The organism is Streptomyces sp. NPDC005811, from assembly GCF_040630405.1.
GTDB lineage: Bacteria > Actinomycetota > Actinomycetes > Streptomycetales > Streptomycetaceae > Streptomyces.
The window spans coordinates 221,458-277,368 of record NZ_JBEXXK010000005.1 but is presented as its reverse complement, the minus strand read 5'-3'; the positions used below and the strand labels follow the sequence as shown (position 1 = coordinate 277,368).

Genomic DNA, 55,911 nt, shown 5'->3' with positions numbered 1-55,911 from the left:
GGATCGCGGAGTCCAGCCGGGCCTTGATCTCCCGGCTGATCTCGGTGTCCGTCGCCTGGTAGCGAGTGGTCGGCAGCACCCCGCACATCTGACCCGCCACGGCATGCACCATGCCGCACCGCTCCAGATGCGAGAGGTAGGTCTGGCGCAGCCCGAGACGCGGCCCGCCGATCCAGTGGACGGCACGGACCGGGGCGCCACGCCTTCGCAGCAACTCCAGTGCGCAGTCCAGTGTCGGATCTCCTGTCGGCCGTGGGGACACCACGGCGATACGATCCCCGTCAGGGGCTATCCGCCCGGCCAGCGCCAGCTCCACTAGCTGTGCTCCGGCCAGACCAAGGTCGAGCGACTGCGGCTGTGCGGTGGTACCCGTGGTCGGGTCCAACGCCAGCAGAAGAAGCTCTTCCGGAATCGTTCTGCGGCTCCTGCCCATCCATGCCTCCCCGCGTGGATGAATGACAGGGTGACCCCTCTCACATTGGTCTGTCGAGGGTGCGTGACCTGTTTGTAGTGGAACCAGTAGGTATGTCGTTCTCGTCTACCGCAGGAGCCAAGCCCTCTACACAGGACACTGGTACATGGTTCGGACAACGCCCCGAGGCGGGTCCGGGGCGGGCGTTCACGGTTCGACAGGCACAAGGAGGCATCGGTGGCGGGCGAGTCCCCCGACAGGTCGAAGCAGCGCGAGTCGTCGGCGGAACCGACGTCGGGGAGCGCGGGTACGGTTCCCGAGGCACGCGATCCGCGAATGGCGGTGGCCCGGGAGAACGGGGCCCCGGCGGCCTCCACGGCCTCGCGGGGCGGCGTCGACACGGCGACACGGGTTCTCTCCGTACGCGAACTGGAGATCGAGGAACCCGAACGGCCCGAGGAGCCGAAGGAACCGGAGGACGCGCGCCCGGAGCCGAAGGAGCCCGAGGAGCCGAAGGATGCGCGCCCGGAGCCCGAGGACGCCCGTCCGGCGGCCGAGGACGCTCACCCCGAGCCCGAGGACGCCCGTCCTGAGGCCCAGGAGGCGCCCGAGGAGCCGGAGGACGCTCGTCCCGCTCGCCCGGAGCCCGAGGACGCCGTCGCGGAGCCCGAGGACGCTCACCCCGAGCCCGAGGACGCCCGTCCGGAGGCCCAGAAGGCGTCCGAGGAGCCGGAGGACGCTCGTCCCGAGCCGGAAGACGCTCGCCCGGAGCCCGAGGACGCTCGTCCCGCTCGCCCTGAGCCCGAGGACGCCGTCGCGGAGGCCGGCGGGGCCGAAGGCGCGGGCGACGCCGAGGGGAGCGCTGAGAGCCCTTCTGAGGGTCCCGAGGACACCGAGGCCGACCCGGACGCGGTCGAGGGGCGCGAGGACGCGGAGGACGCCACCGAGGGGCGCGAGGACGCGGACGACGCCTCGGAGAGCTCCGAGGGCGCCGAGGAGGGCAACGAGAAGGGTCCGGAGGACTCGACTTCGGTGACCTCCGGGGCAGACTTGCGGACGGATCCCCGTACGGAATCCGACCACGCCGAGGACGACGACGAACCCGCCGCCTCCGGCAAGCCCGTGCCCAAGTGGGCGTCCGGGGGCGAGAAGGAAGACGAAGGCAAGGAAGGCAAGGGGGACAAGGGGGACGGGGAGGACGGCGGCGACAAGGCCGGCGCACCCTTCGTCGACCAGCCCACCGCCATCTTCAAGGCCCCCCGGCCCAAGCCCACCGTCGACCAGCCGACCACCATGCTCAAGCTGGGCGGCGCCCTCAAGCCCAAGGCGGACGAGCCGAAGGCGGACGAGCCCGAGGGAGACGGCGACCGGACCCCGCCGCCCGCCGAGCGGACCAGCAGGTTCGTCGCGCTGAAGCCGCTCGACGAGCCCCGCCCCCCGAAGGCGACCGGTGACATCACCGCCGTCACCGCGCTGGTGCCCCAGATCGGCCCCGAGCGGACGACCCAGCAGCCACTGCCGCCGAAGCCGCCGATCGACCTGCTGGCGGAGCTGACCAACACCCCGCCGCCCCCGCCGACCCCCCTGCGCACCCTCGGCCGACGGGTCAAGATCTGGACGCCGCTGGTCATCCTGCTGGTGATCGTGTTTGCGGTCGTACAGGCCTTCCGCCCGCTGCCGGCCACCGCGCTGGCGCTCACCGCGAAGGACTCGTACACCTTCGAGGGCGGCAAGCTCTCCCTGCCCTGGCCGGACGAGGGCCAGGGCTGGATGGACGGCGTCGGCGTCGGCACGATGGACAGCTTCGGCAAGCAGACGCCCGTCGCCATCGGTTCGGTGGCCAAGACGATGACCGCGTACGTCGTCCTCAAGGACCACCCCCTGAAGACGGGCGAGAACGGCCCGAGCATCACCGTCGACGCCACCGCCGAGAAGGAGGGCGGCTACGACCAGAGCGGCGAGTCCACCCTCAACAGCGTCAAGGCCGGCGACAAGCTCACCCTCCAGCAGGCCCTCTCGGCGGTCATGATCCCGTCCGCGAACAACATCGCCCGGCTGCTGGCCCGTTGGGACGGGGGCACGGAGGCCGCGTTCGTCAAGAAGATGAACGCCGCCGCCAAGGAGCTCGGGATGACGAACACGACGTACACCGACCCCTCCGGGCTGAAGGAGACCACCGTCTCCACCGCCGAGGACCAGGTGAAGCTCGGCAACGCGGTCGTGGAGATCCCGGCGCTCGTGACGATCACCAGCGCCGCCAGCTGGACGGACCCCTACGGGACCAACTGGCCGAACTACAACGAACTCCCCTACCGGATGGGCGCGATCGGCATCAAGACCGGCTCCACCACCGCGGCCGGCGGCAACCTCCTGTTCGCCGCCCGCAAGGAGGTCGGCGGTGAGACGGTCACCGTCGTCGGCGCGATCCTCGGCCAGCACAAGCCGACCATCCTCAAGACGGTCAACGAGGTCAGCAAGACGGCCCTGTCCGCCGCGGAGGACGCACTGGCCTCGGCGAAGATCCTCAAGAAGGGTGAGGTCGTCGGGTACGTGGACGACCAGCTCGGCGGCCACACCCCGGTCGTCGTCACCAAGGACGTCACGGCGGTCGGCTGGGCCGGTCTGACGGTGAAGCTGGAGTTCGCCGCCGACGAGGTGCCGCACACCGCGAAGGCCGGCACCCAGGTGGGCACGCTCACCGTCGGGGACGGCACCGGCGGCGCGGTGAAGGTCCCCGTGGCCCTGGAGAGCGATCTCGTCGAGCCGGGCTTCCAGGACAAGCTGACGCGACTCGGCTGACCCGCCCCGGCCGACCCGTCGGCCGCGTCCGTCCCTCTCGCCACCCCGCCGGGCAGCCGCCCGGCGGGGTGCGTGCTAGCGTCGCGAAACGGGACAGGTCGCCGGTCGCGACGACGCTGCCGTGAAGCACACGCGAACAGGGCGCGGCCGAGAACGGAAGACGGGACACGGGGAGTGCCTTCAGGTGGCCACTGCGGAGCCGACACGCGCCGACGACACGGGTCCGGGCCCGGACACCGGCCCGCGCATCACGCTGCCGGCACCCCAGTCCGGTGACCACGACCATGACCCGCACGACGCCATGACGGCCCCGGCGAAGGCCTCGGCCGAGGCCACCGCGGCCCAGGACCCAACCCCGGCCCCGGCCCCGGCCAGGACGGGACCGCGCGCCGTGCTCGACCGGCTCGGCGGCTTCCTCCGCCGGCACCTGGTGCTCTCCGTCACCGCGCTGTCCGGGATCCTGCACCTCATCTGGTTCTTCACGTTCGCGAACAGCGGCGGCGATCTCGCGGCGCAGGACGCCTGGGCCGAGTTCGTCGGCCGGCACCCCGACTCCGCGTACAACCTCGCCTGGTACGGCGGGATGCATCCGGTGTCGTACAGCGTCATCTCGCCGTATCTGATGTCGGTCTTCGGTGTCCGGACGACGATGATGATCGCCGGCACCCTGTCGGCGGGGCTGCTCACGCTCGTCCTGCTGCGCTGCCGCCCGGTGAAGAACCCGGTGTGGCCGGCGCTGGCCGGGGTCTTCGCGCTGCTCTGCAACGCCGCGTCCGGCCGGGTCACCTTCGGCCTGGGCAACATGTTCGCGCTGGGCGCCGTGGCCGTCGTGTTCTGCTGGCCGTACCGCTGGCGCTACAAACGCTGGGCGAAGGCCCTGTGCGCCGCCCCGCTCGCCGCGCTCGCCACGATGGGATCGCCGGTGGCGGGGCTGTTCGTGGGCATCGTCGCCGTGGCGCTGTTCCTCCAGAAGCGGCGGCCCGGCGCCTGGGCCCTCGGGCTCGCCCCGACCGCCGTCGTCGCCGTCTCCGCCTGGCTGTTCCCCTTCTCCGGCACCCAGCCGATGTCGATCGGCTCGGCGTCGCTGCCGTTCATCTATGCGGCGATCGTCTTCTTCGTCGTCCCGCGCGACTGGAAGACCGTGCGGATCACGGCGGCGGTGTACGGCCTCGGGGTGCTGGGGGTGTGGCTGATCAGCTCCCAGATCGGGTCGAACATCACCCGGCTCGCGATGCTCTTCTCGGGTGTGGTGCTGGCGGCCGCGCTGCCGTTCGCGGTGCCGCGCAGCCGCAAGTGGTACGTCATCGTCGTCGCGTCGCTCGGGTTCGCCGGCTGGATCGGCTTCAAGTCGGTCGACGACGTCATCCGGACGACCCCGGCGGCCTCCTGGGCGCGCGAGCTGGCGCCGCTCGTCAACGAGCTCCAGGGCGTCGGCGCCGAGAAGGGCCGCGTCGAGGTCGTCCCGGCCCGCTCCCACCGCGAGGCCTCCGCGCTCGCCCCGTACGTCAACCTGGCGCGGGGCTGGAACCGGCAGGCCGACATGGAGCGCAATCCCCTCTTCTACGACGACACGCTCAACTCCGCGAACTACCACGAGTGGCTCCAGCGGTGGGCCGTGCACTACGTCGTCGTGCCCAAGGAGGCGCTGGACGGGGACGGCGGGGAGCGGGAGCGGGAGCTGGTGCAGCGGGGGCTGCCGTATCTGGAGCAGATCTGGGGCGACGCCAACTGGCAGCTGTTCAAGGTCACCGATCCGGCGCCGATGGCCGAGCCCGACGCGGTGGTGGAGCGGGCCGAGCAGGGCGAGATGACGATCGACGTGGAGAAGGCGGGCCGGGTGCTGATCCGGATCCCGTACTCGCCGTGGCTGAGCGTCGTCGACGCGGAGGGCAAGAGCCTGAAGGCGCCGCAGGAGACGGAGGCGTCCAAGCACCGGGGCGAGGGCGAGCCGAAGTCCTACACGAACGTGAACGGCTGCCTGTACGAGACGGAGGAGGACGCGCAGGGCGACAAGTGGACGGTGCTGCTGGCGCCGAAGGCCGGGGTCTACCGGCTCGCGGCGCCGTATCAGCTGCCGCGCGGCACTCCGTGTCCCGACGAGTTGAAGTCACCCTGAGCCGGTGCGGGCGTACCGGGGGGCTCCGCCCCCTGGACCCCCGGCCTATGCCCACCCGCCACCCGTTCACCGTCGGACGAGACGCACCGACCTCACCTCAGGTCCGCCACATGGCGGTCCGTCCCCGGAAGCGTCGGGATGAACGGGGCCAGTAGCTCCAGTCTCCCCAGGCCCGATCCCGTGATCTGCGCCTCCAGGCCCGTGAAGTGGTCCTCCCAGCACTCCCTGGGGTCCCGCTCCAGGAACCACAGCAGGGTCAGGCGGGTGTCGACGCCCTCGACCTGTTTGACGTACGTCATGCGGTCGCCGGGGAGGGGGGTCGGGCGGAAGACGGTGACCATGGCCGCCGGGGAGCCGGACAGGCTCTTCGGCAGGTGGCGGGCGCGCAGCCATTCCAGGAGTTCGGCGCGCTGCTCGGGGGAGTCGCTGTCGATGACTTCGAGCACCAGGCCGGCGTAGGGGTGGTCGAGGGCGTGGTGGTCGCGGGGGCCCGCCGCGCCGTCGCGGTAGACCGTCGCCTCGTGGTCCTGGAACGCCGTGAAGACATGGGTGCGGTCCTGGTAGACGCGGGCGTCCCGGTTGAGGCGTTTGTTGATCGCGACCGTCCACTTCATGTGGTCGTCGTAGCGGCCGGCGGTGATCCAGTAGGTGGAGAGGTAGCAGCCCGCGGTGACGGGCTGGGCGATCGCGGACTTCTCCGGGGAGCGCAGGAGTTGCAGGTCCCTGGTCGCCACCCACCTCCGTCCCGCGTACATCCAGGGCATGGCCATCGCGCCGGCGTAGTAGTGGTCGTCCTCGTACCAGCGGTTGTAGGCGTACTCGTGGCCCGGGTGCGGTTCGACCATGGTGATCAGGGCATGGCCGGGGCGGACCCCGTACGGTCCCACGGCGGCCAGTTCGGCGTACGTCTCGCTGCGGGTCTCCTCGCTCATGCGTCTTCCCCTTCCTCGGCGGCCGGACCATACTCTGACGCTCCGTCAGACAATGCGCCAGGGTCAGGGAGGTCCCGATGTCACTGCTCGCCGACAGGACGGTCGTCGTCTCGGGGGTGGGAGCGGGCCTGGGCCACCAGGTCGCCGCGGCGGTCGTACGGGACGGGGGGAACGCCGTGCTGGCCGCCCGGACCGAGGCCCATCTCGCCAAGAGCGCGGCCGAGATCGATCCGGACGGGACGCACACCGCGTGGCGGGCGACCGACATCACCGACGAGGGGCAGTGCGACGCGCTCGCGGGGCTGGCGCTGAAGCGGTTCGGGGGGATCGACGCGGTGGTGCAGGTCGCCGCCTGGGACTCCTACTTCGGCGGACTCGAGGACGCGGACTTCACGACCTGGCAGTCGGTCATCGACGTGAACCTGCTGGGATCGCTGCGGATCACCCGGGCCTGTCTGCCCGGCCTCAAGGTGCGGGGCGGGTCGGTCGTGTTCATCGGGACGCAGTCGGCGGTGGCGGCCCCGTCCCAGGTGCGGCAGGCGGCGTACGCGGCCTCCAAGGGTGCGCTGACCAGTGCCATGTACTCGCTGGCGCGGGAGCTCGGGCCGCACCGGATCCGGGTCAACACCGTGCTGCCGGGCTGGATGTGGGGGCCGCCGGTGCAGGCGTTCGTGCAGTTCACGGCGCACACGGAGGGGGTGCCGGAGGTGGAGGTGCTGGGCCGGCTGACGGAGCGGATGGCGTTGCCGGAGCTGGCCACGGACGGGGACGTGGCGGACGCGGCGGTGTTTCTGGCCTCGGACCGGGCGCGGGCGATCACCGGGCAGTCGCTGCTGGTCAACGCCGGGGAGCTGATGCGGTGACACCCTGACGGCCGGTTCACGTAGATGAACGCAAGCCACCATGCCGAATACCTTTACCTCCCTTTGACCTTACGGTTACTTGTCGTGTTCATGCGACAGCGCCCACGATGAGCGCCGGGCCGAACCCTGGGAGGACGCACATGAACGGTCTCGACTGGGCCGTGCTCATCGGCTATTTCGGCGTGATGGTCGCCATCGGCGTCTGGTCGCACAAGCGCGTCGACGACGTCAGCGACTTCTTCACCGCGGGCGGCAGGATGCCCTGGTGGCTGTCCGGGATCTCGCACCACATGTCGGGCTACAGCGCGGTGATGTTCACCGGGTACGCGGGCATCGCCTACACCTACGGCGTCACCTCCTTCGTCACCTGGTCCTTCCCCATCGCCCTCGGCATCGCGATCGGCTCCAAACTGTTCGCGCCGCGCATCAACCGGCTGCGCTCGCGCCTGCACGTCGCTTCCCCGCTCGAGTACCTGAAGAACCGCTACGACCTCAAGACCCAGCAGGCGCTCGCCTGGTCCGGGATGCTGCTGAAGATCGTGGACGTGGGCGCCAAGTGGGCCGCCATCGCGACCCTGCTGTCCGTGTTCACCGGTGTCTCCCTCAACCAGGGCATCCTCATCACCGGCGCCATCACGGCCGTCTACTGCACGATCGGCGGTCTGTGGGCCGACGCGCTCACCGAACTCGGCCAGTTCGTCATCCAGTTGCTGGCCGGCATCGCGATGTTCGTGGCCGTCGTGCTGAAGCTGAACGACAAGGGCATCGGGTTCCTCGACGTCTGGGACGAGCCGGCGCTCCAGGGCCACGACAAGCCGCTGGTCGGCCCGTACGGCACGGTCTTCCTGCTCGCGTTCCTCTTCATCAAGCTCTTCGAGTACAACGGCGGCATGCTCAACCAGGCCCAGCGGTACATGGCCACGGCCACCCCGCGCGAGGCCGAGCGCTCCGCCCGGCTGTCGGCGGCGCTCTGGCTGGTCTGGCCGGTGGTGCTGTTCTTCCCGATGTGGATGTCCCCGCTGCTGGTGACCGCGCAGAAGCCGGACGGCTCCGACTCCTACGGCCTGATGACCGAACAGCTCCTGCCGCACGGTCTGCTGGGCCTGGTCGTCGTCGGCTTCTTCTCCCACACGATGGCGATGTGCTCCTCCGACGCCAACGCCATCGCCTCCGTCTTCACCCGCGACTGCGCACCGGTGCTCTCACGCCGGGCACGGGAGTGGAACGCGCGGTCGGGCCTGATCGCGGCCCGCGTGACGACGGTCGTCTTCCTCGGCCTGTCCATGGCGGCCGCCACCCAGGTCAACTCGCCCACCTTCAAGGACATCATCACCGTCGTCATCAAGTGGGTCGCCGGGCTCATGGGCCCGATGGCCATCCCGATGATGCTGGGCCTGCTGCGCCCCTTCCGCCGCTCCGGCCCGACCGCCGCGCTGACCAGCTGGTCGATGGGTCTGCTCGCCTTCTGGCTGGTCAACTACCCCATCAACTGGAACGTCGACGGCGGTGTCCCGCTCCAGTACCAGGTCTCGATCCCGCTGGCGGTCTCGCTCGTCCTCTACATCCTGGTCGGCTTCGTCCGGCCGGAGGACACCCCGGAGCGGCTCGCCATCATCGAGAAGATCAACACGGACGACGACTCCTCGGGCGCGGCGGCGGCCGTCCCCGGCCCGCGGGACACCGTCCCGGCACCCGCGAAGGACTGAGCACGCCCCGGTCCCGGGACCGCCTCAGCCGCCCCTCGGATACCTGGCCAGCCACCCCGGTGACGCGCCCGCCGGGTTGTGCAGGGCCGGGCCCTGGGTCATCTCCATGGCGAAGTCGTCGGCGAGTTCCAGGATCGTGGGACGGCCCTCCAGCTCGGCCAGCCAGGCCGGCGGGAGGGCCGTCTCGCCGTGCAGGGCGCCGAGCAGTCCGCCGGTGAGGGCGGCGGTCGAAGCGGCCGGGCCGCCCTGGTTGACCGCGAGGCGCAGCCCGTGTCTGACGTCCTCCGCGACGAGCGCGCAGTACACGGCGGCGGACAGCACGCCCGGCGCCCGCCCCTCCCCCGCCAGTTCCGCCACCCGCGCCGGCCCCGGCAGCCCCTGCCGTACGGCGCCCAGCGCGCGCTGCAACGCCTCCGAGACGGGCTCGTGCCCCGGCCGCGGCGCCAGCAGCGCGAGCGCCCGCTGCACCGCGCCGTCCAGTTCCTCGCCCCGGGCCAGGGCGTGCACGGTGACGGCGTACGCGCCCGCCGACAGGCAGGCCGCCGGGTGCCCGTGGGTCTGGGCCGCGCACTCCACGGCGAGCTGGGCGACGAGCTGCGGCTCCCAGCCGACGAGCAGCCCGAACGGGGCGGAACGCGCGACGGGTTCGGGCCCGTCGGCCGCCGGGTTCTTGGGGTCGTCGAGCGTGCCCATCCGCTCGTCGCCGAGCCCCATGAGCAGCGGGCGGGTCGGCTCCCGGCGGGCGTACAGCCACTCCTCGCGGGCCAGCCAGCCGTCGTCCTTGCGGCGCAGGTCCGGGCCCCAGTCGCGCTGGGTGGCCGCCCATCTCAAGTACGCCCGGTGCAGATCGGTCGGCGGATGCCAGGCGCCGGTGTCGCGCCGCACCTGGGCCCGGACGAGCCCGTCCACGGTGAACAGGGTGAGCTGGGTGTGGTGGGTGACGGCACCGCGCCGCCCGAAGGCGGGGACCAGGTCGACGACCCCGTCCGGCCCGAGGACCTGCCGTATCTCCTCGCTCCCGTGCCCGTCGACGGGCGTCCCGAGCGCGTCCCCGACGGCCGCCCCCAGCAGGGTGCCCCGCACCCGGCTGCGGAAGTCCTGCTGCTCGGCACGGCCCCAGACGGCCCCTGATGCCGTACTCACCAAGTCCTCCCAAGGCCTCCGGGCACCGTCCGTACGTACGACGTCCGTCACTGTAATCGAACGGGGTCACGGCCAGGTGAGGGGTGGAGGGGAGGTGCAGGCCCGGTGGAGGTCTACGCGTAGCGCGCCTGTACGGCGTCCCGGGCCGCGGTGACCTGCGCCAGGCGGGGGGCGAGGCGGGAGCGGTCGGCGCCCGGGGTGCGGAGGAGTTCGGTGAGGAAGTCGGCCAGGGCCGCCAGCAGGTCCCAGCCCGGCGTCCCGGCGAGCACCGCCGCCAGTCCCCGGTCCGCGTCGGCCCAGTCCCCGAGGGTCCAGCCGAGCAGGCACTGCTTGAGCGCGGCCCCCTCCTCGTCGATCCAGTCCCCCAGAAGCCCCGGAAGTTCCCGCCACAGCGGTTCCGCGGCCCGCAGCCCCTCCGATCCGCCGACGCTCAGGGCCAGCTGAATGGTGCCGTCGACCGGATCCACCGCGCGCATCCCCTCGGCGATCCTGCGTGCCCGCGCCCACTGCCCCGTGCGCCGGCAGGCCTCCGCGCGCAGCTCGTCCAGTCCCGGGTCGGAGGGCTCCGCCCGGTCCGCGTCGGCCAGCCGGGCCAGGGCCTCGTCCCACCGGCCGGACCGCATCAGCACCTCGATGCCCTGGTGCCGCGCCCACGCCGTCTCCTGCTCGAGAGCCACGCACCGCTCCAGGTCCGCGAGTGCCTGGTCGACCCGCCCGGTCGCCAGACAGACCCGGGCGCGCTGCCCGAACGCCCATGCGTAGTCGGAGGCCTCTCCCAGCACACGGTCCAGACAGCGGAACGCCTGTGTGTGATCGTTGAGGGCCCGGTGGGCCGCTCCCAGGGAGGCCAGCGCGTAGTCGTACTCCGGGTCCTGCTCCAGTGCACGCCGCAGCGCCGCGACCGCTTCCTCGTACCGACCCGCGAGCCGGTACGCCTCGCCCAGTTCGGCGGCCGCCCAGCCGTCCCGCGCACCCACGGCCTCCGCTCGCCGGAGATCCTCGAACACGCCCTCGGTGTCGCCCAGCCGTCGGCGCACCTCGGCCCGTCTGATCCACGCCCAGGTGTAGTCCGGGGACAGTTCGACGGCCCGGTCCAGATCGGCGATGGCCTCCTCGGGCCGACCCAGTTCGAAGTGGGACGCGCCCCGGCTCGCCAGCGCGGAGGGGTACTCGGGCTGGAGGGCGAGGGCGCGCGTGAGTTCGGTGACCGCCTCCTCGAAACGGCCCGCCAGCCGTTGGGCGTCACCGCGCTCCGAGGCCACCCACGCGGAGTCGGGCGCCAGCGCGACCGCCCGGTCCAGATCGGCGAACGTCTCGTCCCACTCCTCCCTCGCGCGCCGCAGCCGGGCCCGGCGCACCAGCGCCCACAGGTAGTCCGGGTCGAGGCTCACCGCGCGGTCGAAGTCCGCGAGCGCCTCGTCGTACCGCTTCAGGACATGCAGGCACACCGCCCGGCCGGCCAGGGCGATGTCGTGGTCGGGGTCGAGGGCGACGGCCCGGTCGTAGTCGGCGACCGCCTCCTCGAAACGGCCCGCCAGCCGATGGGTCTCGGCGCGCTCGGCGAGGATCCACCCGGAGTCGGGGGCCAGTTCGTCCGCCCGGTCGAAGGCGGCCAGCGCCGCGGGGAAGTCGCCCGTCAACTGCAGGGTGAGGCCCCTGCCGTAGTGGGCCCTGACCAGTGCCGGATCGAGTTCGAGCGCGCGGTCGTACGCGGCCAGGGCGGGGCCGTACCGGTTCTCGTCGCGCAGTTCCCGCCCCCGCAGCGCGTGCGCCAGCGCCCGGCCGGAACCGTCGAGGCCCGGCCGGGCGAGCAGCAGGTCCGCCGCCCGGCTCACCCCGCCCGGGTCGTCCCCCAGCGCCTCCCGCAGCCCCCGCCCCCACTCCCCCACCACCGCCGCCTCCGCCGAGTCGCCCGCCTCCTCCAGCATGCGGGCCCAGCGGCGGCCGATCACCGGGCTCTCCCGGCAGGCCGCCACGGCGTCGCGCAGGGCTCCGGGCAGCGCGGTGCGCGGCCGGGCGCAGAGCCGGTGGTACACCTCCTCCAGGCGGAGTTCGCGCCAGGGTTCGTCCTCCCACTCCTCGTCCGCGCGCAGGTCGGCGGCCGTCTCCTCGCGCCACCGCCCGAACATCTCCGCCAACCGGCCGTGCCGTTCGGTCCAGCCGCGCGGGGAGCGGCGCCGCTGGAGGCGCAGCATCTGCTCCCGGACCAGGTCGTGGTAACGCACGTGGACGCCCCGGTCGTCCACGAACGGCAGCGCGCGCAGCCAGCCGAAGAGCGCGTCGGCCCCCTCCTCGGGGCAGTCGGCGGCCGTCCGGAACACCTCGGGGTCCAGGCGCCGGGGCAGTGCGCAGGTCAGCGCGGCCGCCCTGCGCACCGGGTCCTGCTCCCACTTCAGGAACCGTTCTACGGCGGTGGCGCTGGGATCCCCGATGTCGTCGGGGTCGGCCGGCCGCTGTTCGGCCAGGGTCGACACGAGCAGGGGCAGCCCGCCGGTGAGCCGCAGCACGTCCTCGACGACGGGTTCCGCCACCACTCCCTTGCCGGCGAGCAGTCCGCGCGCCTCGGTCTCGGTGAACGGCCCGAGCGGGATCTCCGTGACGAAGTCCGCGAGGCCGCCCCAGCGCGCCGGGGCGAGGGGGAGCTGTCCGGCGGTGACCACGACCGTGTTCTCGGGCAGGGCGGCGCCGTACCGGTCGGTGGTCAGCGTCTCGTGCAGCCAGCCGTCGAGGACCGGGCCGGTGCGTTCATAGGTGTCGAAGACCAGGACGGTCCAGGGGACTTCGGACGCGATGTCCGCGAGTTCCCGGAGCAGTACGGGGGTCAGTACCCGTTCGGGGGCGAGGACCAGCTGCACATCCTCCTGGCTGCGCAGGCGGGAGCCGAGTCCGGCGCGCAACCGGTCGGCGCCCTGGGCGAGCTGGGCCGGGTCGAGGGCTCCGGCGAAGGCGCCGATGCCGGGGACCATACCGAGCCCCACCAGCGTCGCGCGGGCCGCCGCCATGCTCGCGGCGGACGGCTCGCCGGGCTCGGCCCCGGCCGCCACGACCGCCGCCGCCTCGTGCCGCCGCTCCCGGTGGGCGGCGAGCAGTCGTTCCAGTTCCTTGAGCCGGTGACCCTGCCGGGCGAACTGCTCCGCCAGCTCCGCCATCGCCTCCGGGACGCTGCCGACCGACTCGTCGACGTACACGGTGGGCGCGCCCCGCTCCCGCGCGATCTGCTCCCACTCCCGTACCAGGAAGGTCTTTCCGACGCCGGCATTGCCGTGCACATGGAACAGGAAGCGGTGCCGCTCGTCGTCCGGCGGCAGTTCCAGGTTCTCCCGGAAGGCGGCCCGCTCGGCGCCCCGGCCGACGAAGCCCTGACGTCTGCGCCGCGCGATCAGCTCCTGTGTCGACCGCTGGGTCCGCGCCATCGGTAGGCCCCTTTCCCCGGGTCCCCCGACGCCGGGCGTTCCCATTGTGACGCACCGCAACTCGGAGGGGACAGCGGCGACTTGGCGGGGTAGGGGAAGGGTCATGACCACGTCCACCTCGGGTATCACACAGACCTCACGCGTCCTTCCGCTGACGGCCACCCTGCTCACCGGCACGGTGGCCCTCTACATCGCCCTCGTGGCGTTCGGGAACATCACCGACTTCGGGACGAACCAGCAGTTCGTCCGGCATGTGCTCGCGATGGACGACACGTTCAAGGACGACGACCTGATGTGGCGGGCGGTGACGAGCAAGGGGCTCCAGGACGCCGCGTACGTGGCGATCATCGCCTGGGAGACCGTGGCCGCCGTGGTGCTGACCGCCGGGACCTGGTTCTGGGCGCGCCGGGACCTCGCACGGGCGCACACCTTCTCGACGTACGGCCTGCTGATGCTGATGCTGCTGTTCGGCGCCGGGTTCATCGCGATCGGCGGCGAGTGGTTCTCGATGTGGCAGTCGAAGACCTGGAACGGGCTGGAGGCGGCGACGCGGGTGTTCGTGCTCAGCGGGATCGTGCTGCTGGTCGATCTGCTGGCCTACCGGGAGGCGCGCCGGGACACCGCCGCCTGAGCGCTACTCGACGACCCTGACCTTCGTCCCGAGGTCGCCGAACGCCCACAGGGCCGCCCCGTCCGCCTTCGGCATCCGGATGCCGCCGGTCTTCGCGTCGGCGGCGGCCGGGGGCGGGGAGGCCCCGTCGACGGGGTTGGAGAAGGCGATGTTGACCCCGGAGACGACCGAGAAGTAGATGATGTGCTCGATCGCGACGCCGTCCGAACCGGTCGTCGCGTCCTTGCGGACGGAGATCGTGTAGGTGCCGGGCACGGGCGCGACCGTGCCCGGCCAGACCGTGAAGGTCCGGCGGGCCGTGTCGTCCGCGTCGACCAGCCAGACCCGGTGGTCGGAGAGGTCGTAGACGATCCGGCGGCCGGAGCCGGAGGCCTCGGGGACCTTGGTCGCGGCCGGGGAGGCGGAGGCCTTCGGCGTGGCGGACGCCTTGGCTCCCGGGGCCGCGGACGCCGACGCGCTCGGGCGGACCGCGGCGGCCGTGGGATGCGGGCCCCGCTCGGCCTGCACCGTCAGGGCGCCGACCGCGGCGATGGCGCCGACCGTCAGACCGGTGACCCAGATCCACGAGGGAAGTCGGGCAGGCACGGGCACGCATCTCCTCGGCTACAGAGCCCCGTCGATGGGGGTCGGATCATCGTACTCACTCCAGCACGGGCAGGAGTTCCGGCAGATGCCCGTCCGAGGCCCGGGCGGCGCGCTGCCGTTCCTCCGGCACCTCGCCGTACAGGGTGGTGCGCGGGCGGGCCGGGCGGCCGGCGGCCTCGGCGACCGCGATCAGGTCCTTGACGGACTTGTAGGAGCCGTAGGAGGAGCCCGCCATACGGGAGATGGTCTCCTCCATGAGGGTCCCGCCGAGGTCGTTCGCACCGGAGCGCAGCATCTCCGCCGCGCCCTCGGTGCCGAGCTTGACCCAGCTGGTCTGGATGTTCCGGATGTGCGGGTGCAGCAGGAGGCGGGCCATCGCCGTGACCGCCCGGTTGTCGCGCATCGTCGGGCCGGGGCGGGCGATGCCGGCCAGGTAGACGGGCGCGTTGGTGTGGATGAAGGGCAGCGTCACGAACTCGGTGATGCCGCCGGTCCGCTGCTGGATGCCGGCCAGGGTGCGCAGATGCCCGAGCCAGTGCCGGGGCTGGTCGACATGGCCGTACATCATCGTGGAGGTCGACGGGATGCCGACCTCGTGGGCGGTGGTGATCACCTCGATCCAGGTGGCGGCGGGCAGCTTGCCCTTGGTGAGGACCCAGCGGACCTCGTCGTCGAGGATCTCGGCGGCGGTGCCGGGGACGGAGTCCAGGCCCGCCTCCTTGGCGGCGATCAGCCACTCGCGGATCGACAGGCCGGTGCGGGTCGCGCCGTTGACGACCTCCATCGGCGAGAAGGCGTGCACATGCATCCCGGGGACCTTCTCCTTCACCGCCTTCGCGATGTCGAAGTACGCCGTGCCGGGCAGGTCGGGGTGGATGCCGCCCTGCATGCAGACCTCGACCGCGCCCACGTCCCACGCCTGCTGCGCGCGGTCCGCCACCTGGTCGAGGGACAGCGTGTAGGCGTCGGCGTCGGTGCGGCGCTGCGCGAAGGCGCAGAAACGGCAGCCGGTGTAGCAGACGTTGGTGAAGTTGATGTTCCGGGTGACGATGTAGGTGACGTCGTCGCCGACCGCGGCCCGGCGGACGTCGTCGGCGATCCGGGTCAGCGCGTCCAGCGCCGGACCGTCCGCGTGCAGCAGGGCGAGGGCCTCGGCGTCCGTGAGGCGGGTCGGGTCGTCGGCGGCCGTGGCCAGCGCCTGCCGTACGTCGGTGTCGATGCGCTCGGGCACCATGCCGGGGGCGGCCGCCTCCCGCAGGGCGGACCAGTCGCCGTACACCTCGTCGAAGTCCGCGCGCCGGTCGGAGGTGCGGCCCTCGGTGTCGATCGAGGCATGCAGGTCGGTGCGGCCGGAGGCGGTGAAGACCTCCTCCGGTTCCTGCCACGGCCGGCCCTCGACGACCGCGTCCGGCACCGCGAGACCGGTCGCCGGGTCGGCGAGCGCGCGCACGTGCGGCAGCAGCCGGGGGTCCAGCCAGGGTTCGCCGCGGGTGACGAACTCCGGGTACACGCAGAGACGTTCGCGCAGTGCGAAGCCGGCCGCCGCGGACCGGGCGGCCAGTTCCTCGATCTGCGGCCAGGGGCGCTCGGGGTTGACGTGGTCGATGGTCAGCGGGGAGACCCCGCCCCAGTCGTCGATGCCCGCGCCGATCAGCCGCTCGTACTCGCCGGCGACCAGGTTGGGCGGGGCCTGGAGGTTGGCGGAGGGGCCCAGGAGGAGGCGGGCGACCGCCACCGTCGCGACCAGCTCGTCGAGTTCGGCGTCCGGCATGCCGCGCATGGCCGTGTCCGGCTTGGCGCGGAAGTTCTGGATGATCAGTTCCTGGATGCCGTGGTGGGCGCGGGAGATCCGGCGCAGCGCGAACAGCGACTCCGCCCGCTCCTCGTACGTCTCGCCGATCCCGATGAGGATCCCGGAGGTGAAGGGGACGGAGGAGCGGCCCGCGTCCTCCAGGACCCGCAGCCGTACGGCGGGTTCCTTGTCGGGGGAGCCGTGGTGGGGGCCGCCGGGCTCGGACCACAGCCGGGTGGCGGTCGTCTCCAGCATCATGCCCATGCTGGGCGCGACCGGCTTCAGCCGCTGGAAGTCGGTCCAGGACATCACCCCGGGGTTGAGGTGCGGGAGCAGTCCCGTCTCCTCCAGGATGCGCACCGAGATGGCGCGGACATAGGCGATGGTGTCGTCGTAGCCGTGCGCGTCGAGCCACTCGCGCGCCTCGGGCCAGCGGTCCTCGGGCTTGTCGCCGAGGGTGATGAGGGCTTCCTTGCAGCCGAGGGCCGCGCCCTTGCGGGCGATGTCGAGGACCTCGTCCGGGGACATGAACATCCCGTGCCCGGCGCGCCGCAGCTTGCCGGGGACGGTGACGAAGGTGCAGTAGTGGCACTTGTCCCGGCACAGCCGGGTGAGGGGGATGAAGACGCTCTTCGAGTACGTGATGACGCCGGGCCGGCCGGCCGCCTCCAGGCCCGCGTCGCGCACCCGCGCGGCGGACGCGGCGAGGTCGTCGAGGGCCTCGCCGCGCGCCTGGAGCAGGACGGCCGTCTCGCTCGCATCGAGCGCGACGCCGTCCCGGGCACGTTTGAGAGCGCGACGCATGGAGTTCTCGGTGGGGCCGGGAAGAGGGCCGGGGCCGGTTCCGGAGGTCGCGGAAGTCGTCATCTCTTGAGCATACGTTCGGGCTGATCAGGGTCGGTGGGGGAACCTGTCGGTCCCGGGCGGGAGGTGGTTACACGATGTCACTGGAGCCCGTGGCGTAAAGGCCGTACGTGTCGAGGAGCCCGAGGATCTCGCTCTCGCCGGCCGGCGGCAGCTGGAGCACGACCTCCTCGATGCCGAGGTCGGCGTAGTACGCGAGCTTGCCCGGGGAGGGGTGGACGGCGTACGGCACGATCTGCAGCGCCTCCGGCTCGCGCCCGGCGTCCGCCCACGCGGCGCGCAGCACCGGCAGGGTCTCGGACAGCCCGCGCCCGCCGATCGGCAGCCAGCCGTCGGCGTACTCACAGATGTGGGCGAACAGCTTGGGCCCGGCGGCCCCGCCGATCAGCGTGCGGGGCCCGACGACCGGTCCGCGCGGCCGCTGCGCGGGCTTCGGATACGCGCTGCTGGCGCGGACGGACCCGTACGGCCCCGCGTACGCGGTCGGTTCCTCGCTCCACAGGGCGCGCATCAGCGCCATCCGGTCGCGCACCAGCTCCCGTCGCGTCCGCCACTCGACGCCGTGGTCGGCGGCCTCCTCCACGTTCCAGCCGAAGCCGAGGCCGAGGGTGAGGCGGCCGCCGGAGAGGTGGTCGACGGTGGCGATCTGCTTGGCCAGGTCGATCGGGTCGTGCTGGGCGACGAGCGTGATGCCGGTGCCGAGGCCGAGGCGCTCGGTGACGGCCGCGGCCTGGCCGAGGGCGACGAACGGGTCGAGGGTGCGGCCGTACTCGCGGGGCAGTTCGCCGCCGGCCGGGTACGGGGTGGTCCGCTCGACGGGGATGTGCGTGTGCTCGGGCACGTAGAGCCCGGCGAACCCGCGCTGTTCCAGCTCACGGGCGAGGCGGGTCGGGGTGATCGTCTCGTCGGTGAGGAAGATCGTTACGGCGATGCGCATGGCGGGCCTTTCGGTGCCGGTTCCTCTGTGTTCATCTCGGTCTGTTCAGGTGGGCCGGTTCATCTGTACCGGGAGAAGAGGTCGGTGTCCATACCGACCGGTCGGCATTGATCGGCAATGTGAGGAGGGTGACTTCGTGACGGACGCACAGGACAACCCGATGGCACGCCGAGCACTGTTCGCGACGGGAGCCGTCGCCGCGCTTACCTTCAGGAACGTGAGCTTCGCCGCCGCAGAAGGACAGCAAGGACCACAGGGACCGCAGCCGGAGACGAGGACGGTACGGGGCACCCTGCCGCCCGGCTCCCCCGACTATGTGTACGTCCCCGTCGACGTGCCGCCGGGCGTACGCGAGCTGAGGGTGTCGTACAGCTACGACCGCCCCGCCGTCCCGGCCGGCACCCCCGGCAACGCGCTCGACATCGGCCTCTTCGACGAGCGCGGCACCGAGCCGGGCGGGGAGGGCTTCCGGGGCTGGTCGGGCGGCTCACGCACCGAGTTCTTCGTCCGGGCGGACGAGGCGACGCCGGGCTATGTGCCGGGACCGGTCCGCGCGGGCCGCTGGCACATCGCGCTCGGCCCCTACACGGTGGCGCCGCAGGGACTGACGTACGACATCACGGTCACCCTGACCCACGGCGACCCGGCGCCGGCCGCGCCGCCCGCCTCCTACCCGCCCGCCTCCGCGAAGGGCCGGGGCCGGGCCTGGTACCGGGGCGACTGCCACCTCCACTCCTGGTACTCCGACGGCCGCCGCACCCCGGCCGAGATCGGTGCCCTGGCGCGGGCGGCCGGCCTGGACTTCATCAACACCTCCGAGCACAACACGCACGCGGGCCACGGGGCGTGGGCGGACGTGGCGGGCGACGACCTGCTGGTGCTGCTCGGCGAGGAGGTCACGACCCGCAACGGCCACGTCCTGGCGGTCGGCACGGACCCCGGCACCTTCGTGGACTGGCGCTACCGGGCGAGGGAGGGCCGCTTCCCCCGCTTCGCCCGCCGCATCCGCCACGCGGGCGGCCTGGTGATCCCCGCCCATCCGCACGCCACCTGCATCGGCTGCTCCTGGAAGTTCGGCTTCGGGGAGGCGGACGCGGTGGAGGTGTGGAACGGCCCCTACACCGCCGACGACGAGGTGTCGCTCGCGGAGTGGGACGCGACCCTGCGGGGCGGTCCGGCGCGGTGGCTCCCGGCGGTGGGCAACAGCGACGCCCACCGGGACCCGGACGTCGTGGGCCTGCCCCAGACCGTGGTCCTCGCGGACGCCCTGAGCCGGGAGGCGGTCCAGGAGGGCATCCGGGCGGGCCGGGTGTACGTGGCGGAGTCGGGCGCGGTGTCGCTGTCCTTCACGGTGACGGGCGGCCGGGGCGAGCGGGCGGGCATCGGCGAGCGGCTGCGGGTGGACGCGGACACCCCGGTGACGGTCCGTCTGGAGGCGGCGGGCGCCCCCCGCTGCACGGTCCGCTTCGTGACGGACGAGGGCGTGGTGTTCACGAGCGCCCCGCTGCCGGTGTCGGGCGCGGGGGTCGTGGAGTGGCGTACGACCCCGGCGTACGCGGCGTACGTACGGGCGGAGGTCCGCCACGAGGTGGCGGCGGGACCGCTGCCGGGGGCGCTGGCCGCGTTCACGAATCCGGTGTTCCTGGGGAGCTGAGGGGCCGACCGACTCCGACGCCGACTCCGACTCCGGCGCCGGAATTGCCGGAACCCGGAAAGAATGTGCTGCTCCTGGCTGCCAGACGCTCTCCTTGTCTGCCTGGTCATGGCGGGAGAAGCTACGGCGACGGGGCCGGGCACGGGGGAGGCCGGGCACGGGCGGACGGGGGCGTCGGACGTGGCGGGCAGGGACACGGGCGGGAGCAGGGGCGGCATCACGCACCGACGGGGCGAGCGCCCCAGGAAGCACTCCGCGGCACGGACGCGGGCGTGGGGCGCGCTGCTCCTGACGCTGTCCCTGGTCCCGGCCCTGGCCTGCTACTTCGTCTTCACCCTCTGGCTCCCCGACGACCTCGACCGCTACCGGGACTACACGCGGGCCGAGCGCTGCGCCGCGGACACGTCGCCGCGAGAGTACGAGGACTGTCTCCGCGAGGTCGCCTTCACGGTGGACGGGACGAGGATCACGAGCGGCAGGAGCGCCCGCTATCAGGCCACGCTCTCCGGGGCGCCCTTCTGGAACGGCGTCGTGGACTTCGGCGACTCGGGCCCGCTGCTGTACGAGCTGGAACGGGGCGACCGGGTCACCGGCGTCGTCTGGCGCGGCGCCGTCATGTCGGTCAGCCGCGACGGCGTCCGCCAGGAGTCCTCCGACGAGCCCCGCGACGAGCCCCAGATGCCCGCCGCGCTCGGCACCTACGCGGGTCTCCTGGCGGCCATGGCCCTCACCGTCGGCGCGGCCCGCCTGACCAGGCCGCGCCGACCGCACCCGTTCCCGTGGCGCGGCTGGGGCAAGCCGATGCTGATCATCCTCTCGGTCGGCTGCCCCCTGCTGGGCCTCGTCGGCGTGTGGTGGGGCATCCCCTGGTGGCTGTTCCCTCCGGCCCTCGTCCCGCTCATGGGATACACGGCGTGGGAGCTGTACCGCTATCCGCGGCGCCGCCCGAAGCCGACGGCGGCGCCGGATTCCGGGAGCGTGACATGACGTGGACGCGTCGGCCGTGGCCGGGGACGTGTGTGGTGCGGTCGAGGGTCATGCCGAGTTTGGTCATCACGCGGGCCGAGGCGTGGTTGTCGACGTGGCAGATGCTGACGACGCGGTCGAGCCCCGCCTCGTCGAAGGCGAACGCCAGGACCACCCGGGCCGCCTCGGTGGCATAGCCCCGCCCCCACGAGCGGCGTCTCAGCCGCCAGCCGATCTCCACGGCCGGCAGGACCTCGGGGAGGAAGGCCGGAACGGCGAGCCCCACCCAGCCGATCAGCTCGCCGGTCGCCGTCTCCTCGGCGGCGAACAGGCCGAAGCCGCGCTCCTCCCAGCCCGCGCGCATCCGGTCCAGCGCCGCGGCGCTCCGCTCACGGGTGCCGGGTGAACCGTCGCCGATGTAGCGCATGACCTCCGGATCGGCCTCCATCTCCGCGAGGGCGTCGAGGTCGGTGTCCCGCCACTGGCGCAGCAACAGCCGTTCGGTGGGGAGCTCGGGGTGCGGTCGTCGTACGGGGTCTGGGCGTAACACGGGTTTCTTCCTTTCCGGGTGCGAGGATAGTCGGCCGATCTGGGCCTGGGCCGGGCCGGAGAGCCGACCGGGCCTCGGGTAACGGCGGTGAGGGCGCGGTGGCGACCCGCGACGCCCCAGGTGCCGCGTTTCGCTCGCCGGAGGCTCGCGTCCCGGCGTCTAGTCTCGGCCCGTGGAACAGCCCGAGCAGCGCGCCGAGGGTGCGGGACCGTTCACGACCCGGCTCACCTGGCGGCCACCCGGTGGCGGCACCGCCGTCTGGGAGTCACGGCCCGCCCGGCGCCAGGGCATCATCGCCGTCCGCGCGCCCGGCGCGACCGCAGGCCGGCGCACCAGCGCCGACGTCGTCGCCGTCCGCCGGCTGCGCCTGCTCAACGCCATCGCGGCGACCGCCTTCGTCATCGGCGGGGCGCTCTTCGCGCTCGGCGCGGGCGTGGCCCAGTTCGGCTCGGGGGACGCCACCGCCTGCGCGTCGATCTACTTCGCCGGGGGCCTCTTCTTCAACACGGGTGGTTTCGTCTCCCTCCTCCAGGTCGTCAACGCGCCCCGGCACGTCCCCGGCGGCGAGGGCCGACTGCTCACGCCCCCGTGGCGCTGGTGGAGTTACGAGCCCACGCGCATCGACTGGCTGAGCGTGTTCGTCCTCTTCGTCGGCACCCTCGTCTTCGGCGTCAACCTGCTGGACTCGTTCCTCCAGGGCCTGAGCGTGCAGCAGGTCAACCGGCTGATCTGGGTGCCGGACGTGATCGGCTGCGCCCTCTTCCTGATCTCCGGCCACCTCGCCTTCTCCGAGATCTGCCACACCCACCGCCCCTGCCTGCGCTGCCGCAGCCTCGGCTGGTGGATCGTCGCCGTGAACCAGTTCGGCTCCGTCCTCTTCATGGTCTCGGCGATCGCCGCGTACACCCGCCCCGCGACGGACAGCCTCGTCAACGCCACGATCGCCAACTGGGGCACTCTCCTCGGCGCGGCCTGCTTCTCCGCCGGCGGCGCCCTCCAGCTCTTCGAGCGTCCCTGACGCCGACGCGGGGTTCTTCGAGGACTCAGTCGACCACTTGCGGATCACGAAAGTAGTAGACAACCGTCACTCCCATGCCCTGGGTGTGTGTATAGACGACCGTGATCGCCTCGGCCGAGTCACGGGCGAGAGGGGTCGTATACGTGTACTCGACGGACGGCGGGCGCCAGCCGGGGATCTCTCGGCCCACCGCCGGGTCGCGTCCGATCGCCAGGAGCGCATCCCGGACGACCTCTCGTTCCCCTTCGGTCAGCTCACCGAGCGCCTTCTTCGCGGGCTCGGCCTCCTCCAGAGGGACATCATTCACGCCCTGCCGCCTCCGCCGCGCGCGTCCTCCAGAGCGGTCATGATCTCCGGCGAGTTCCTGATCAGGATCCGGTGCCGGTAGGCCCGTACCACCGCCGCCGCGCCCGCGAAATCGTTGGTCGGAGCGGCTCCTATGGCGGCGGCCAGCTCCTGCTCGAAGCGCTCCCGGTCGCCTGGGAAGCCGTAGCGGCTGAGCGCACTGCGCAGATCGTCCACGGTCCGGATCTCCGGGAGAGGCATCGCTCCCCAGTCTCGCTCGGGCTGTGCGCTCATGACTTGCTCCAGGTGAACGGGGCATGGCTCCATTTCCAGTATGGCGCCGGACGGCCGGGCCCGGCAGCGCGTACTCACCACGCCACCCCGCGCCCGCAGTCCGCCCACAGCAGCTTGCCGCCCCGCGACGCACCCAGTTCGCGCAGCACGGACACGCCCACCTCGTCGGCACAGGCCCGCACCAGGTGCAGGCCGCGGCCGCCTTCCGTGTCGGGCGGCGGTACGGCGTCCTTGTCGACGTCGGCGGAGAAGGCGGGCGGGACTGTGGGGTCCGTGTCCCATACGGCGACCCGTAGGCGGCCGGGGTTCGGTGACAGCACGCGGAGCGCGTACGGGCCCTTCGTGTGGCAGTGCGAGTTGGCGAGCAGCTCGCCCGCGACCAGCTCCGCCGTGGGGGTCAGCTCGCCCAGGTCATGGGCGGCGAGGATCAGTCTGAGGGTGCCTCGGGCGATACCCGGTGCGCGTGGATCTCGGGGAAGGTGCAGGGTGTAGTTCCAGCACGGGGTTACGGTGGCCATGGAAGTCTCCGATCACTGAGGGGAGTTGAACGGATGCCTGGTGTCATCGCCGCGGCGTCCCGCGGTGCGCTTCCGGGCGGGGCGCCTGGTGAAGAAGGTACGGCTCAGCAAATGTCATTTGCGAGCTTTCGAGATACCTATGCCCATATCCCCCTCGTGTGAGTGACCCAACTGAACGTGTGCCCAAGAGGAGTTCAGGTGCCCGGAAGACCATCTCTGACGGCCCGTCGCCTCCGAGTAGCCGTCGAGCTGCGCAAAATGCGTGAACGCGCGGGCATGACAGCCACCGAGGCTGCTCACACGCTCGGGACGAGCCAAGGGCAGCTCAGCAACGTCGAGTCGGGGCGATTCGGGGTGAGCCCGGAACGGGTCAGGGCCCTGGCTCGCATCTACTCCTGCCCCGACCCGGAGTTCATCGAAGCCCTGGTCGACATGGCCACCGACAGGACGCACGGCTGGTGGGAGTCGTACCGAGAGGTACTGCCGTCAGGCCTGCTCGACCTGGCGGAACTGGAACATCACGCCACTGCGGTGCGCACCGCCTACACCTCTCACATGCCCGGCCTGTTGCAGACACCCGACCATGCGAGGGAGATCTTCCGGCACATCATCCCGGCGCCCACCCCACCCGAGATCGAGCACCGCGTTTCCCATCGGATCAAACGGCAGGGTCAGCTGTACGGGACGAGCCCGACTCCGTACCGAACCGTCGTACACGAAGCCGCCCTGCACATGGGCGTCGGCGGCCGGGCTGTGGCGCGGGCGCAGTTGCAGCACCTGCTCGACATGGGCGCCCAGGACCACATCACCATCCGTGTGCTGCCCTTCGGCATCGGCGCGTTCCCCGGGTCGGGGCAGTCCATCAACTACCTGTGCGGTCCGGTCCCCCAACTCGACACCGCACAACTCGACCAGTTCCACGGTCCCGTTCTCCTCGACGCCGAGGCCCACTTGCAGAAATACCGCCGTCTGCTCGACATCGTGGAAACCACCGCACTGACCCCCGAGAAGTCCCTGGACCTGGTCCACTCCATCGCCCAGAACATCTGAAGGAGCCGACATGCCCCTCAGCCCCTGGCAGAAGTCCTCGTACTGCCAAGAAGGCGACGCCTGCCTCCACATATCCACCGGCCCCCGCACCCTCACCACCATCCACCTCACCGAATCCGCCGACCCCGCCCAAACCGTCCTCACCGCCACCCCCTCCGCCTTCGCCGCCCTCCTCCACACCCTCGGGCGGCCGTCAGCCCACCGGTGAGCCCTCCCCCAGCTCCGCCACCACCGCCGCATGGTCCGTCGGCCACACCCCGTCCAGCGGGGCCAGGCCCGCACGGCGTATGTCGAGCACGCGGCCCTCGCCCGACGGGCCCGGTGGGCCCACGTGGATGTAGTCGATGCGGGACGGGGGTTCCAGGAGGCGGGCCGCGTAGGGGTTCTCCGGGGTCCAGGTCGCCGAGGGGGCGGACGGGTCGGCGTGGGACCAGGCGTCCTGGAGGCCGGTGAGGAGGCGGACCTCGTCGGAGTCGGGGCGGGCGTTGAAGTCGCCGGTGACGACGGGGGGATGAGGGGTGTCGCCCGCCCTCGATGACACGAAGTCCGCCAGCGCGCCGACCTGTTCGCAGCGGACCGCGGACGCGCCCGGTGCCGACGTCAGGTGGACCGTGAAGAAGGGGATGTCGTACGACGGCGTCGCCAGGCGGGCGTGGAGCGCCGCCCGGCCGTCCGCCAGCTCGGCCGGGGCCGGAAGGAGCAGCGTCCGCTGCTCGGTCACCGGCCAGCGGCTCAGGACCGCGTTGCCGATGTCCACGCCGTCGGAGTCCTCGATGCGCCGGCGCCAGCGCTCGGGGAGCGGGGAGGGCGCCCAGGCGCAGTGCAGGCCCAGGTCGGCCGCGAGCCACTGCGCGAGGTTCTCGCCGTCCGCCGCCGCCCAGACCTCCTGGAGGCCGACCACGTCGGGGCGCAGGTCCCGCAGCACCGCCAGGATCGCCTTCTGCCGCTCGCGCCACGGGCCGAAGCGCCACCAGAGGTTCCAGGTCACCACGCGCACGACAGGCACCCGCTCTCGTCACGACAACGGCATGGGCGACCATGGAAACACGTGCAGCAAGTGACGCAGCAGAGCCTCACGTGAAGGAGTCCACCGGCCGATGCCTCGCTCCCCCGACCTCCGCTTCCGCGCGACCACCGCCTTCCAGCGGCATGTCGCCAATCCGCTGATGCGCCGACTGCCGTTCCACACGCTGCTGGAGACCACCGGCCGGGTCTCGGGCCGGCCCCGGCGCACGCCGCTGGGCGGGCGGCGGGTCGGTGACGTGTTCTGGCTGGTGTCGGAGTTCGGGGAGCGGTCGCAGTACGTCCGCAACATCATGGCCGATCCCCGGGTGCGGGTGCGGATCGGCGGCCGCTGGCACACCGGTACGGCCCACCTGCTGCCCGACGACGACCCGGTGGCGAGGCTGCGCACCCTGCCCAGGGCCAACAGCGCGGCCGTACGGGCCATGGGGACGCAGTTGCTGACCGTCCGGGTGGATCTGGACGGCTGAGGTACGGCGGCAGTGGCCCCCTCGCACCGGGGGCCACTGCCGGCCTGCTAGCTCACTTGGCGGGCTTGTAGAACGCGTACGTCGCCGTGTACGGGACGCTGACCTGGTCCGTGCCCGTGCAGGTGGTCGTCGGGGCGACGCCGCCCGTGGTGTTCAGGCGCTGGATGTAGGTGACGCCCGCGAAGGTGCCCGTGCCGCGCGTGGCGGTGGACTGGAGCAGCAGCTCCGGGATGGTGCCGGTCTTGGGCGAGTTGGCGATCGCGGAGGCGTTCACCGCGCTGCCGTCGACCGTGGAGACCCAGACGGGGCCGCGGGAGTGCAGGGCGACGGTGCGGCCTCGCTTGTCGGAGAGGGTGGCGGCGGGCTCCAGGAGCTTCCAGGCGCCGTCGGTGCAGGTGTAGGTCTGCACACCGTGGGCGGGGAAGACACCGGTCAGCTTGTTGCCGTCGGGCACGGCGAGGGCGGCGGGGGCCTTGACGGCGGCCGCGGCGGGGGCGGGCTCCGTGGCGGCGGCGTTGCCCGCCGTGGTGCCCAGGAAGAGACCGGCGGCCGCGGTGGCGGCGGCCGTGGTGGTGAGGACGAGACGCTTGGCGTGCTTCAAGTGAGCTCTCCGCAAAGGTTTCTGACGAAGGAGTGCCTGGCAGATGGGGACCGACAGACGTTGCCCGGCCGATGGTGCCGGACCGATGTTGTCCATCTGATGTTTCCCGGGTGCAGGGCGAGGGTAGGACGGTCTGATGGGCCGTCCGTGTCCGTGGTCCCCCGGGCCGGGACGCTACGGGCTCACCGGAGGATTTCCAGCCCCATCGGCCGAATATGGACCTCCCGCACTCCCCTGTCTGCCCGCCCGGGACACTCCCCGTGGCGCCAAAGGGCACCTCGATCCGGCCGGACGACCGGGCGGCGGTCTACGCCCCCCGGTCCCCCAGTCCCGTCCCCTGGTTCCGTCTCTCAGTCGCGCCGGATCAGCTCGGGATCGATACGGCGTCCCACCAGGGGGAGCGACCCCACCGCGGCCGCCACCACGACGCCCGTCGCGGCGAGCGTCAACAGCGGTATGCCCTCCACGTCCCAGCGGACCGCGCCGCCTCCGGTGATCAGATAGCTGGACTCGGCGAGCTTGCCCGTCACGAGCGCCAGGACGAGTCCGAGGCTCAGCGGCAGCACGACCTGGGCACACTGCACCGCCCGCATGGTTCTCGCCCGGGCGCCGATCAGCGTGACGGCGGTGACCTGTGCCCGGCGTTCGACGGCCCGGTCGGTGACGGACACCAGGAACGCGGCCACCCCGATGACCAGGCCCATGATCATGCCCAGGGCCAGCAGGGTCTCGACCACGGAGATCTGCTCCAGCCCCTGGACGTTCAGTCCGACCAGCTCGATCTCGGCGATCGGGGCGACGGCCGCGATGCCGTCGAGGACCGCCCGTACCTTTCCGGGGTCGGAGCTGCCGACGAGTACGAGGCTCGCGTCGCGCGGGCGGGCGTCGGCGGGGAGGGCGGACGGGGGGACGAGGAGCACCGCGCCGCCGACCGCGGACGCCTCGTACCCCCTGTAGACGACACGCTCGGCCGGCATGACGATGTTCCGGTTCTCGTCATGCTTGGTCTCGGTACGGAAGCGGAACGGGAACGACGTACCGGGTTTGAGTTCCGATCCCACACTTGAGTTGAGGTCGACGAGCCGCAGCACCTTGCCGTCCACACAGCCCTCGGTACGCACGGTCAGCTCTTCCAGCTGGGCGCAGGTGGCCACCAGGGCCGTCGCCGAGGACGCGAAGGTCCCCGGAGCCGGGTCGTCGAGGTCGAGCCACGAGTTCATCAGCATGGTGTGCGCGCTGACCCCTGGCGCCTTGGCGAGGTCCAGCTGCTGCTGCGCGCTGAGCTTCGACAGGGGCAGGGAGTATTCCTGTACCGGGCCGTACGGGCGGGTGACCTGTTCCAGCTGGATGAGGACGCCCTGGGCGAGTGAGGCGGCGTAGACGAGCAGCACGAGGCCGGTGACCACCCGCATCGTGCTACCGGGCTCGGCCTCGTTGCGCCGCATCGCCAGGTTGAGGGTCAGGGACTGCGTGTTACGCGCGACCCGGCTCGCCAGCGCGTAGGACAGCAGCGGCAGGGTGAGCACGAGTCCTACACCGGTCAGGACGACGCCGACGACCACCAGCACCGCGTTCAGGCCGAGGCTGGAGGCGGGACGCCCCACCAGACCGGTGGCGCAGAAGCCGCACACGATGCCCAGGCCGCTGAGCAGCAGCAGACCGACCCACTTGGTCGGGGGCCGTGGCACCGCCGTACGCCGAACCGCGAGCGGGTTGGCGGTCGCGTCCCGCGCGCTCTTGCGGCCGACGAACCAGGCGAGGGCCGGGCAGCCGATCAGGCAGATCGCGACGGTGGTCGTGGACAGGGCGCCGTCGTCCGGGTACCACCTCAGTCCGGGCAGCCCGGCCCGGGACATCACCTGGTTGAGCACCCAGTACTCGCCCAGTCCCAGCACCGCGCCGAGCAGGGCGGCGACGACGGTCTCGGCGGCGTTCACGCGCTGGGTGCCCCTGACACTCAGCCCGAGCAGCCGCAGGGCAGCGAGACGACGCATCCGGCTGGCGGCGGAGAGCCGGGCACAGACGGACAGGAAGATGGCCAGGGGCAGCAGGACCAGCGTGGCCAGGGCGAACCGGACGTCGGTGAGGGTGGAGGAGTCGACGGCGGGGAACGGTGCGTAGCGGTAGCCGAAGTCCTTCAGGGTGCGGCCGTCGTCCGCGATCTTCGCCCGTTCGGTACCTACGTACGCGTACAGCTCGTCGGGGTGGGCGAGCCCGGCTGGGCCGATCACGCCCGCCTCGCGGCCGGGCAGCAGGCCCTTGACGGCGGGTGCCTCGCGCAGCAGTTCGTGAACCCGTGGGGAGACGAACACCTCACCCGGGGAGGGCAGGTCGCTCAGTCCTGGGGGGACCGAGCGTGCGCCCCCGGTGCCCTTGGCGACGAACACACGGGTGAAGGACTGGGACCCGTAGGAGTCGTCGCGCTGCAGGACGAGTGTGCCGTCCGCCGGGCCCTTCGCCGAAGTGACGGGCTGCCGTGCGGCGGCGCGCGCGTCGTGGGCGTCGAGGATCGCCGGGACGGTGAGGACGAGGGCGAGGCAGCACACCCCGATGGACCCGCCGACCGCCATCAGGAAGAACCGGATGCGGTTGCCGCGGCCCGAGCCGAACAACAGGCGCAGGCCGAGCAGGAATTCGGTCACCGCGCACCTCGTGGGCCGAGAACGCCGTCGGACATCGTGTAGTGGGTGTCGGCCTGCGCCGCGATGGCGAGGTCGTGGGTCACCAGGATGACGGCGGTGCCCTGCGACCGAGCCAGGTCGAGGAACTCCTTGAGGACGGCGCCGGCGTTGGCGCTGTCGAGCGACCCGGTCGGTTCGTCCGCGAAGACGACGGCGGGCCGGTGGACGAGGGAACGCGCGACGGCGACGCGCTGGCTCTGCCCGCCGGACACCTGGGCGGGCCGGCGTTCCCGCAGATCGCCGAGGCCGAGGCGCTCGAGTACCTCGCCGGCCGCCGCGAGGGCGGGGCGCTTGCGCTGCCCGGCGAGCCTCAACGGCAGGGCGGTGTTCTCCTCGACGGTGAGCTCGGGCAGCAACTCGCCGTACTGGAAGACGAATCCGAAGCGTTCCCGGCGCAGCGTGCTGATCTCGTCGTCGGTGAGATCACCGAGCGTGCGCCCCTCGAACCGGACCTGTCCACGGGTGACGGGCAGAACCCCGGCCAGGCAGTAGAGCAGCGAGGACTTGCCGGAGCCGCTCTGCCCGGTGATCGCCACGACTTCCCCGGCCGAGACGGACAGATGCGCGTCACGAACGGCGAGCTGACTGCCGTAGGAGAGGTCGACTCCCGTGGCAGTGAGTATTTCAGACATTCCTTTGCTTCCCCCAAGAAGCGATGCGGGCCCAGGTGTGCACCCCTGGGCCCGCAGAGTCTGCCGAAGCGGTGGCTTACCTCTGGTAGTGCTTGGTCGGCGAGCAGTTGTCCGGGTTCAGCGAGCCCTTGTCACGGCAGACGCGTATGTACGCGTCGTCGGTGTGGAGCGCGGCACCGTCCCAGTTCAGCTGGTCGAAGTGCACGGTGCTCCGCTGCTTGCCGTTGTACCGGCTCCAGTCGTAGCCCTCGACGCGCACCTGCATGTAGACGTTGTGACCGTCCCCGTTGTCGGTGTCGTCCAGGTCGCCCTTCCACTCGAAGGCACCGTGGTTCTGTCCCGACGGCCAGAACGCGTACTGGCCGTTCAGGAACTTCGCGCCCCCCGTGGACAGCGTCGGAATGGTGTGCCACGAAACCGCCATCGCGGTCCCGGCGCTGAGAGCGAAAATGCCGCCGGCGAGCACGCCAACTGCCAATTTACGCAAGGTTCCTCCCGTTTTTTCTCCCCGGCTGGTCATGGCCGGGGATCGACGGGAGATTAACAGCTGTTAACCGCGAAGACACAGCAAAATTTGATCAAGCCACGACAAGAGTGTTTTCCGGCCAGTCCGAGCCCGCCTCACCCCGGCCAGACGATCGCCTGCACCTCGCTGTACGCGTGCAGCGCGTACGAGCCGACGTCGCGGCCCACCCCGCTCTGCTTGAAGCCGCCGAAGGGGGCCTCCATGTTGCGGCCGACGGTGTTGACGCCGACGCCGCCGGCCCGTAGCCGGCGGGCCACGCGGAAGGCGCGGGCCACGTCGCCGGACCACACGTAGTCGATGAGGCCGTAGTCGCTGTCGTTGGCGAGGGCCACGCCCTCGTCCTCCTCGTCGAAGGGGATGACGACGACCACCGGTCCGAAGATCTCCTCCCGGGCCACCCGCATGTCGTTGGTGCAGTCCGCGAGGAGGGTCGGGCCGATGTAGAAACCGCGGGAGGGGAGGTCGTACCCCGGCCCGTCCCCGGCGAGGACCGTCGCGCCCTCCTTGCGGCCGAGTGCGACGTACGACTCGACGCGGTCGCGGTGGGCGGCGGAGATCACCGGGCCGACCACCGTGTCCGGCAGCCGGGGATCCCCCACCTTCAAGCGGGCCGCGTACGCCGCCAGTTGCTCCACCAGGCGCCCGTACACCCCGCGCTGGGCCAGCACCCGGGTCGGGGCCGTGCAGATCTGTCCGCTGTAGAAGGAGAAGGTGGTGCCGATCCCGGCGACGGCCGAGCCGAGGTCCGCGTCGTCGAAGACGAGCGCCGCGCCCTTCCCGCCCAACTCCATGAGCTGGCGTTTCATCGTCCGCCCGCACACCTCGCCGATCCGCTGCCCGACCGCCGTCGAACCGGTGAAGCTCACCATGTCCACGTCCGGCGACTCCACGACCGCCTCGCCGACGGCGACCGCCTGCCCGGAGACGACGTTCACCACCCCGCGCGGCGCCCCGGCCGCCTCCAGCGCCTCCGCCATCCGGTACACCGACAGGGGGTCCTGCGGGGCGGGCTTCACGACCACCGTGTTGCCCATGGCCAGTGCGGGGGCGACCTTCCCGGCCGGGTTCGCCCAGGGGTTGTTGTACGAGGTGATGCAGGCGACGACCCCGGCCGGCTGCCGTACGGCGAGCGCGCCCATCACGCCCGCCCTCCCCATCGGCCCGGCCTCGTTGATCTGCGGCGCGATCGCCCACTCGGCGGGCTCCACGCGCGCGTAGCGCCGGAAACGGGCCGCGGCCACCCCCACCTGCATCCCGCGCGCGGTCCCGGTCGTGGCGCCGGTCTCGGCCTGGGCGAGGGAGGCGTACGGCGCCAGCTGCCCGCGGATGATGTCGGCGGCCCGGCCGAGGACCGCCGCCCGTTCCTCCGGTGCCGTGCGGGACCACGGACCGAAGGCCTCCCGGGCCGCCGCGCAGGCCGCGAGGGCCTGCTCCCGGGAGGCCTCCGGCGCCCCGCCGACGGTCTCCTCGGTCGCCGGGTCGGTCACCTCGTAGTGCCCGCCGTCCGGCTCCACCCAGGCCCCGCCGACGAACAGTCGCTGCCCGTCGCCCGGACTCACCGGGTGCTCACCGTCTCGGTGTCGCGGCCCGACCGCAGCACCCGCCCCGGCACCGCCCCGGTCACCACGTCGTCGCGGATGGCCTCGACGCCGTTGACCCAGACGGCCCGTACTCCGACGGCCCGGGAGTCCAGCCTGGGGCTGTCACCCGGCAGGTCGTGCACGAGGGTGGCCTTGCCCGCGTCGATCCGGTCCGGGTCGAACAGGACGAGGTCCGCGTGCCAGCCCTCCCGCACCTGCCCGCGTTCCCGCAGCCCGAACAGCCGCGCCGGGTCGTCGGTGAGCATCTTCACGGCCTGTTCGAGAGTCGTCAGCCGACGTCCGCGCAGACAGTCCCCGAGGAAGCGGGTGGTGTACGGCGCCCCGCACATCCGGTCCAGATGCGCGCCCGCGTCGGAGCCGCCGAGCAGCACGTCCTCGTGCTGCCAGGCCTCGGCGCGCAGGGCCCAGGAGGCGGGGTCGTTGTCGGTGGGCATCGGCCACAGGACCGTACGCAGCTCGTCGGCCACGCAGATCTCCACCAGGCAGGAGAAGGGATCCAGCCCCCGCTCCCGCGCGATGTCCGCCACCACGCGCCCGGTGAGCCCCTCGTTGGCCGCGCTGTACGTGTCGCCGATGACGTACCGCCCGAAGTCGGTCAGCCGCCGGAAGACGCCCGCCTCCTCGGACCCGGCCCGCCGCACCAGCTCGGCCCGTACGTCCGGGTCCCCCAGCCGCTCGATCCGCTCCGGCACCGGCAGCCCCAGGACCTCGCCCCAGCCGGGGATCAGGTTCAGCGCGCAGAACGTGCCCAGCGACATGTTCATCGGCGTGAGGATCGGCATGGTGAGCGCCACCACCCGGCCGCCGGCCTTGCGCGCCCGCTCGCTGGCCACCAGCTGCCGGGGCACCCGCTCCGGCACGGCCGAGTCGATCGTCAGCACGTTCCAGTTCAGGGGCCGCCCGGCCACCGCGCTCATCTCCACGAGCAGATCGATCTCGGCGTCGCTGAACTGGTCCAGACACCCCGCGACGATCGCCTCGATCTGCGTGCCCTCGTGCTCACCGACGGCCCGCGACAGCGCCAGCAGCTCCTCGGGCCCCGCGTGCCGCGAGGCGACCGGCTGCCGGTCCCCGTCCGAGTGGGTGGACGACTGCGTGGTCGAGAACCCCCAGGCACCGGCCTCCATGGCCTCGTGCAGCAGCCGTACGATCGCCGCCAGCTGCTCCTCGCCGGGCTGCCCGCCGATGGCGTCCGCCCCCATCACATACCGCCGCAGCGCACAGTGCCCCACCATGAACCCGGCGTTGACGGCGATCCGCCCCTCCAGGGCGTCCAGGTACTCCCCGAACGAACTCCAGCTCCAGGGCGCCCCCTCCTCCAGCGCCACCAGCGACATCCCCTCCACCTTGGACATCATCCGGCGGGTGTAGTCGGCGTCCGAGGGCCGCGCGGGGTTGAGCGGCGCGAGGGTGAACCCGCAGTTCCCGGCGGCCACGGTCGTCACCCCGTGGTTGAGGGACGGGGTCGCGTACGGGTCCCAGAAGAGCTGGGCGTCGTAGTGCGTGTGGGGGTCGACGAACCCGGGGGCGAGGACGAGTCCGTGCGCGTCCTCACTGCTGCGGGCTTCCTCGGTGACGGTCCCGACGACGGCGATCCGCCCGTCCCGTATCCCGACGTCGGCGACGAAGGCGGCCGTCCCGGTCCCGTCGACGACGGTCGCACCTTTGATGACGTGATCAAGCATGGGGTTCCCTTTTCAACTCCGTGACTGAAAAGGGGCGCGGGGAACTGCGCGACCAGCCACAACGCACCCGCACCCGCCGACGAACGCTCAAGCCCCTTGACGGAACCGCGTGGTCCGGTGGACAGGATCCGTGTCGATCTTCGGAATCACGTGCTCCCCGATCAGCCGGATCGTCTGGAGCGTCTCCTCCTTGGGCACCCCCACCGGCAGCCCGAACGACAACTGATCGGCCCCTGCCTGCTCCCACCGCTTGCACTGCCGCAGCACCTCGTCCGGGTCCCCGCAGATCAGCAGCTCCTCCTCCACGAGCAGTTCCACGAACTCCGGCGTGTACTCGGGCAGCGTCTCCGGCCACTCCGGGAACCCCTCGGGCCGGGGGAAGGTGTCGTGGTACCGGAACACCAGCGAGGGCAGATAGTGCAGCCCGCCGTTGGTGGCGATACGGATGGCCTCGTCGTGGGTGGGCGCGCAGATCGCCGTGGTCGTGACCATCACGTTGTCGTTGACGAAGTCCCCAACGGGTTCGGCGTCGACGATCGCGGTCTTGTACTTCTCCAGCACCCACTCCATGTCGGAGACCTTCTGGATGCTGAACCCCAGGACGCCGAGCCCCTTCCGCGCGGCCATCTCGTACGACGGCGGCGACCCGGCCGCGTACCACATCGCCGGATGCGACTTGCCGTACGGCTTGGGCAGGACCTTCCTCGGCGGGAGCTGCCAGTGCTTGCCCTGGAAGCCGGCGTACTCGTCCTGGAGCCACATCTTGGGGAACTCCGCGATGGTCTCCTCCCAGATCTCCTTGGTGTAGTTCATGTCGGTGATGCCGGGCAGGAAGCCGAGGATCTCGTGCGACCCGGCGCCCCGGCCGCTGCCGAACTCGAAGCGGTTCTCGCTGAGATGGTCGAGCATGGCGACCTTCTCGGCGACCTTCACGGGGTGGTTGACCTGGGCGAGGGGGTTGAAGATGCCCGATCCGAGGTGGATCCGTTCCGTCGCGTGGGCGAGGTAGGCGAGGAACACCTCGTTGGCGGAGAGGTGGGAGTACTCCTCCAGGAAGTGGTGCTCCGACGCCCAGGCGTACTTGAAGCCGGACCGGTCCGCCTGGATGACGTACTCGGTCTCCTCCATCAGCGCCTTGTGCTCGGCGAGGGGGTCGGTCTCGGCGCGCTTACCCACGTATCCCTGTACAAAGAGCCCGAATTCCACGGAGGTTCACCGTCCCTGGATCAGTTTTCTGACACATCGTCAGTTTTGGAGACTCTGACACCGCCCGCATGCAGGGTCAATAGCTGACGGGCAGTCAGATGACGCTGACGCCCGCCAGCCATCCCCCGTCGATCACGAACGGCTGCCCGGTGATGTACGAGGAGTCCTCCGCGGTGAGGAACAGCGCCAGCCGGGCCACCTCCTCGGCCCGCCCGATCCGGCCCAGCGGCACGAGCTTGCGGTAGAGCTGGTCCAGCGCCCGGGTGGTCTCCTCGGGGTCCGCGTCGGGGTCCAGCCGCGCCGGGTTGGACATCGCGGTGTCGATGGCGCCGGGGCACACCGCGTTGACCCGGATCCGGCGGGGCGCCAGCTCCAGCGCGGCGACCCGGGTGAGGCCGAGCACGGCGTGCTTGCTGGCCGCGTAGGCGCCGACGGCCGCCATGCCGGTGAGCCCGGTGTAGGAGGCGGTGTTGACGATGGTGCCGCCGTCGGCGAGCTGGGGCGCGACCGTGCGCACGCCCAGGAAGCAGCCGACCTGGTTGACCTGCACGACCTGCATGAACTCGTCGAGGGGTGTGTCGACGAGGGCGTTGAAGCGCAGGATCCCGGCGTTGTTGACCAGCCCGTCGAGATGCCCGTACGCCTCCTTCGCGGCCCGTACGGCGGCGGTCCACTCCTCCTCGCGGCCGACGTCGAGGTGGACGTAGAGCGCGTCGATCTCCTCGGCGAGGGCGCGGCCCCGGTCGTCGAGGACGTCGGCGACGACGACCCGGGCGCCCTCCTCCCGGAACAGCCGCGCCTCCTGTTCGCCCTGTCCGCGCGCGGCGCCGGTCACCAGGACGACTCTTCCGTCGAGCTTGCCCATCTCAGTCTCCTCGCAGCCGGGGGGCCACCTCGGCCCCGAACGCCGTGATCTGGTCGGTGAGTTCGGCGCGGTCGCGGCAGCGGAAGCGGACCTGGATCTGGTCCACGCCCATCGCGGCGTAGGCGCCGAGGGACTCGGCGAGGGCCTCGGGGGGCCCGGTGAGGGTGCGCCGGCCGGTGTCCCAGGCGGGCGTGCCGACGTAGAGGGGCTCGGTGATGGCGCCGACGGTGAACGCGCCCCCGGTGGCGCGGTGCTCGCCGCGCAGCCGCCGTATCCGCTCGATCTGCGCGGGCAGCCGGTCCCGGGGGTCGCCCTGGGGCAGCCAGCCGTCGCCCTTGAGGGCGGCCCGGCGGACCGCCGCCGGGGAGGAGCCGCCGACCCACAGCGGCACCCGCGCCTGGGCCGGCCGGGGCCGCTGCCCGAGCCCCTCGAAGTCGTACCGCTTGCCGTGGTGGACCGGGAACTCCTCCGGCCCCAGCGCGGCCCGCAGCGCGTCGATCGTCTCGTCCAGTACGGCGCCCCGCCGCTCGAAGTCGGCTCCGAGCGCCTCGAACTCCTCCCGTACGTGTCCGGCGCCGACCCCGAGGATCAGCCGGCCGCCCGAGAGCGCGTCCAGGGTGGCGTACTGCTTGGCGGTGACGAGGGGGTGGCGCAGGCCGACCACCGCGACATGGCTGAGCAGCCGGATCCGCTCGGTGACGGCGGCCAGGTGGGCGAGGGTGGCCACGGGGTCGTACCAGACGGTGCTCATCGCGTCCGCGAGGCGGCGCGGGATCGCCACGTGGTCGCAGACGGCGAGATAGGCGAAGCCGGCCCGGTCGGCGGCGCGGGCGACGGCGACGAGGTCGGCCGGGCCCGCGTCGGCCTCCCAGGGCTCGGCGAACATCGCGGACTGGGACTGGACCGGGAGCTGGATGCCGTACGCGACGCGTGCGGGGGGCCCTTGGAGGCTCACCGGGGGCTCCACAGGCCGTCCGGGGTCAGCCCCAGCAGGTCGATGGCGTTGCCGCGGACGATCCGCTCGACGACCGCCGGGTCCAGATGGCCCATCTGGGCCTCGCCGACCTCGCGGGACTTGGGCCAGGTGGAGTCGGAGTGGGGGTAGTCGGTCTCGTAGAGGACGTTGCCGAGGCCGATGGAGTCCAGGTTGCGCAGGCCGAAGGCGTCGTCGAAGAAGCAGCCGTAGACGTGGTCGGCGAAGAGCTCGGACGGCGGCCGGTGGACCTTGTCGGCGACCCCGCCCCAGCCGCGGTTCTCCTCCCAGACCACGTCCGCGCGCTCCAGGATGTACGGGATCCACCCGATCTGGCCCTCGGCGTACATCACCTTCAGGTCGGGGAAGCGTTCGAACTTGCCGCTCATCAGCCAGTCGACCATCGAGAAGCAGCAGTTGGCGAAGGTGATGGTGGAGCCGACGGCGGGCGGGGCGTCCGCCGAGGTGGAGGGCATCCGGCTGGACGAGCCGATGTGCATGGCGACGACCGTGCCGGTCTCGTCGCAGGCGGCGAGGAACGGGTCCCAGTAGTCGGTGTGGACCGAGGGCAGGCCCAGGTGCGGGGGTATCTCGGAGAACGCGACGGCGCGGACCCCGCGGGCGGCGTTGCGGCGGACCTCGGCGGCGGCCAGTTCGGCGTCCCACAGGGGGACGAGGGTGAGCGGGATCAGCCGGCCCCGGGCCTGCGGGCCGCACCACTCCTCCACCATCCAGTCGTTGTAGGCGCGCACGCAGAGCAGGCCCAGCTCGTGGTCGGCGGCCTCGGTGAAGGTCTGGCCGCAGAATCGCGGGAAGGTCGGGAAACAAACCGCGGACTGCACGTGGTTGACGTCCATGTCGGCGAGCCGGGAGGGGACGTCGTAGGAGCCGGGGCGCATCTGCTCGTAGGTGATGACCTCCAGCCTGATCTCGTCCCGGCTGAAGCCGACGGCGGTGTCGAGGCGGGTGAGGGGGCGTTTGAGGTCCTCGTAGACCCACCAGTCGCCGAGGGGGCCGTCGTCGCCGGGGTCACCCATGACGGGCTTGAAGCGGCCGCCGAGGAAGGTCATCTCCTTCAGCGGGGCGCGCACGATGCGCGGGCCGGTGTCGAGGTGCTTCTTCGGGAGCCGGTCCTGCCAGACGGTGGGGGGTTCGACGGTGTGGTCGTCGACGGAGATGATCATCGGGAGAGGGGTCGTGGTGCCGGATGTGGTCTCCATGGGGGCACGGTAGCGCCGATCTGACGGTCCGTCAGCTGTATCAGACGGGGTCGGAGTTGATCGACTCTGTGGAGAGGTGTGCGTCCCGGATGTGAGGGCTGTGTGGACTCACGTGCGCCGCCCGGAATCGGCGTCCTGCGCGGCTGACGACTCCGGTGCCGACAAGGCAAGATGAACCGGTCATTCGGATGTCTAAGGGGAGCCCTGATGGACCACCGCGTAGGACCCGGCGGCCCGCGCGTGCCGGAGCAGAGGCGTCCCGGCTCCCCCGGGGAACCGGCGGCGCTCCGCTTCGACGTGCTCGGCCCGGTGCGCGCACGGCGCGGCGAGGAGCAGCTGAACACCGGGTCCCCGCAGCAGCGGGCGCTGCTGGCCGCCCTGCTGCTGCGCGAGGGCCGTACCGCGACCGCGGGTGAGCTGATCGACGCCCTGTGGGGCGAGGAACCCCCGTCGCAGGCGCTGGCGGCGGTACGGACGTACGCCTCGCGGCTGCGCAAGGTGCTGGACCCCGGGGTCCTGGTGAGCGAGTCCGGCGGCTACGCCGTGCGCGGCCTCGGCGAGGGCGCCCTCGATCTCGCGGTCGCGCAGGACTGGGCGGCCCAGGCGGAGAAGGCGCGCACCTCCGGCGACCTGGGCCGGGCCCGCGAGCACCTCAACCGGGTGCTGGGCCTGTGGGACGGCGAGGCCCTCGCCGGGGTCCCCGGCCCCTACGCGGAGACCCAGCGGGTCCGGCTGGAGGAGTGGCGGCTCGGGCTGCTGGAGACCCGGCTGGACCTGGACCTGGAGCTGGGCTGCCACGCGGAGGCGGTCTCCGAGCTGACCGCGCTCACGGCCGCGCATCCGCTGCGCGAGCGGCTGCGGGAGCTGCTGATGCTGGCGCTGTACCGCAGCGGGCGGCAGGCGGAGGCGCTGGCGGTGTACGCGGACACCCGGCGGCTGCTGGCGGAGGAGCTGGGGGTGGACCCGCGCGCGGGGCTGCGGGAGCTCCAGCGCCGCATCCTCCAGGCCGACCCGGAGCTGGCGGAGCCCTCGGCCTCGCCGGCCGAGCCGGGGGTCGTCCGGGTGCGCCCCGCGCAACTCCCGGCGACCGTGCCCGACTTCACCGGCCGCGCGTCCTTCGTGACCGAGCTGAGCGAGGTGCTGGCCGAGTCCGGAGCGGGTGAGGGCACGGGACGGGTCATGGCGGTGTCGGCGCTGGCGGGGATCGGGGGCGTCGGCAAGACGACCCTCGCCGTGCACGTGGCCCACCGGGCCCGCACGGCCTTCCCCGACGGGCAGCTCTACGTCGACCTCCAGGGCGCCGGCGCACGGTCGGCGGAGCCGGAGACCGTCCTCGGCTCCTTCCTGCGCGCCCTCGGCACGGCCGACTCGGCGATCCCGGACTCCCTGGAGGACCGCGCGGCGCTGTACCGGTCGGTGCTGGACGGCCGCCGGGTCCTGGTGCTGCTCGACAACGCGAAGGACGCGGCCCAGGTACGGCCGCTGCTGCCGGGCACGGCGGGCTGCGCGGCGCTGATCACCTCCCGGGTGCGGATGGTCGGCCTGGCGGGCGCGCACCTCGTCGATCTCGACGTGATGTCCCCCGACGAGGCGCTCGCGCTGTTCACGAGGATCGTGGGCGAGGAGCGGGTGGCCTCCGAACGGGACGCCGCGCTGGACGTGGTGGCGGCCTGCGGCTTCCTGCCGCTGGCGATCCGCATAGCCGCCTCCCGCCTCGCGGCCCGCCGCACCTGGACGGTCGCGGTCCTCGCGGCCAAGCTCGGCGACGAGCGCCGCCGGCTCGACGAACTCCAGGCGGGCGACCTGGCGGTGAAGGCGACGTTCGAGCTGGGGTACGGGCAGCTCGAGCCGGGGCAGGCCCGGGCGTTCCGGCTGCTGGGCCTGGCGGACGGTCCCGACATCTCCCTGGCCGCGGCCGCCGCGGTCCTCGACCTGCCCGCGGAGGACACGGAGGATCTGCTGGAGGGCCTCGTCGACACGTCGTTGCTGGAGTCGGCGGCGCCCGGACGCTACCGGTTCCACGATCTCGTACGGCTCTACGCGCGTGCCTGCGCGGAGCGGGACGAGCGGCCCGCCGACGGGCGGGAGGCCGCGCTGTCGCGGCTGCTCGACTTCTATCTGGCGTCCGCGGCGGCGGTCTACGCGCTGGAGAGACCCGGCGAGCGCGTCCTCGACCACTTCGAGACCACCCGGTACCGGGGGCTGTCCTTCGCCACCCAGCAGGCGGCGCTCGACTGGCTGTTCACGGAGGCCGACAACCTGCTGTCCTGCGCCCGTCAGTCGGCGGCACCGGGGATGCTGCGCCGTGCCGCCGATCTGCTGATGGCGGCCGTGGACCTCGGTGAATCCGGCGCGAACTCCTATCAGTTCACCCAGGCGGCGACGGCGGTCAGCGCGTCCGCCCGGTCGGCCGGGGACAACCTCGCGGAGTCCCGGGCCCGGACCATGCTGACGCACGTCCACAGCCTGTCCGGGCGGTTCGCGGAGTCCGAGGCCGAGGCACGGCGTGCGCTGGAACTGGGGCTGGCGGCGAAGGATCCCGTGGCGTCGGGCCAGGCGCCGAACCAGCGGGGCATCATCGCCCTGTACGAGAACCGGCACGCCGACGCCGAACGGCATCTGACGCAGGCGCTCGAAGCGTTCCGGGCGGACCACAACAAGCCGGGGGAGGCCGCCGCGCTCTGCAACCTGTCGCGGGTCCACCTCGCGACGGGGCGGACCGCGAGCGCCGTCGAACTCGCCCGGCAGGGCATCGCCCTCTACGAGGCGGCCGACACCGGTCTCGCGCTGCGGCTCGCCAACGGCAAGTACGCGCTAGGGCTGGCCCTCACGGGGGCCGGCCAGGTCGACCAGGCGCACGCCGTCCTCACGGAGGCGCTGGAGACGTTCCGGGAGAACCGGCAGCAGTTCTGGCACGGCATGACCCTCTTCCGGCTGGCCGAGGTCCATCTGGCCGACCGTCAGCCCGCCCAGGCCGCCGCCCAGGCCGAGCAGGCGCTCGCCGTGCTGCACGGCATCGGCGGCGAGTGGCGGCGGGCCAACATCCTCACCGTCCTCGGCCGCGGGCTCGCCGCCATCGGCCAGACGGGCCGCGCCCGGGTCTGCTGGTCCGACGCCCTCACGGTCTTCAAGGAACTGGGCTCGCCCGAGGAGGCGGAGGTCCGGGCCCTCCTCAAGCCCACGGCGGTGGCCTAGGGGGCGGACGGGCGGGCAGGGTCGTGAGGCCGCGCGGACAGAGACCCGGGATCGGCGGGCCGGTCCCTGCGATCGGCGGGCCGGTCCCCGCGTTCATCAATCGTTTATCGCACCAGGGCACTGTCGTCCCTACCGATCCGCCGCGTCGGGGGGCAGACGGATCGGGCTGTGGCCGCACCACTAAGGTGAACGGCCTTGCGACGCTCGTCCGGCGAGCCCTGGGGGGGCCGCCGGACGGGCCGATCCATCCGCTGCACCGACTGATTCAGGAGTCCGCCATGGCCGACACCAGCCAGGACCTCAAGCCGACGGACGCTCACGCCTCCAGCGAGGAGCTCACCACGCTGGACGCCCACGCCTCCAGCGAACCGCTCAACACCACCGAGGCCGCGACCGAGGAGGTCACCACGCTGGACGCCCACGCGTCGAGCGAGCCCCTCAAGACCGCCGCGGACGAGGAGATCACGACGCTCGACGCCCACGCGTCGGTCCAGCGTCCGTGAGGTGACGGACCGCTCCCGGACGGGGACGCGCGGCCGCGGTGGCACGGAGGGGGAGCCACCGCGGCCGACGCGCGTCCCGGGGCGGGGGCCTCAGGGGTCGTGCCGGGGGCTCACGCCCGCCCCCGCAACTCTCCCTTCACGACCTTCCCACTGGCGTTGCGCGGCAGTTCCCCCACGAACTCCACCGTTCTCGGCACCTTGTAGTTGGCCATCTCGCGGCGGGCCCAGGCGATGAGGTCGTCGGCGGTGAGGTGGGCGCCGGGGCGGCGGACGACGTAGGCCCTGCCGACCTCGCCGAGGCGGGGGTCCGGGACGCCGATGACGGCCACGTCCGTCACGTCCGGGTGCAGGCCGAGGAGTTGCTCTATCTCCGCCGGGTAGGCGTTGAAGCCGCCGACGATGAACATGTCCTTCAGCCGGTCGGTGATGCGCAGGTTGCCCGCCGCGTCCAGGACGCCGATGTCGCCCGTGCGCAGCCAGCCGTCGGGGGTCAGCACCTCCCGTGTGGCGGCCTCGTCCTCGTAGTAGCCGCGCATGACGTTGAAGCCCCGGACCAGGACCTCCCCGGGCTGTCCGGGGGGCGCCTCCACCCGGATCTCGGTGCCGGGGATCGCGCGGCCCGAGGTCGAGGCGATCACCGTGGGGTCGTCGCCGCGGCGGCACATCGTCACGATGCCGCTCGCCTCCGAGAGGCCGTACGCCGTGAGGACCGTCCCGACGCCCAGCTCGCCCCGCAGCCGTTCGACGAGCTGGAGGGGCACCACCGCCGCACCCGTCACCACCAGCCGCAACGCGGACAGGTCGTAGGTGTCCCTGGACGCGTGGTCCAGCAGGGACTGGTGGAGCGTGGGCGGGCCGGGCAGCACCGAGACCCGCTCCGCGGCCAGGTTCGCGAGGACCGTGTCCACGTTGAAGACCGGTTGCGGGATCATCGTCGCGCCCCGCATCAGACAGGCGATCACGCCCGCCTTGTAGCCGAAGGTGTGGAAGAAGGGGTTGACGATGAGGTAGCGGTCGCCGTGGCGCAGACCGGCCAGATCGCTCCACACCTCGTACGCCCTCAGGGTCTGCGCGTGTGTGATCACCGCGCCCTTGGGGCGGCCCGTCGTACCGGAGGTGAAGACGAGGTCCGAGGGCCGGTCCCCGCGCACCGAGTCCGCCCGGGTCCGCACCTCCCCCGCGCCCACGCCCTCCCCGCTCGCCAGGAAGTCCTTCCAGGTGCGGAAGTCGGCGGGCGCGTCGTCGGAGAGGACGACCACCTGTTCGAGGGCGGGGAGTCCGGGCAGGGGCCCGCGACCGCCCGAGGGACCTTCCCCCGCCGCCCGGCGCAGCGAGGCCACGTACGAGGTCCCCAGGAAGGTCCCCGTCACGAACAGCAGCCGGGCGCCGCTGCGGCGCAGCACGTCCGCCGCCTCCATGCCCTTGAACCGGGTGTTGAGCGGCACCAGCACCGCGCCCGCCGTGACCGCGCCCAGCGCCGCGACCATCCAGTCCAGGGAGTTGGGGGCCCAGATACCGACCCGGTCGCCCGCCCGCACCCCGTTCGCCAGACAGGCCGCCGCCGCGCGCTCCACCCGGGCGCCGAGTTCGCCGTACGGGATCCGGGTCCGGCCCTCGACGACCGCCTCGGTGTCCGCGTACCGCTCGGCCGCCCGGCGCACCAGTTCGGGGATCGTGCCCCACTCCACGTCACCGCGCATGACCGGCCTCCCCATTAGCTGACTACCCGTCAGATTAGCGGTAGCCTGACGACCTGTCAGCCGTGCCGTCCGGGCCGACTGCCTGGTGCCTGCCCTGTCGTTCTCCTGGTGGAGGTGCGTGCAGCGTGACCCTCAAGGACGCCACCGCGATCGTCGGCATCGGCCAGACGCGGTTCGCCAAGCACCTCCCCGAGAGCGAGAAGACCCTCGCCTGCCGTGCCGTCCTCGCCGCGCTCGACGACGCCGGGATCGCCCCGGACGAGGTCGACGCGCTCGCCTCCTACACGATGGAGGAAACCGACGAGGTCGAGCTGGCCAAGGCGGTCGGGTTCGGCGACCTGACCTTCTTCAGCAAGGTCGGCTTCGGGGGCGGGGGTTCGTGCGCGACCGTCGCGCATCTGGCCGCCGCCATCGCCTCCGGCCAGGCCACGGTCGGCGTCGCCTGGCGCTCCCGCAAGCGCGGCAGCGGGCCCCGCCCCTGGACCAGCACCGCCGTCCAGCTGCCCACCCCGGCCCAGTGGACCCGCCCCTACGGCCTGCTCCGCCCGGCCGACGAGATAGCCATGCTGGCCCGCCGCTACATGCACGAGTACGGCGCGACCCGGGACCACCTCTTCAACGTGGCCCTCGCCTGCCGCAACCGGGCCAACCAGAACCCCGCCGCGATCATGTACGACCGCCCCCTCACCCGCGAGATGTACATGACCGCCCGCTGGATCAGCGAGCCCCTGTGCCTGTACGACAACTGCCTGGAGACGGACGGGGCGCTGGCCTGCGTACTCGTCGGCCGGGAACGGGCGCGGGACTGCCGGCAGCGGCCGGTGTACGTGCACTCCGCCGCGCAGGGCCTGCCCGCCCAGCACCACGGCATGGTCAACTACTGGAACGACGACCCGCTCACCGGTCCCGCGTGGACGGCGGCCCGCCACCTCTGGAAGCACTCCGACGTCACCCCCGCAGACGTCGACGTGGCCCAGATCTACGACGCGTTCACCGCCCTGGTGCCCCTCTCCCTGGAGGGCTACGGCTTCTGCGGCCGGGGCGAGGGCGGCGCGTTCACCGAGGGCGGCGCCCTGGAGATCGGCGGCCGGCTGCCGCTGAACACCGGCGGGGGCGGGCTCAGCGAGGCGTACGTGCACGGCTTCAACCTCATCAACGAGGGCGTACGGCAGCTGCGCGGCACCAGCACGGCCCAGGTCCCCGACGCCGCGACCTGCCTGGTCACGGCGGGCGAGGGCGTCCCCACCTCCGCTCTCCTGCTGAGGAGCTGACCACCATGCTGACCCCGGTCACCGACCCCGACGGCGCCCCCTTCTGGCAGTACGCCGCGCAGGGCGAACTCCGCGTCCAGACCTGCGCCGACTGCGCCGAGCCCCGCTTCCCGCCCCGCCCCTGCTGCCCGCACTGCCACTCCTTCGCGAGCGAGTGGCGGCCGACGTCCGGACGGGGCCGTATCTGGTCGTACGTCGTCCCGCACCCGCCCCTGCTGCCCGAGTACGCGGCGCAGGCCCCGTACAACGTGATCCTCGTCGAACTCGCCGACGCGCCCCGGATCCGCCTGGTCGGCAACCTGGTCCGCGCGGCCGGAGCCCCTCTCGACTCCCTCTCCCCCGACCGGGTCCGGATCGGCGCCCGGGTGCAGGCGGTCTTCACGGCCGAGGGGCTGGTGCAGTGGACGCTGGAGCGGCCGTGACCGTGACCGTGGAGGTGTCGAAGGAGACCGGGGTCGCGGTCGTCACCCTCGACCGCCCGCACAAGCTGAACGCCATCGACCTGGACACGGCCCGGCGGCTCGCGCAGGTGTGGCGGGACCTGCGCTTCGACGACTCCGTCCGCGCCGTGGTCCTCACGGGCACCGGCAGCCGCGCCTTCAGCACCGGCCTGGACCGGGACGCGGTCGTCCCGCAACCCCCCTCCCCCTACATGCAGGACGACCCCCTCCTCACCATCGGCCCCAAGGCGAACGACCTCTGGAAGCCGGTGATCGCCGCCGTGGAGGGCATGGCCTGCGGGGGCGCCTTCTACCTCCTGGGAGAGTGCGAGTTCATCGTGGCCGGGGCGGACGCCGTCTTCTTCGACCCGCACACCACGTACGGCATGGTCAGCGCGTACGAGTCGGTGCTGATGGCGGGACGGATGCCGTACGGCGAGGCCGCCCGCATGATGCTGATGGGCACCGCCGAACGGCTCTCCGCCCGGCGGGCCCACGCCATCGGCCTGGTCTCCGAACTCACCGACCCCGGCGAGGCACTGGGGGCCGCCACCGCCTGCGCCACGGTCATCGCCGGATACCCGACCACCGGCGTCCAGGGCACGGTACGGGCCCTGTGGTCGGCGACGGAGGCGGCACGCGGGGCGGGCTGGTCCCAGGCGCCGCATCTCATCGCCCTGGGCAACCTGCCGGACGAGGAGCAGGCGGAGCTGTTCGGGGGGCGGTCGGGGGGGCGGCCTCGGGTGCGGTGACCCCTCGTGGATGGGGGCCTGACCGTCCCGGGCTCTGCGGAGATCCCCGAGTCCGTGCTCGACGAACATGTCCACGCCGTCCGTCGCGATCCGGCACCGACGGCTGCCCCGAGCGCAGTGGCTCAACCTGATGAACCAAGGGGGCGCCAGCGGCCCTTCCCGAAGGGTCTCCTTGAGCCGGTAGGCGAGGATGAGGTAGTCCGTGATCTGTGTGGGCGGAAGGCCCGCCGCGAACAACCGGGTGAGGGCAGCCGCCAATTAACAAAAGTTTTGTTAATATGACTCCATGGCCACCACCCCCGAACCCGCTCCCGGCGAAGGCCCCGTCCGCCCGGTCTCCGTCTCCCTCCATGAAGGCACCATCGCCGCCCTCAAGGCACGTACCGGAAAGCGCGGCATGTCCGCGTATGTGGAAGCCCTCATTCAGCGCCAACTGGAGCGCGACCGGCTGCGTGAACTCATTGAGGACGCGGAAGCCGATCACGGCCCCGTCGACCATGCCGCGGTCGAGGCCAAGCGGGCGATCCTGCGCGGTGACGCGGCAGGCTCGGCGGATGCCGCGTGAGCGGCACCCTCGTCCTCGACTGCGAGGGCCTGTCCATGCTCGTACGCCGCACACCCGAGCTCACCGAGTGGCTGGCTGCAGCGGAGGCGGAGGACATCCGCGTGGCCACCAGCTCCGTCACCCTCGTCGAAGCCCGCGACCCCAAGACCAACCAGGCCCGCTTCGACTACGCCGTCTCCCGCGTCAACATCGTCCCGCCCACCGAAGCCATCGCCCGCCACGCCAGCAAACTCCTCGCCGCGGCCGGCCTGCACGGCCACAAGTACGCCCTCGACGCGATCGTGGCCGCCACCGCACTGGCCTCCCCCTCCCCCGTGACCGTCCTCACGTCAGACCCCGAGGACCTCCTGATGCTGTGCGGCCCTGGCGTACGTGTGATCAAGATCTGACGCAGTGCGGTGAGGGTGCGTCAGGCCTTCAGTCCGCCTATGAAAGCCGCCCAGGACGCGGCCTCGAAGCACAGCGCCAGGCCGCGCGGGGCCTTGCTGTCACGGACCGGGACGACGGCCGGGAATCCTTGGGCCACCTCCACGCAGTCGCCTCCCGCCTGATTGCTGTAGCTGCTCCTGCGCCAGTCGACGCCGTTCAGTTCGGGACGGAAGATTCGAGCCACGGTAGTTGCCCTCCATCGTGGACCGGATCATGTCGAGTGACATGAGCGGGGGCAGGGCTGCCGCCCGCAGCCGATCGTAAATCACCATGTAGCGGCTGACATGGGCTGGTTCTTCGATGAGTTGGCCGTAGTCCGAACCCTCCGCGTAGGCCACTTCCGAGCCGTCCGGCAGGGTCAGGATCGTCAGCGAGCCGCCCATCGCCTCGTGCCCGCCCTGATCGAAGCGCCTCAGCACCGCCTCGTCCAGGATCACCCACAGCTCCGGCCGATCGGGCGAACTCAGCCGCTCCTGGCGCCCCATGCGGGCGGCGACGCGTTCCTCCAGCTGCTCCTCACCATCCAGCAGCGCATCCAAGCTGAGAACGGCCCGCGCATAATCCTCCGTCTGCAACAGACCCGGCACCACATGCGCCGCGTACTGCCTGATGGACACCGCCCGTGCCGAGTACTCCATGAACCTCCGCGACCAGTCCGGAAACGCCTCCCGGTACACGTACGGCCACAGCTCGACCAGCAGGTCGTCCGCGCCGAGCGCCGCGTCCAGCGCGCGGGCCAGTTCCAGGGTCGGTTTCGCCCCGGACGCCCGCTCGATCTGGGTGATCCGGGTACTCACCACGTGGGTGCGGTCGCCGAGTTCGGCCTGGGTCAGGCCCGCCGCCGTACGGAGTCTGCGCACCCGTGCGCCGAACAGGGCCGCCACCGACGCGCTGGGATCAATTCCGTTGGCCAAGGCGTCACTTCCGTTCCTTACGAGAGGAAAAGTAAGGCTCTGCCACCTGTCGAGCGTAGGGCGATCGGCCGACTCTTGGACACGGAACGTGATGACTCGTGTACGACGGAAAAGGGCGGCCAGCCGTGCTGACAGGAACGACCTCATACACCGGGCAGTTCGTCTCGTCGCCGCGAGGGGCGCGGCTGGCCCGGCGGTTCGCCGTGCGGTGCATGGAGGAGTGGGGTCACGCGGCGGCGTCCGACGTGTCGTGCGCGGTCGCCCTGGTCGTCGCCGAGCTGGCCGCGAACGCCGTGCGGCACGGCCGGGTGCCGGGACGGGATTTCGGTCTCCGGCTCGCTCTGGACCCGGCAGCGGGTCTGGTGCGCGTCGAGGTCGCGGACGCCGCCTCCGGGAGGCGGCTGCCCGTGGCCCCGACCGCGCCCTGTCCAGAGGGTGAGGGCGGTCGGGGACTGTTGCTGGTGGACGCCCTGGCCGTGCGCTGGGGGTCAGCGGACCGGTATCCCCTGGGCAAGACCGTGTGGGCAGAGGTGCCTGGCGGGGCGGGAGGTCAGGCCCCGTCCGTCCAGTACTTCTGAAGGCGTGCGACCGCCTCGTCCTTGGTCATCCCCGCCACGGTGTCCTCGCCGACGCCCACCCGGTGGATCAGCAGATGCACCAGGTCGGCGGGAAGCGCCTCGCGGGGCGGTTCGGGAGCGCCTCGGTCGGGCAGCTCGCCCTGCTGCACGCAGGCCCAGAACCGGTCCTCGGCGACGTCCAGTTGGTCACGCAGCATGTGCCCCCACATCGCCGCCCCGTACACGGTGCGGTCCACCGGGTGCGAGATTCTCGTACGCAGGATCCGGCCGTCGTGCAGCGTGAGTTCGTAGGTCACGTGATGGGTGCCGGTGCGCCCGCGTGCGTCGCGGACGCGCTCCCACTTCTCGGCGCGGCAGAACCGGTCGTGGTTCTCACGGTCTGGCTGGGGCCAGGTCACCTCGGGGCACCTACCAGCCAGTCATGCAACTGTCCGTCATCGCTGAGGGCGATCAGCTGCACCAGGCCCCAGTTGTCCGCGTGGTTGGGCGCGGTCCGCAGCCTGTCCTGCCAGTCCTCGGCATACTCGCGCAGGACCTGGACCATCTCTCCTATGGCTTCGTCGAACGTGGCCCCGTCGGCGGCCAGCGGCAGACCGGGCAGGAAGACGGACCAGCCGTTCGCCTCGGAGACCACCTCCGCCTTGGACGGGCACACCAGCGACAGATAGTGGCGCAGCCGCTCCACGTCCACGACCGCCGAGCGGCCGGAGTCACGGCGCACGGTGGCCACGCGCCCCTCGTCGGCCGCGTCGAGGAGGTCCTTCAGGTGGGCGCGCGCTTGCGTGTAGCTCTCGTAGTGCACCGCGGCCATGGCCTGCCTCCTCGCTCGTCCCTAACCTCTTTCAGGGTGGGCCTGGGCGCCAGGTACGTCAAGTACGTGGCGTACCTGACGTACTCATGATCAGTCGACGGCCGGGGCGTACGGGTCCGGTTCGCAGTGGTCGACCTTGGCCGCGACCGACGCGCTGGACATGGCCACCTGGACCGTCGTGGTGCCGTCCCCGGCGACGTATGCGTCCGCGGTCCGCTCCTCCAGCTCCCGGGAGCCGGCGTCGAAGAAGCGGACGGTGACGGTGAAGTGGTTGCCGGTGGAGTTCGGGTTGGTGAGCCGGAGCGTGGCGTACGGGTCGGACTCCGTCGCGCAGATCAGCAGGTCGACCACGGCGTCCTGCCCGGTCGCCGCGGAGGAGCCGCCGGACGACGAGCCGTCATGGTCCTGGCTGGAGCTGCTGCACCCGCCGCCCCCGCCGCTGCTGCTGTCGCTGTCGCTGCTGCCGCTCCGGTGCTTGCCGCTGCTCTTGCCGATGCCGTGGTGGCTCCCCGTGGAGAACCCCGTCAGTGCCAGCACCACCAGCACCGACACCGCCGCGAACCTGAACTTTCCATGCCCCCGTCGATTCATCCCGTCAGCCTAGACAGTTGCTGTCACGGGCATGCCACTGCCTGGCGACCGCGCGGCACCCGGCGCAGCGGCCGCCGTGCGGACCCTTCCGCGCGGCCCCGCTGCGACGGCCGTCCCGGAACGGGGCGGCACGGCGTCAGACCGTGCGAGCCGTGCCCGTTCCCTTCTCCGCGTCCAGCGCGTACACACAGCGGTCCTTGCTGCACGCGTACACCACGCCGTCCCGGACCACCGGGGAGCCGGTGATCTCGCCGCCGGTGGCCAGCTTCCAGCGCAGGCGGCCGTCGTCGGCCTTGAGGGTGTAGAGCAGGTGGTCGGTGGAGCCGAAGTGGATACGGCCCGCCTCGACCGCCGGGGAGCCCACGATGTCGCCGCCCGCCTGGAAGCGCCACTTGGGTGTGCCGGTGACCGCGTCCAGGGTGTAGAGGCCCTTGCCGCTGCCCACGTGGACATGGCCGGCCGCCACCAGGACCGGGTCGACGGAGGCACGGGACTCGGTCGCGATGCGCCAGCGGTCGCGGCCGTCGGCGGCGTCGAGGGCGTAGACCGTGCCGAGGTAGTCGGCCAGGTAGACGCCACCGCCGGTGACCGCGGGGCCGGGGACGAAGGCGGGCGGCGAGAGGAAGACCGCCGGGGCCTCGAAGTGCCAGCGCACCATGCCGCTCGCCACGTCGACGGCGATGACGCGGGTGCCGGCCGAGAGGTAGACATGGCCGTCGGGCGCGGGCGTGACGCGGACCGGGACGCCGCCGCAGGAGGCCGCGTCGCCGATGGGGTACGACCAGCGCTCGTCACCCGTACGGGCGTCCAGGGCTCTGAGCCGGGCGTCCTGCCAGACGAAGACCGTGCCGTCGTGCAGGGTGGGGCCCGCCTCGGGCGACTCGAAGTCGCTCTGGCAGCCGGTGATCTCCCAGAGCTTCTGCCCGGTGGAGGCCTCCCAGGCCTGGACCCCGCCGCCGCGGGTGGCGGTGACGACCGTGCCGCGCTCGGCTCTGAGGCAGTAGACCCAGGCCTCGGTCTGGAGCCGCCACAGGTCCTGGCCCTCGCGGGCCTCCAGGGCGAACAGGGTGGGGCCGTCGGAGGCGTGGACGCGGCCGTCCGCGACCGCCATGGACCAGCCCACGTCCCGGGTCTTGAAACGGCGCCGGCCGGTCGCCACGTCCAGCGCGTGCACCTCGAAGGAGGTGACGTAGACGAGGTCGCCGAAGACGGCCGGGGTGCCCCACACGTCGTTCGACATCCGGAACCGCCAGGGGCGCCAGCCCGCCGGGTGACCGTCGGGGGCCGCCGTGGTCTGCGGGGCCGTGAGGGCGGTGTCGGCGCCCGTACCCAGGGCGGGGCGGATCCGGGTCCAGTTGGCGACCAGTCCGGGCTCGGGCAGCGGCGCCTTGACGGCGGCGGTGGCGCGGACGTCGGCGACGCGCGGGCCGGGGCCGATCGGCACGGCCGCGCCGGCGAGGTGGACCGGGCCGGGGTCGGCGGCGCCGATCGCGAGAGGCACCGGGCCGGGCGCGGGCACCACGGGGTCGTGGGAGGGCGGCGGGGGCAGCGGCAGCGGGCCGCGCGGGTTCACCGGCGCCAGTTTGGGGGCGGGACGGCCGCCGCGGCGGGTCTCGATGAGGGTGACCGCCTTCTCGGGCAGCCACGCCGACGCCGTACCGCTGTCGTCGGAGCCGGAGCCGAACAGGTGCGGGGCGAGCTGGGCCTGGAGGTCGGCCGGGTTGGGGCGGGCCTTGGCGTCCATCTGCATGAGGGAGTCGATGAGCGGCCGCAGCTCGTCCGGGAGGCCTTCGAGGTCCGGCTCCTCGCGGAGCAGCATGAAGACCGTCTCGACCGGGTTGGCGCCGTGGAAGGGCGGGTGGCCGGTGGCGGCGAAGACGAGCATCGAGCCGAGGGAGAAGACATCGCTGGCGCCGGTGACGCTGCGGGAGTCCTTGGCCTGCTCGGGGGACATGTAGGCGGGGGTGCCGACGGCGACGTTCGTCATCGTCAAACGGGTGTTCGACACTCCGGAGGCGATACCGAAGTCGATCACCCGGGGGCCGTCCTCGACGACGAGGACGTTGGAGGGCTTCAGGTCGCGGTGGACCAGCCCGGCGCCGTGGATCGACTGGAGCGCCTCGGCGACGCCCGCCGCCAGCCAGCGCACGGCCTGGGCCGGCATCGGCCCGCAGTCGTTCACTATCTCCTCGAGGGAGGGCGCGGGGACGTAGGCCGTGGCGAGCCAGGGCACCGCGGCGCGCGGGTCGGCGTCGACCACGGCGGCCGTGTAGAAGCCGGAGACCGCCCGGGCCGCCTCCACCTCGCGCGTGAAGCGCACGCGGAAGAGCTGGTCCTCGGCGAGCTCGGTCCGGACCGTCTTGATCGCCACGCGCCGGCCCGACGCGGAGCGCGCCAGATAGACCAGCCCCATGCCGCCGGCCCCCAGCCGTCCCAGCACCTCGAACGGCCCGATCCGCCGCGGATCGTGCTGCGTCAGCTGATCCACCACTTGCCTGCCACCTCCCCGTACGGGCCACGTCACCCACTATGTGTACGCGACCGAAGTGCAGCGTCTCACCACCGCACCGCCATGGCGGCACGCACCCCAGATTCTTCCTGGCCGGGCGGCTGGTTGCGAACCCGGGGGCGATCGGGGTGTCTCATCTCATATATGGGCGAAACAGCATGCGGGACGGGGCGTGAGCGGGTACTCCGGTACGTGATTCAACGCTGAAGCAGCGCGAACGACGCACCCTGATTGTCCGTGACGACCGCCACGATTCCGTACGAAGCCGTGAACGGGCCCGCCTGGACCCGCCCGCCGAGCCGGCTCACGGTGCCCAGCGCCGCCTCGCAGTCCCGCACCCCGAAGTGGACGAGGAAGTGCGGCGGCATGACTTCCGGGAAGACATCGGTGACCGGCACCCGGCCGAAATCGGGCGCGGCGCCGGGGCCGAAGAGGGCCTCGTGGAAGAGATGGCCGTAGAAGGTGTTCGCGATCTCGGTGTCCCGGGCGTAGAGCTGCGCCCAGGCGAAGGCGCCGGGGATGTGCCGGACGCCGAATCCGGGGTGCGCGACCGGCTGCCAGAGGCCGAAGACGGCGCCCTCGGGGTCGGCCGCGAGGGCGGCGAAGCCCTGGCCGTCCACCGGGAACGGGGGCATCACCACCTGTCCGCCCGCCGACCGGATCCGCCGGACGGTGGCCTGGGCGTCGGGGGTGGAGAAGTACACCGTCCAGACGGTGGGCATCCGGCCGTCCGTCTTGTGGGCCAGCGCGGCGACCGGCAGGCCGTCCAGCAGGGCCCACACGGAGGCGCCGGACGCCTCCTGGAAGGTCCATCCGAAGAGCTCGCCGTAGAACCGCCTGCCCGCGTCCACGTCCGGAAGCTGCGCGTCCACCCAGCACGGGATGCCCTCGGGGACCGCCCCGGCGCCACCCTCTGTGTTCACCGATGCCCTGTTTTCGGCCATGCAGCCAAACTAACGGCGGTTCACGCAACGCGCAGACCAGCACACCCTTCCTCCGTGCCCCTCGCACCCCATTTGCAGTCGGCCGAATCGCGCTCCGATCACCCCTCGGTAAGCTGACGGCATGACAGGACAAGTGCGTACCGTCGACGGCCGCGTGGCCGGCCGGCGCGGGCAGGCGACGCGGCAGAAGCTGCTGGACTGCCTCAGCGAGATGCTCAGCTCCTCTCCGTACCGGGACGTCAAGGTCATCGACGTGGCCCGGAAGGCGGGCACTTCGCCCGCGACCTTCTACCAGTACTTCCCGGACGTCGAGGGCGCCGTCCTGGAGATCGCCGAGCAAATGGCCGCCGAGGGCGCCGGGTTGACCGAGCTGCTGGAGGGCCGCTCGTGGGTCGGCAGGGCGGGCTGGCAGACGGCGCAGGAACTCGTCGACGGGTTCCTGGAGTTCTGGAAGAAGAACGACGCGATCCTGCGGGTCGTCGATCTCGGCGCGGCCGAGGGCGACAAGCGCTTCTACAAACTGCGGATGAAGATCCTCAACTCGGTGAACAACTCCCTGTCGGACGCCGTCGCCGAGCTCCAGGCCAAGGGCCGGGTCGACCAGGACGTGAACCCGGCCGCGGTCGCCGGTTCACTGGTCGCGATGCTCGCGGCGGTCGCCTCGCACCAGAAGGGCTTCCAGTCCTGGGGCGTCAAGCAGGCCGAACTCAAGCCGAACCTGGCGCTGTTGGTCCATCTGGGCATCACCGGCAAGAAGCCGACGAAGTAACCGGCGAAACAACCGGCGAAACAGCCAAGTCCTGTCTTGCGGGCGGTGGTTCCACAGGAGTGGAGCACCGCCCGTGCCGCTACGCGGGCAGCGGCCGGTCCTTGACCACGTGCTTCATCACCAGCGTGGACGTCAGCCGCTGCACCCCCGGCAGGGTCGCGAGCCGCTCGTCGTAGAGCCGCTGGAAGGCCGCGAGGTCGGCGGTCGCCACCCGCAGCAGATAGTCGGGCTCCCCGAAGAGCCGCTGGGCGTCCAGGACGTGTTCCAGCTCACCCACCGCCCGCTCGAACTCGGCGACCGTGTCCCGGTCCTCCTGTCGCATGGACACGAAGACCAGCGCCTCGAAGCTCAGCCCGACGGCGGCCGGTTCCACCACCGCCCGGTAGCCGCTGATCGCCCCGGACCGCTCCAGCTCCCGCAGCCGCCGATGGCAGGGCGAGACGCTCAGCCGCACCCGCGCGGCCAGCTCGGTCACGGTCAGCCGCCCGTCCTGCTGAAGCTCGGCAAGAATCTTCCGGTCCACGTCGTCCATGGGGCAGATCTTCCCCCATTCTGCCGCGTTCCGGGAAAAGAACGGGAACACTTTCGGCCGGATCACGCCTAATGTCCCCAGCATGGACACGGGAACGCTGTTTTCTTTCCTCGCGCTGGACCTGCTGCTGGTCTGTGTGCCGGGCGCCGACTGGGCGTATGTGATCTCCGCCGGGCTGCGCGGCCGTTCCGTGGGCGCGGCGGTGGGCGGCCTGGTGAGCGGCTACGCCCTGCACACCGCGCTGGCGACGGCGGGTCTGGCCGTCCTGGTCGCGGGCTCGCCCGCCCTGCTCACCGCGCTCACGGTGGCGGGGGCGGGGTATCTGGTGTGGCTGGGGTGGCAGGTGCTGCGCCGGCCGGGGGTGCCGGAGGAGGGCGAGCCGGTGGTCGAGGGCCGGGTCTTCCTGCGGGGCGCGATGATCAGCGGCCTGAACCCCAAGGGGCTGCTGCTGTATCTGTCGATCCTGCCGCAGTTCCTGGCGACCGGGGGCGGCGCGCACCTGCCGGTGGCCGCGCAGACCGCGGTCCTCGGTCTGCTGCACATGGCGTGCTGCGCCGCCGTCTATCTCGCGGTCGGCGTGCTGGCCCGCGCGGTGCTGGGCGCGCGCCCGGCGGCGGCCCGTGCGGTCACCCGGACCTCGGGGGCGGCGATGCTGGGCATCGGCACGCTCCTGCTGGTCCAGCACGCCTTCTAGGGCTCGGGCCGTGTCCGCCCAGGTCGTGTCCGCAAAGTCCCGTCGTCCGCCCGACGGGCGGGCCCTGCGGCGTCGTGGGGGCCTCGCCCGCGCGAGCGCAGCCGAGCGCGGGGGAGCGTGCTCCCGGCGTGCCGGGCGAGTGGGGGTGCCCCCTTTGCTGACATGACCTAGGGCCTCGGCACCAGCCGGAACACCCGGATCTCCCGCTCCACCCTCGCCTGATAGGTCGCGTACGGCGGCCAGAACGCGAGCAGTTCCTTCCAGACCGCCACCCGTTCCTCCCCCGTCAGCAGGTGGGCGGTCACCGGTATGCCGGTCCCCTTCCAGCTGATCTCGGCGTCGGGGTGGGCGAGGAGGTTGGCGGTCCAGGCGGGGTGGCCGGTGCGGCCGAAGTTGGAGCCGACGAGGATCCAGGTACGGCCCGCGGGCTCCGGCATGCAGGCCAGGGGCGTGCGGCGCGGCTGCCCGCTGCGGGCGCCGGTCGCGGTGAGGATCACCCCGGGCAGCATCTGGGCGCTGAGCAGCACCTTTCCCCGGGTGAGCCGGTGGACGGCCCGGTCGAGGGCGGGGACGACATGGGGGGCGAACCGGGCGAAGGCCCGGGTCGAGGACACCTTCTGCACCACACGGACGCCGATCACACCGTCACCTCCGCGCCCGTGAACAGTCCGGACTCCTCGGCCGCGTGGGCGCGCAGCCGGTG

Annotated in this window: 54 protein-coding genes (2 of these 54 cut by a window edge); 21 read left to right on the top strand and 33 right to left on the bottom strand. The window is 72.1% G+C overall.

Features of this window, described 5'->3' with window-relative positions:
- Positions 1–433, bottom strand: the 5' portion of a protein-coding gene (locus ABZ490_RS07870; RefSeq protein WP_358985851.1) for a GPP34 family phosphoprotein. The gene continues 332 nt to the left of window position 1, outside the view; only the first 433 of its 765 coding nucleotides appear in the window; its start codon is at positions 431–433; its stop codon lies beyond the left edge, outside the window.
- Positions 434–649: 216 nt separating this feature from the next.
- Here ABZ490_RS07870 and ABZ490_RS07865 point away from each other — a divergent pair, with 216 nt between their 5' ends.
- Positions 650–3,211 carry a serine hydrolase gene (locus ABZ490_RS07865; RefSeq protein ID WP_358985848.1) on the top strand — a complete coding sequence of 854 codons (2,562 nt, stop codon included), beginning with the start codon at positions 650–652 and terminating at the stop codon, positions 3,209–3,211.
- 184 nt (positions 3,212–3,395) lie between these two features.
- Positions 3,396–5,327, top strand: a complete 1,932-nt coding sequence (locus ABZ490_RS07860) for an MFS transporter (protein ID WP_358985845.1) — start codon at positions 3,396–3,398, stop codon at positions 5,325–5,327.
- A gap of 92 nt (positions 5,328–5,419) precedes the next feature.
- Here ABZ490_RS07860 and ABZ490_RS07855 read toward each other — a convergent pair whose 3' ends face one another.
- Positions 5,420–6,259 (bottom strand): hypothetical protein, encoded by an 840-nt coding sequence (locus ABZ490_RS07855; RefSeq protein ID WP_358985842.1) that lies wholly within the window; start codon positions 6,257–6,259, stop codon positions 5,420–5,422.
- A 77-nt stretch (positions 6,260–6,336) separates the two neighbouring features.
- Between ABZ490_RS07855 and ABZ490_RS07850 the strand changes: the two genes are divergently transcribed.
- Together ABZ490_RS07850 and ABZ490_RS07845 are read left to right on the top strand one after the other, a co-directional pair.
- Positions 6,337–7,122, top strand: coding sequence for an SDR family oxidoreductase (locus ABZ490_RS07850; protein WP_358985839.1), 786 nt, complete (start codon positions 6,337–6,339; stop codon positions 7,120–7,122).
- A 140-nt stretch (positions 7,123–7,262) separates the two neighbouring features.
- Positions 7,263–8,828 carry a sodium:solute symporter family protein gene (locus ABZ490_RS07845; protein ID WP_358985836.1) on the top strand — a complete coding sequence of 522 codons (1,566 nt, stop codon included), beginning with the start codon at positions 7,263–7,265 and terminating at the stop codon, positions 8,826–8,828.
- Positions 8,829–8,852: 24 nt separating this feature from the next.
- Here the strand turns inward: ABZ490_RS07845 and ABZ490_RS07840 are convergent, their stop codons facing one another.
- Positions 8,853–9,971 (bottom strand): ADP-ribosylglycohydrolase family protein, encoded by a 1,119-nt coding sequence (locus ABZ490_RS07840; protein ID WP_358985834.1) that lies wholly within the window; start codon positions 9,969–9,971, stop codon positions 8,853–8,855.
- 113 nt (positions 9,972–10,084) lie between these two features.
- Entirely contained in the window at positions 10,085–13,384 is a 3,300-nt protein-coding gene (locus tag ABZ490_RS07835; protein WP_358985831.1) for a tetratricopeptide repeat protein, read from the bottom strand.
- 103 nt (positions 13,385–13,487) lie between these two features.
- Here ABZ490_RS07835 and ABZ490_RS07830 point away from each other — a divergent pair, with 103 nt between their 5' ends.
- Entirely contained in the window at positions 13,488–14,015 is a 528-nt protein-coding gene (locus ABZ490_RS07830; RefSeq protein WP_358985828.1) for a DUF2165 domain-containing protein, read from the top strand.
- A 3-nt stretch (positions 14,016–14,018) separates the two neighbouring features.
- Here ABZ490_RS07830 and ABZ490_RS07825 read toward each other — a convergent pair whose 3' ends face one another.
- The 3 genes from ABZ490_RS07825 to ABZ490_RS07815 form a co-directional block, all read right to left on the bottom strand.
- Positions 14,019–14,600, bottom strand: coding sequence for a L,D-transpeptidase (locus tag ABZ490_RS07825; protein WP_358985825.1), 582 nt, complete (start codon positions 14,598–14,600; stop codon positions 14,019–14,021).
- Between the two features lie 55 nt (positions 14,601–14,655).
- Complete coding sequence (locus ABZ490_RS07820) at positions 14,656–17,259, bottom strand: bifunctional FO biosynthesis protein CofGH (protein ID WP_358985822.1); 2,604 nt, start codon at positions 17,257–17,259, stop codon at positions 14,656–14,658.
- Positions 17,260–17,326: 67 nt separating this feature from the next.
- Positions 17,327–18,193, bottom strand: a complete 867-nt coding sequence (locus tag ABZ490_RS07815) for an LLM class F420-dependent oxidoreductase (protein ID WP_358985819.1) — start codon at positions 18,191–18,193, stop codon at positions 17,327–17,329.
- A 160-nt stretch (positions 18,194–18,353) separates the two neighbouring features.
- Here ABZ490_RS07815 and ABZ490_RS07810 point away from each other — a divergent pair, with 160 nt between their 5' ends.
- Together ABZ490_RS07810 and ABZ490_RS07805 are read left to right on the top strand one after the other, a co-directional pair.
- Positions 18,354–19,847, top strand: a complete 1,494-nt coding sequence (locus ABZ490_RS07810) for a CehA/McbA family metallohydrolase (RefSeq protein ID WP_358985978.1) — start codon at positions 18,354–18,356, stop codon at positions 19,845–19,847.
- 108 nt (positions 19,848–19,955) lie between these two features.
- Positions 19,956–20,834: a hypothetical protein gene (locus tag ABZ490_RS07805; RefSeq protein ID WP_358985816.1), complete on the top strand. Its 879-nt coding sequence runs from the start codon at positions 19,956–19,958 to the stop codon at positions 20,832–20,834.
- Here the strand turns inward: ABZ490_RS07805 and ABZ490_RS07800 are convergent.
- Positions 20,746–21,363, bottom strand: a complete 618-nt coding sequence (locus tag ABZ490_RS07800; RefSeq protein WP_358985813.1) for a GNAT family N-acetyltransferase — start codon at positions 21,361–21,363, stop codon at positions 20,746–20,748. The two genes, ABZ490_RS07805 and ABZ490_RS07800, sit on opposite strands and share 89 nt — an antisense overlap.
- A gap of 172 nt (positions 21,364–21,535) precedes the next feature.
- Here ABZ490_RS07800 and ABZ490_RS07795 point away from each other — a divergent pair, with 172 nt between their 5' ends.
- Positions 21,536–22,381, top strand: a complete 846-nt coding sequence (locus tag ABZ490_RS07795; protein WP_358985810.1) for a hypothetical protein — start codon at positions 21,536–21,538, stop codon at positions 22,379–22,381.
- Positions 22,382–22,406: 25 nt separating this feature from the next.
- Here ABZ490_RS07795 and ABZ490_RS07790 read toward each other — a convergent pair whose 3' ends face one another.
- The 3 genes from ABZ490_RS07790 to ABZ490_RS07780 form a co-directional block, all read right to left on the bottom strand.
- Positions 22,407–22,688, bottom strand: a complete 282-nt coding sequence (locus ABZ490_RS07790; RefSeq protein WP_358985807.1) for a hypothetical protein — start codon at positions 22,686–22,688, stop codon at positions 22,407–22,409.
- Entirely contained in the window at positions 22,685–22,960 is a 276-nt protein-coding gene (locus ABZ490_RS07785) for a hypothetical protein (protein ID WP_358985804.1), read from the bottom strand. The genes ABZ490_RS07790 and ABZ490_RS07785 overlap by 4 nt, the downstream gene beginning before the upstream one ends.
- 74 nt (positions 22,961–23,034) lie before the next feature.
- Complete coding sequence (locus ABZ490_RS07780) at positions 23,035–23,478, bottom strand: ATP-binding protein (RefSeq protein WP_358985802.1); 444 nt, start codon at positions 23,476–23,478, stop codon at positions 23,035–23,037.
- 198 nt (positions 23,479–23,676) lie between these two features.
- Here ABZ490_RS07780 and ABZ490_RS07775 point away from each other — a divergent pair, with 198 nt between their 5' ends.
- Both ABZ490_RS07775 and ABZ490_RS07770 read left to right on the top strand, forming a co-directional pair.
- Entirely contained in the window at positions 23,677–24,528 is an 852-nt protein-coding gene (locus tag ABZ490_RS07775) for a helix-turn-helix transcriptional regulator (RefSeq protein WP_358985799.1), read from the top strand.
- A 10-nt stretch (positions 24,529–24,538) separates the two neighbouring features.
- Positions 24,539–24,736 carry a DUF397 domain-containing protein gene (locus tag ABZ490_RS07770; RefSeq protein WP_358985797.1) on the top strand — a complete coding sequence of 66 codons (198 nt, stop codon included), beginning with the start codon at positions 24,539–24,541 and terminating at the stop codon, positions 24,734–24,736.
- Here ABZ490_RS07770 and ABZ490_RS07765 read toward each other — a convergent pair.
- A complete protein-coding gene (locus tag ABZ490_RS07765) occupies positions 24,722–25,525 on the bottom strand; it encodes an endonuclease/exonuclease/phosphatase family protein (RefSeq protein ID WP_358985974.1) in 804 nt (267 codons plus the stop codon). The two genes, ABZ490_RS07770 and ABZ490_RS07765, sit on opposite strands and share 15 nt — an antisense overlap.
- A gap of 100 nt (positions 25,526–25,625) precedes the next feature.
- Here ABZ490_RS07765 and ABZ490_RS07760 point away from each other — a divergent pair, with 100 nt between their 5' ends.
- On the top strand, positions 25,626–26,021 hold the full coding sequence (locus tag ABZ490_RS07760) for a nitroreductase/quinone reductase family protein (protein ID WP_358985794.1): 396 nt from the start codon (positions 25,626–25,628) through the stop codon (positions 26,019–26,021).
- A 52-nt stretch (positions 26,022–26,073) separates the two neighbouring features.
- Here the strand turns inward: ABZ490_RS07760 and ABZ490_RS07755 are convergent, their stop codons facing one another.
- The 10 genes from ABZ490_RS07755 to ABZ490_RS07710 all read right to left on the bottom strand — a co-directional run bounded on the left by ABZ490_RS07755 (position 26,074) and on the right by ABZ490_RS07710 (position 38,011).
- Positions 26,074–26,622 carry a DUF3455 domain-containing protein gene (locus ABZ490_RS07755; RefSeq protein ID WP_358985792.1) on the bottom strand — a complete coding sequence of 183 codons (549 nt, stop codon included), beginning with the start codon at positions 26,620–26,622 and terminating at the stop codon, positions 26,074–26,076.
- A 350-nt stretch (positions 26,623–26,972) separates the two neighbouring features.
- On the bottom strand, positions 26,973–29,264 hold the full coding sequence (locus ABZ490_RS07750) for an ABC transporter permease (RefSeq protein WP_358985789.1): 2,292 nt from the start codon (positions 29,262–29,264) through the stop codon (positions 26,973–26,975).
- Positions 29,261–29,935, bottom strand: a complete 675-nt coding sequence (locus ABZ490_RS07745; protein WP_358985786.1) for an ABC transporter ATP-binding protein — start codon at positions 29,933–29,935, stop codon at positions 29,261–29,263. Before ABZ490_RS07745 ends, ABZ490_RS07750 begins: the two co-directional genes overlap by 4 nt.
- Before the next feature lie 76 nt (positions 29,936–30,011).
- Positions 30,012–30,413, bottom strand: a complete 402-nt coding sequence (locus ABZ490_RS07740; RefSeq protein WP_358985783.1) for a hypothetical protein — start codon at positions 30,411–30,413, stop codon at positions 30,012–30,014.
- Positions 30,414–30,556: 143 nt separating this feature from the next.
- Complete coding sequence (locus tag ABZ490_RS07735) at positions 30,557–32,020, bottom strand: aldehyde dehydrogenase family protein (RefSeq protein ID WP_358985780.1); 1,464 nt, start codon at positions 32,018–32,020, stop codon at positions 30,557–30,559.
- Complete coding sequence (locus tag ABZ490_RS07730; protein WP_358985778.1) at positions 32,017–33,747, bottom strand: D-aminoacylase; 1,731 nt, start codon at positions 33,745–33,747, stop codon at positions 32,017–32,019. Before ABZ490_RS07730 ends, ABZ490_RS07735 begins: the two co-directional genes overlap by 4 nt.
- Positions 33,748–33,834: 87 nt before the next feature.
- Positions 33,835–34,953, bottom strand: coding sequence for an LLM class flavin-dependent oxidoreductase (locus ABZ490_RS07725; RefSeq protein WP_358985776.1), 1,119 nt, complete (start codon positions 34,951–34,953; stop codon positions 33,835–33,837).
- 94 nt (positions 34,954–35,047) lie between these two features.
- On the bottom strand, positions 35,048–35,818 hold the full coding sequence (locus ABZ490_RS07720; RefSeq protein ID WP_358985773.1) for an SDR family NAD(P)-dependent oxidoreductase: 771 nt from the start codon (positions 35,816–35,818) through the stop codon (positions 35,048–35,050).
- A 1-nt stretch (position 35,819) separates the two neighbouring features.
- Positions 35,820–36,704, bottom strand: a complete 885-nt coding sequence (locus ABZ490_RS07715; protein WP_358985971.1) for a TIGR03619 family F420-dependent LLM class oxidoreductase — start codon at positions 36,702–36,704, stop codon at positions 35,820–35,822.
- Positions 36,705–36,769: 65 nt separating this feature from the next.
- A complete protein-coding gene (locus ABZ490_RS07710; protein WP_358985771.1) occupies positions 36,770–38,011 on the bottom strand; it encodes an amidohydrolase family protein in 1,242 nt (413 codons plus the stop codon).
- Positions 38,012–38,218: 207 nt separating this feature from the next.
- Between ABZ490_RS07710 and ABZ490_RS07705 the strand changes: the two genes are divergently transcribed.
- The gene (locus ABZ490_RS07705) at positions 38,219–41,206 is read left to right on the top strand and encodes a BTAD domain-containing putative transcriptional regulator (protein WP_358985768.1); all 2,988 of its coding nucleotides are present in this window, start codon (positions 38,219–38,221) and stop codon (positions 41,204–41,206) included.
- A gap of 278 nt (positions 41,207–41,484) precedes the next feature.
- A complete protein-coding gene (locus ABZ490_RS07700; protein ID WP_358985765.1) occupies positions 41,485–41,709 on the top strand; it encodes a hypothetical protein in 225 nt (74 codons plus the stop codon).
- A 110-nt stretch (positions 41,710–41,819) separates the two neighbouring features.
- Here the strand turns inward: ABZ490_RS07700 and ABZ490_RS07695 are convergent, their stop codons facing one another.
- The gene (locus ABZ490_RS07695; RefSeq protein ID WP_358985762.1) at positions 41,820–43,409 is read right to left on the bottom strand and encodes a FadD3 family acyl-CoA ligase; all 1,590 of its coding nucleotides are present in this window, start codon (positions 43,407–43,409) and stop codon (positions 41,820–41,822) included.
- A gap of 125 nt (positions 43,410–43,534) precedes the next feature.
- Here ABZ490_RS07695 and ABZ490_RS07690 point away from each other — a divergent pair, with 125 nt between their 5' ends.
- The 5 genes from ABZ490_RS07690 to ABZ490_RS07670 all read left to right on the top strand — a co-directional run bounded on the left by ABZ490_RS07690 (position 43,535) and on the right by ABZ490_RS07670 (position 46,826).
- Entirely contained in the window at positions 43,535–44,680 is a 1,146-nt protein-coding gene (locus ABZ490_RS07690) for a lipid-transfer protein (RefSeq protein WP_358985758.1), read from the top strand.
- Between the two features lie 5 nt (positions 44,681–44,685).
- Positions 44,686–45,102, top strand: a complete 417-nt coding sequence (locus ABZ490_RS07685) for an OB-fold domain-containing protein (RefSeq protein WP_358985755.1) — start codon at positions 44,686–44,688, stop codon at positions 45,100–45,102.
- Positions 45,099–45,872, top strand: a complete 774-nt coding sequence (locus ABZ490_RS07680; RefSeq protein ID WP_358985752.1) for an enoyl-CoA hydratase/isomerase family protein — start codon at positions 45,099–45,101, stop codon at positions 45,870–45,872. Before ABZ490_RS07685 ends, ABZ490_RS07680 begins: the two co-directional genes overlap by 4 nt.
- 286 nt (positions 45,873–46,158) lie before the next feature.
- The gene (locus ABZ490_RS07675) at positions 46,159–46,437 is read left to right on the top strand and encodes a hypothetical protein (RefSeq protein WP_358985749.1); all 279 of its coding nucleotides are present in this window, start codon (positions 46,159–46,161) and stop codon (positions 46,435–46,437) included.
- Entirely contained in the window at positions 46,434–46,826 is a 393-nt protein-coding gene (locus ABZ490_RS07670; RefSeq protein WP_358985746.1) for a PIN domain-containing protein, read from the top strand. Before ABZ490_RS07675 ends, ABZ490_RS07670 begins: the two co-directional genes overlap by 4 nt.
- Positions 46,827–46,846: 20 nt before the next feature.
- Here ABZ490_RS07670 and ABZ490_RS07665 read toward each other — a convergent pair whose 3' ends face one another.
- Both ABZ490_RS07665 and ABZ490_RS07660 read right to left on the bottom strand, forming a co-directional pair.
- Positions 46,847–46,963: a DUF397 domain-containing protein gene (locus tag ABZ490_RS07665; RefSeq protein ID WP_358985968.1), complete on the bottom strand. Its 117-nt coding sequence runs from the start codon at positions 46,961–46,963 to the stop codon at positions 46,847–46,849.
- On the bottom strand, positions 46,926–47,750 hold the full coding sequence (locus ABZ490_RS07660) for a helix-turn-helix transcriptional regulator (protein WP_358985965.1): 825 nt from the start codon (positions 47,748–47,750) through the stop codon (positions 46,926–46,928). The genes ABZ490_RS07665 and ABZ490_RS07660 overlap by 38 nt, the downstream gene beginning before the upstream one ends.
- Positions 47,751–47,905: 155 nt before the next feature.
- On the opposite strand from ABZ490_RS07660, the gene ABZ490_RS07655 reads away from it, so the two are divergent.
- On the top strand, positions 47,906–48,358 hold the full coding sequence (locus ABZ490_RS07655; protein ID WP_358985743.1) for an ATP-binding protein: 453 nt from the start codon (positions 47,906–47,908) through the stop codon (positions 48,356–48,358).
- On the opposite strand, the gene ABZ490_RS07650 is transcribed toward ABZ490_RS07655, so the two are convergent.
- The 5 genes from ABZ490_RS07650 to ABZ490_RS07630 form a co-directional block, all read right to left on the bottom strand.
- Complete coding sequence (locus tag ABZ490_RS07650) at positions 48,331–48,756, bottom strand: cytotoxic translational repressor of toxin-antitoxin stability system (RefSeq protein WP_358985741.1); 426 nt, start codon at positions 48,754–48,756, stop codon at positions 48,331–48,333. The genes ABZ490_RS07655 and ABZ490_RS07650 overlap by 28 nt on opposite strands.
- On the bottom strand, positions 48,753–49,169 hold the full coding sequence (locus ABZ490_RS07645) for a prevent-host-death protein (RefSeq protein ID WP_358985739.1): 417 nt from the start codon (positions 49,167–49,169) through the stop codon (positions 48,753–48,755). Before ABZ490_RS07645 ends, ABZ490_RS07650 begins: the two co-directional genes overlap by 4 nt.
- Before the next feature lie 90 nt (positions 49,170–49,259).
- Positions 49,260–49,760: a hypothetical protein gene (locus ABZ490_RS07640; RefSeq protein ID WP_358985736.1), complete on the bottom strand. Its 501-nt coding sequence runs from the start codon at positions 49,758–49,760 to the stop codon at positions 49,260–49,262.
- A gap of 136 nt (positions 49,761–49,896) precedes the next feature.
- Positions 49,897–52,251, bottom strand: a complete 2,355-nt coding sequence (locus ABZ490_RS07635) for a serine/threonine-protein kinase (protein WP_358985733.1) — start codon at positions 52,249–52,251, stop codon at positions 49,897–49,899.
- Positions 52,252–52,466: 215 nt separating this feature from the next.
- On the bottom strand, positions 52,467–53,213 hold the full coding sequence (locus ABZ490_RS07630; protein WP_358985730.1) for a VOC family protein: 747 nt from the start codon (positions 53,211–53,213) through the stop codon (positions 52,467–52,469).
- A 133-nt stretch (positions 53,214–53,346) separates the two neighbouring features.
- Here ABZ490_RS07630 and ABZ490_RS07625 point away from each other — a divergent pair, with 133 nt between their 5' ends.
- Entirely contained in the window at positions 53,347–53,982 is a 636-nt protein-coding gene (locus ABZ490_RS07625; RefSeq protein WP_358985962.1) for a TetR family transcriptional regulator, read from the top strand.
- Positions 53,983–54,061: 79 nt separating this feature from the next.
- On the opposite strand, the gene ABZ490_RS07620 is transcribed toward ABZ490_RS07625, so the two are convergent.
- Complete coding sequence (locus ABZ490_RS07620; RefSeq protein WP_358985728.1) at positions 54,062–54,514, bottom strand: Lrp/AsnC family transcriptional regulator; 453 nt, start codon at positions 54,512–54,514, stop codon at positions 54,062–54,064.
- 82 nt (positions 54,515–54,596) lie between these two features.
- Between ABZ490_RS07620 and ABZ490_RS07615 the strand changes: the two genes are divergently transcribed.
- On the top strand, positions 54,597–55,208 hold the full coding sequence (locus ABZ490_RS07615; protein ID WP_358985725.1) for a LysE family translocator: 612 nt from the start codon (positions 54,597–54,599) through the stop codon (positions 55,206–55,208).
- A 167-nt stretch (positions 55,209–55,375) separates the two neighbouring features.
- Here the strand turns inward: ABZ490_RS07615 and ABZ490_RS07610 are convergent, their stop codons facing one another.
- A complete protein-coding gene (locus ABZ490_RS07610) occupies positions 55,376–55,849 on the bottom strand; it encodes a nitroreductase family deazaflavin-dependent oxidoreductase (protein WP_358985722.1) in 474 nt (157 codons plus the stop codon).
- Positions 55,846–55,911: the final stretch of an acyl-CoA dehydrogenase family protein gene (locus ABZ490_RS07605; RefSeq protein WP_358985719.1), read on the bottom strand. Its footprint extends 1,119 nt past the window's final position; only the last 66 of its 1,185 coding nucleotides appear in the window; the start codon falls outside the window, past its right edge — the gene reads right to left on this strand; the stop codon is at positions 55,846–55,848. Before ABZ490_RS07605 ends, ABZ490_RS07610 begins: the two co-directional genes overlap by 4 nt.

Bases quoted from the DNA above. Each gene is read 5' to 3' on its own strand.
- ABZ490_RS07760 (WP_358985794.1), top strand. From the start codon at position 25,626: ATGCCTCGCTCCCCCGACCTCCGCTTCCGCGCGACCACCGCCTTCCAG.
- ABZ490_RS07770 (WP_358985797.1), top strand. From the start codon at position 24,539: ATGCCCCTCAGCCCCTGGCAGAAGTCCTCGTACTGCCAAGAAGGCGAC.
- ABZ490_RS07780 (WP_358985802.1), bottom strand. From the start codon at position 23,478: ATGGCCACCGTAACCCCGTGCTGGAACTACACCCTGCACCTTCCCCGA.
- ABZ490_RS07620 (WP_358985728.1), bottom strand. From the start codon at position 54,514: ATGGACGACGTGGACCGGAAGATTCTTGCCGAGCTTCAGCAGGACGGG.
- ABZ490_RS07855 (WP_358985842.1), bottom strand. From the start codon at position 6,259: ATGAGCGAGGAGACCCGCAGCGAGACGTACGCCGAACTGGCCGCCGTG.
- ABZ490_RS07815 (WP_358985819.1), bottom strand. From the start codon at position 18,193: ATGCGCATCGCCGTAACGATCTTCCTCACCGACGAGACGATCACCCCG.
- ABZ490_RS07845 (WP_358985836.1), top strand. From the start codon at position 7,263: ATGAACGGTCTCGACTGGGCCGTGCTCATCGGCTATTTCGGCGTGATG.
- ABZ490_RS07630 (WP_358985730.1), bottom strand. From the start codon at position 53,213: ATGGCCGAAAACAGGGCATCGGTGAACACAGAGGGTGGCGCCGGGGCG.
- ABZ490_RS07820 (WP_358985822.1), bottom strand. From the start codon at position 17,259: ATGACGACTTCCGCGACCTCCGGAACCGGCCCCGGCCCTCTTCCCGGC.
- ABZ490_RS07710 (WP_358985771.1), bottom strand. From the start codon at position 38,011: ATGGAGACCACATCCGGCACCACGACCCCTCTCCCGATGATCATCTCC.
- ABZ490_RS07675 (WP_358985749.1), top strand. From the start codon at position 46,159: ATGGCCACCACCCCCGAACCCGCTCCCGGCGAAGGCCCCGTCCGCCCG.
- ABZ490_RS07705 (WP_358985768.1), top strand. From the start codon at position 38,219: ATGGACCACCGCGTAGGACCCGGCGGCCCGCGCGTGCCGGAGCAGAGG.
- ABZ490_RS07850 (WP_358985839.1), top strand. From the start codon at position 6,337: ATGTCACTGCTCGCCGACAGGACGGTCGTCGTCTCGGGGGTGGGAGCG.
- ABZ490_RS07810 (WP_358985978.1), top strand. From the start codon at position 18,354: ATGGCACGCCGAGCACTGTTCGCGACGGGAGCCGTCGCCGCGCTTACC.
- ABZ490_RS07700 (WP_358985765.1), top strand. From the start codon at position 41,485: ATGGCCGACACCAGCCAGGACCTCAAGCCGACGGACGCTCACGCCTCC.
- ABZ490_RS07805 (WP_358985816.1), top strand. From the start codon at position 19,956: ATGGCGGGAGAAGCTACGGCGACGGGGCCGGGCACGGGGGAGGCCGGG.
- ABZ490_RS07715 (WP_358985971.1), bottom strand. From the start codon at position 36,704: ATGTTCGCCGAGCCCTGGGAGGCCGACGCGGGCCCGGCCGACCTCGTC.
- ABZ490_RS07745 (WP_358985786.1), bottom strand. From the start codon at position 29,935: ATGTCTGAAATACTCACTGCCACGGGAGTCGACCTCTCCTACGGCAGT.
- ABZ490_RS07685 (WP_358985755.1), top strand. From the start codon at position 44,686: ATGCTGACCCCGGTCACCGACCCCGACGGCGCCCCCTTCTGGCAGTAC.
- ABZ490_RS07720 (WP_358985773.1), bottom strand. From the start codon at position 35,818: ATGGGCAAGCTCGACGGAAGAGTCGTCCTGGTGACCGGCGCCGCGCGC.
- ABZ490_RS07830 (WP_358985828.1), top strand. From the start codon at position 13,488: ATGACCACGTCCACCTCGGGTATCACACAGACCTCACGCGTCCTTCCG.
- ABZ490_RS07785 (WP_358985804.1), bottom strand. From the start codon at position 22,960: ATGAGCGCACAGCCCGAGCGAGACTGGGGAGCGATGCCTCTCCCGGAG.
- ABZ490_RS07640 (WP_358985736.1), bottom strand. From the start codon at position 49,760: ATGAATCGACGGGGGCATGGAAAGTTCAGGTTCGCGGCGGTGTCGGTG.
- ABZ490_RS07730 (WP_358985778.1), bottom strand. From the start codon at position 33,747: ATGCTTGATCACGTCATCAAAGGTGCGACCGTCGTCGACGGGACCGGG.
- ABZ490_RS07695 (WP_358985762.1), bottom strand. From the start codon at position 43,409: ATGCGCGGTGACGTGGAGTGGGGCACGATCCCCGAACTGGTGCGCCGG.
- ABZ490_RS07615 (WP_358985725.1), top strand. From the start codon at position 54,597: ATGGACACGGGAACGCTGTTTTCTTTCCTCGCGCTGGACCTGCTGCTG.
- ABZ490_RS07645 (WP_358985739.1), bottom strand. From the start codon at position 49,169: ATGGCCGCGGTGCACTACGAGAGCTACACGCAAGCGCGCGCCCACCTG.
- ABZ490_RS07835 (WP_358985831.1), bottom strand. From the start codon at position 13,384: ATGGCGCGGACCCAGCGGTCGACACAGGAGCTGATCGCGCGGCGCAGA.